46 protein-coding genes and 1 pseudogene (2 of these 47 cut by a window edge) are annotated in these 57,671 nt (G+C 58.3%); 35 read left to right on the plus strand and 12 right to left on the minus strand.

Annotated features, from left to right (window positions below; translation table 11 throughout):
• The 9 genes and pseudogenes from KUF59_RS09605 to KUF59_RS44525 all read left to right on the plus strand — a co-directional run.
• Nucleotides 1-246, plus strand: the 3' end of a protein-coding gene (locus tag KUF59_RS09605; protein ID WP_212461587.1) for an oligosaccharide flippase family protein. It extends 1,227 nt beyond the left edge of the window; only the last 246 of its 1,473 coding nucleotides appear in the window; the start codon falls outside the window, past its left edge; the stop codon is at nt 244-246.
• Nucleotides 247-261: 15 nt separating this feature from the next.
• The gene (locus KUF59_RS09610) at nt 262-789 is read left to right on the plus strand and encodes an acyltransferase (protein ID WP_212461586.1); all 528 of its coding nucleotides are present in this window, start codon (nt 262-264) and stop codon (nt 787-789) included.
• Nucleotides 790-881: 92 nt separating this feature from the next.
• Nucleotides 882-2,060 (plus strand): DegT/DnrJ/EryC1/StrS family aminotransferase, encoded by a 1,179-nt coding sequence (locus KUF59_RS09615; protein ID WP_212461585.1) that lies wholly within the window; start codon nt 882-884, stop codon nt 2,058-2,060.
• Nucleotides 2,061-2,065: 5 nt separating this feature from the next.
• Nucleotides 2,066-3,058 (plus strand): NAD-dependent epimerase/dehydratase family protein, encoded by a 993-nt coding sequence (locus KUF59_RS09620; RefSeq protein WP_212461599.1) that lies wholly within the window; start codon nt 2,066-2,068, stop codon nt 3,056-3,058.
• 289 nt (nt 3,059-3,347) lie between these two features.
• On the plus strand, nt 3,348-4,205 hold the full coding sequence (locus KUF59_RS09625; RefSeq protein WP_212461584.1) for a glycosyltransferase: 858 nt from the start codon (nt 3,348-3,350) through the stop codon (nt 4,203-4,205).
• Between the two features lie 306 nt (nt 4,206-4,511).
• Nucleotides 4,512-5,657, plus strand: a complete 1,146-nt coding sequence (locus KUF59_RS09630; protein ID WP_212461583.1) for a DegT/DnrJ/EryC1/StrS family aminotransferase — start codon at nt 4,512-4,514, stop codon at nt 5,655-5,657.
• Nucleotides 5,658-5,770: 113 nt separating this feature from the next.
• The gene (locus KUF59_RS09635) at nt 5,771-6,928 is read left to right on the plus strand and encodes a glycosyltransferase family 2 protein (protein WP_212461582.1); all 1,158 of its coding nucleotides are present in this window, start codon (nt 5,771-5,773) and stop codon (nt 6,926-6,928) included.
• A 67-nt stretch (nt 6,929-6,995) separates the two neighbouring features.
• Nucleotides 6,996-8,258, plus strand: a complete 1,263-nt coding sequence (locus tag KUF59_RS09640) for a glycosyltransferase (protein WP_258769385.1) — start codon at nt 6,996-6,998, stop codon at nt 8,256-8,258.
• Nucleotides 8,259-8,260: 2 nt separating this feature from the next.
• Nucleotides 8,261-8,504, plus strand: a pseudogene (locus KUF59_RS44525) (transposase domain-containing protein); the annotation flags it as partial.
• Nucleotides 8,505-8,555: 51 nt separating this feature from the next.
• Here KUF59_RS44525 and KUF59_RS44045 read toward each other — a convergent pair.
• Nucleotides 8,556-9,470 carry a class I SAM-dependent methyltransferase gene (locus tag KUF59_RS44045; protein ID WP_309500961.1) on the minus strand — a complete coding sequence of 305 codons (915 nt, stop codon included), beginning with the start codon at nt 9,468-9,470 and terminating at the stop codon, nt 8,556-8,558.
• 1,127 nt (nt 9,471-10,597) lie between these two features.
• Here KUF59_RS44045 and KUF59_RS09655 point away from each other — a divergent pair.
• The 14 genes from KUF59_RS09655 (at nt 10,598) to KUF59_RS09715 (ending at nt 29,267) form a co-directional block, all read left to right on the plus strand.
• Nucleotides 10,598-11,560, plus strand: coding sequence for a class I SAM-dependent methyltransferase (locus KUF59_RS09655; RefSeq protein WP_212461578.1), 963 nt, complete (start codon nt 10,598-10,600; stop codon nt 11,558-11,560).
• Between the two features lie 160 nt (nt 11,561-11,720).
• Nucleotides 11,721-12,494 carry a hypothetical protein gene (locus tag KUF59_RS09660; protein ID WP_258769386.1) on the plus strand — a complete coding sequence of 258 codons (774 nt, stop codon included), beginning with the start codon at nt 11,721-11,723 and terminating at the stop codon, nt 12,492-12,494.
• A gap of 170 nt (nt 12,495-12,664) precedes the next feature.
• Nucleotides 12,665-12,913, plus strand: coding sequence for a hypothetical protein (locus tag KUF59_RS09665; RefSeq protein ID WP_212461576.1), 249 nt, complete (start codon nt 12,665-12,667; stop codon nt 12,911-12,913).
• Nucleotides 12,914-13,225: 312 nt separating this feature from the next.
• Nucleotides 13,226-14,230, plus strand: coding sequence for a glycosyltransferase family 2 protein (locus tag KUF59_RS09670; RefSeq protein ID WP_212461575.1), 1,005 nt, complete (start codon nt 13,226-13,228; stop codon nt 14,228-14,230).
• A 97-nt stretch (nt 14,231-14,327) separates the two neighbouring features.
• The gene (locus tag KUF59_RS09675; RefSeq protein ID WP_212461574.1) at nt 14,328-15,740 is read left to right on the plus strand and encodes an O-antigen ligase family protein; all 1,413 of its coding nucleotides are present in this window, start codon (nt 14,328-14,330) and stop codon (nt 15,738-15,740) included.
• 100 nt (nt 15,741-15,840) lie between these two features.
• Entirely contained in the window at nt 15,841-16,851 is a 1,011-nt protein-coding gene (locus tag KUF59_RS09680) for a glycosyltransferase family 2 protein (protein WP_212461573.1), read from the plus strand.
• A gap of 17 nt (nt 16,852-16,868) precedes the next feature.
• Nucleotides 16,869-18,050: a glycosyltransferase family 4 protein gene (locus KUF59_RS09685; protein WP_258769387.1), complete on the plus strand. Its 1,182-nt coding sequence runs from the start codon at nt 16,869-16,871 to the stop codon at nt 18,048-18,050.
• Nucleotides 18,047-18,772: a polysaccharide deacetylase family protein gene (locus KUF59_RS09690; RefSeq protein ID WP_212461571.1), complete on the plus strand. Its 726-nt coding sequence runs from the start codon at nt 18,047-18,049 to the stop codon at nt 18,770-18,772. Before KUF59_RS09685 ends, KUF59_RS09690 begins: the two co-directional genes overlap by 4 nt.
• Before the next feature lie 594 nt (nt 18,773-19,366).
• Entirely contained in the window at nt 19,367-21,034 is a 1,668-nt protein-coding gene (locus tag KUF59_RS44350; RefSeq protein ID WP_212461570.1) for a GMC oxidoreductase, read from the plus strand.
• Nucleotides 21,031-22,038 (plus strand): aldo/keto reductase, encoded by a 1,008-nt coding sequence (locus KUF59_RS09695; protein ID WP_212461569.1) that lies wholly within the window; start codon nt 21,031-21,033, stop codon nt 22,036-22,038. The genes KUF59_RS44350 and KUF59_RS09695 overlap by 4 nt, the downstream gene beginning before the upstream one ends.
• A gap of 732 nt (nt 22,039-22,770) precedes the next feature.
• Nucleotides 22,771-25,233: an Ig-like domain-containing protein gene (locus tag KUF59_RS09700; RefSeq protein ID WP_212461568.1), complete on the plus strand. Its 2,463-nt coding sequence runs from the start codon at nt 22,771-22,773 to the stop codon at nt 25,231-25,233.
• A 271-nt stretch (nt 25,234-25,504) separates the two neighbouring features.
• Nucleotides 25,505-27,262 (plus strand): type I secretion system permease/ATPase, encoded by a 1,758-nt coding sequence (locus KUF59_RS09705; protein ID WP_212461598.1) that lies wholly within the window; start codon nt 25,505-25,507, stop codon nt 27,260-27,262.
• The gene (locus KUF59_RS09710; RefSeq protein WP_212461567.1) at nt 27,259-28,572 is read left to right on the plus strand and encodes an HlyD family type I secretion periplasmic adaptor subunit; all 1,314 of its coding nucleotides are present in this window, start codon (nt 27,259-27,261) and stop codon (nt 28,570-28,572) included. Before KUF59_RS09705 ends, KUF59_RS09710 begins: the two co-directional genes overlap by 4 nt.
• 98 nt (nt 28,573-28,670) lie before the next feature.
• Entirely contained in the window at nt 28,671-29,267 is a 597-nt protein-coding gene (locus tag KUF59_RS09715) for a 2OG-Fe(II) oxygenase family protein (RefSeq protein WP_212461566.1), read from the plus strand.
• Between the two features lie 199 nt (nt 29,268-29,466).
• Here KUF59_RS09715 and KUF59_RS09720 read toward each other — a convergent pair whose 3' ends face one another.
• From KUF59_RS09720 to KUF59_RS44355, 4 genes are all read right to left on the minus strand, one after another.
• On the minus strand, nt 29,467-30,333 hold the full coding sequence (locus KUF59_RS09720; RefSeq protein ID WP_212461565.1) for a hypothetical protein: 867 nt from the start codon (nt 30,331-30,333) through the stop codon (nt 29,467-29,469).
• Nucleotides 30,334-30,414: 81 nt separating this feature from the next.
• A complete protein-coding gene (locus KUF59_RS09725) occupies nt 30,415-31,524 on the minus strand; it encodes a Gfo/Idh/MocA family protein (RefSeq protein WP_212461564.1) in 1,110 nt (369 codons plus the stop codon).
• A 21-nt stretch (nt 31,525-31,545) separates the two neighbouring features.
• On the minus strand, nt 31,546-32,028 hold the full coding sequence (locus KUF59_RS09730; RefSeq protein WP_212461563.1) for a glycosyltransferase: 483 nt from the start codon (nt 32,026-32,028) through the stop codon (nt 31,546-31,548).
• Nucleotides 32,025-32,426 (minus strand): UDP-N-acetylglucosamine--LPS N-acetylglucosamine transferase, encoded by a 402-nt coding sequence (locus tag KUF59_RS44355; RefSeq protein ID WP_408918114.1) that lies wholly within the window; start codon nt 32,424-32,426, stop codon nt 32,025-32,027. The genes KUF59_RS09730 and KUF59_RS44355 overlap by 4 nt, the downstream gene beginning before the upstream one ends.
• Before the next feature lie 1,299 nt (nt 32,427-33,725).
• On the opposite strand from KUF59_RS44355, the gene KUF59_RS09735 reads away from it, so the two are divergent.
• The 4 genes from KUF59_RS09735 to KUF59_RS09750 all read left to right on the plus strand — a co-directional run bounded on the left by KUF59_RS09735 (nt 33,726) and on the right by KUF59_RS09750 (nt 37,789).
• Nucleotides 33,726-34,334, plus strand: a complete 609-nt coding sequence (locus tag KUF59_RS09735; RefSeq protein ID WP_212461561.1) for a transglutaminase-like cysteine peptidase — start codon at nt 33,726-33,728, stop codon at nt 34,332-34,334.
• A 630-nt stretch (nt 34,335-34,964) separates the two neighbouring features.
• The gene (locus tag KUF59_RS09740; protein WP_212461560.1) at nt 34,965-36,038 is read left to right on the plus strand and encodes a glycosyltransferase family 2 protein; all 1,074 of its coding nucleotides are present in this window, start codon (nt 34,965-34,967) and stop codon (nt 36,036-36,038) included.
• A gap of 6 nt (nt 36,039-36,044) precedes the next feature.
• The gene (locus KUF59_RS09745) at nt 36,045-36,959 is read left to right on the plus strand and encodes a polysaccharide deacetylase family protein (protein ID WP_212461559.1); all 915 of its coding nucleotides are present in this window, start codon (nt 36,045-36,047) and stop codon (nt 36,957-36,959) included.
• A gap of 191 nt (nt 36,960-37,150) precedes the next feature.
• Nucleotides 37,151-37,789, plus strand: coding sequence for a formyl transferase (locus KUF59_RS09750; RefSeq protein ID WP_212461558.1), 639 nt, complete (start codon nt 37,151-37,153; stop codon nt 37,787-37,789).
• 116 nt (nt 37,790-37,905) lie between these two features.
• Here KUF59_RS09750 and KUF59_RS09755 read toward each other — a convergent pair whose 3' ends face one another.
• The 3 genes from KUF59_RS09755 to KUF59_RS09765 form a co-directional block, all read right to left on the minus strand.
• Nucleotides 37,906-43,131 (minus strand): DUF4082 domain-containing protein, encoded by a 5,226-nt coding sequence (locus tag KUF59_RS09755; RefSeq protein WP_258769388.1) that lies wholly within the window; start codon nt 43,129-43,131, stop codon nt 37,906-37,908.
• Between the two features lie 309 nt (nt 43,132-43,440).
• Nucleotides 43,441-43,683, minus strand: a complete 243-nt coding sequence (locus KUF59_RS09760) for an acyl carrier protein (protein ID WP_212461557.1) — start codon at nt 43,681-43,683, stop codon at nt 43,441-43,443.
• Nucleotides 43,670-45,544 carry an HAD-IIIC family phosphatase gene (locus KUF59_RS09765; RefSeq protein ID WP_212461556.1) on the minus strand — a complete coding sequence of 625 codons (1,875 nt, stop codon included), beginning with the start codon at nt 45,542-45,544 and terminating at the stop codon, nt 43,670-43,672. The genes KUF59_RS09760 and KUF59_RS09765 overlap by 14 nt, the downstream gene beginning before the upstream one ends.
• A gap of 133 nt (nt 45,545-45,677) precedes the next feature.
• On the opposite strand from KUF59_RS09765, the gene KUF59_RS09770 reads away from it, so the two are divergent.
• Together KUF59_RS09770 and KUF59_RS09775 are read left to right on the plus strand one after the other, a co-directional pair.
• Nucleotides 45,678-46,301: a GNAT family N-acetyltransferase gene (locus tag KUF59_RS09770; RefSeq protein WP_212461555.1), complete on the plus strand. Its 624-nt coding sequence runs from the start codon at nt 45,678-45,680 to the stop codon at nt 46,299-46,301.
• 144 nt (nt 46,302-46,445) lie between these two features.
• A complete protein-coding gene (locus KUF59_RS09775; protein WP_258769389.1) occupies nt 46,446-46,790 on the plus strand; it encodes a VOC family protein in 345 nt (114 codons plus the stop codon).
• A gap of 125 nt (nt 46,791-46,915) precedes the next feature.
• Here the strand turns inward: KUF59_RS09775 and KUF59_RS09780 are convergent, their stop codons facing one another.
• A complete protein-coding gene (locus KUF59_RS09780; RefSeq protein ID WP_212461553.1) occupies nt 46,916-47,902 on the minus strand; it encodes a hypothetical protein in 987 nt (328 codons plus the stop codon).
• A 532-nt stretch (nt 47,903-48,434) separates the two neighbouring features.
• Between KUF59_RS09780 and KUF59_RS09785 the strand changes: the two genes are divergently transcribed.
• Nucleotides 48,435-48,653 (plus strand): hypothetical protein, encoded by a 219-nt coding sequence (locus KUF59_RS09785; RefSeq protein WP_212461552.1) that lies wholly within the window; start codon nt 48,435-48,437, stop codon nt 48,651-48,653.
• A gap of 72 nt (nt 48,654-48,725) precedes the next feature.
• Here KUF59_RS09785 and KUF59_RS09790 read toward each other — a convergent pair whose 3' ends face one another.
• Nucleotides 48,726-49,067: an H-NS histone family protein gene (locus KUF59_RS09790; RefSeq protein ID WP_212461551.1), complete on the minus strand. Its 342-nt coding sequence runs from the start codon at nt 49,065-49,067 to the stop codon at nt 48,726-48,728.
• A 1,110-nt stretch (nt 49,068-50,177) separates the two neighbouring features.
• Here KUF59_RS09790 and KUF59_RS09795 point away from each other — a divergent pair.
• The gene (locus tag KUF59_RS09795) at nt 50,178-50,867 is read left to right on the plus strand and encodes a LuxR C-terminal-related transcriptional regulator (RefSeq protein ID WP_212461550.1); all 690 of its coding nucleotides are present in this window, start codon (nt 50,178-50,180) and stop codon (nt 50,865-50,867) included.
• A 43-nt stretch (nt 50,868-50,910) separates the two neighbouring features.
• Here KUF59_RS09795 and KUF59_RS09800 read toward each other — a convergent pair whose 3' ends face one another.
• Complete coding sequence (locus KUF59_RS09800) at nt 50,911-51,177, minus strand: hypothetical protein (RefSeq protein WP_212461549.1); 267 nt, start codon at nt 51,175-51,177, stop codon at nt 50,911-50,913.
• Between the two features lie 1,848 nt (nt 51,178-53,025).
• Here KUF59_RS09800 and KUF59_RS09805 point away from each other — a divergent pair.
• Nucleotides 53,026-53,823 carry an adenylate/guanylate cyclase domain-containing protein gene (locus tag KUF59_RS09805; protein WP_212461548.1) on the plus strand — a complete coding sequence of 266 codons (798 nt, stop codon included), beginning with the start codon at nt 53,026-53,028 and terminating at the stop codon, nt 53,821-53,823.
• A 142-nt stretch (nt 53,824-53,965) separates the two neighbouring features.
• Here KUF59_RS09805 and KUF59_RS09810 read toward each other — a convergent pair whose 3' ends face one another.
• Nucleotides 53,966-54,193 (minus strand): DUF992 domain-containing protein, encoded by a 228-nt coding sequence (locus tag KUF59_RS09810; protein ID WP_212461547.1) that lies wholly within the window; start codon nt 54,191-54,193, stop codon nt 53,966-53,968.
• Between the two features lie 81 nt (nt 54,194-54,274).
• On the opposite strand from KUF59_RS09810, the gene KUF59_RS09815 reads away from it, so the two are divergent.
• From KUF59_RS09815 to KUF59_RS09825, 3 genes are all read left to right on the plus strand, one after another.
• Nucleotides 54,275-54,406 carry a hypothetical protein gene (locus KUF59_RS09815; protein ID WP_258769391.1) on the plus strand — a complete coding sequence of 44 codons (132 nt, stop codon included), beginning with the start codon at nt 54,275-54,277 and terminating at the stop codon, nt 54,404-54,406.
• 73 nt (nt 54,407-54,479) lie between these two features.
• Nucleotides 54,480-56,927, plus strand: a complete 2,448-nt coding sequence (locus KUF59_RS09820; RefSeq protein WP_249140681.1) for an arylsulfatase — start codon at nt 54,480-54,482, stop codon at nt 56,925-56,927.
• A 64-nt stretch (nt 56,928-56,991) separates the two neighbouring features.
• Nucleotides 56,992-57,671, plus strand: the 5' portion of a protein-coding gene (locus tag KUF59_RS09825; RefSeq protein WP_258769392.1) for a formylglycine-generating enzyme family protein. 388 nt of this gene lie beyond the right edge of the window; 680 of the gene's 1,068 nt are visible here — the first part of the coding sequence; its start codon is at nt 56,992-56,994; its stop codon lies off the right edge, out of view.

A 57,671-nucleotide genomic window follows, 5' to 3' on the forward strand; every position in this document is an offset into this window, starting at 1 on the left:
CGTGCCTCGGTGAAGAGCGGCCTGGTGACGTTCGCTATGGCCCCCGGTGTGCTGGCTTGCGCCGCGTTGATCGAAGCGGGCATGCTCACGTCCCTGACCGGCCTTATACTGTCGTTCCCCATTGCCGGGCTCGGCTGGTGGTGCGGATTGATAATGACCGGCCATCCGCTGCTGGATCAGCTTCGCCATGCTGCAGGCGGGCTCCTCCGGAGTGCGCCGTGGCTGCGTCGGTCACGTCCGGCATAATCTCGGAGAGCAACCATGCCTATAACGAAGGATGTAAAACTCGGCCGTGACGTCAGGATATTTCATCCCGATCTGGTCAACCTGTATGGTTGCGCCGTCGGCGACGAGAGCAGGATTGGAACCTTCGTCGAGATCCAGGCGGGGGCAAAGATAGGTGCGCGTTGCAAGATATCGTCGCACACCTTCATCTGCGAGGGCGTCACGATCGAGGACGAGGTTTTCGTCGGTCACGGCGTGATGTTCACGAACGATAAATATCCGAAGGCAACAACCGCGGATGGTCGTCCTCAGCTGGCTTCGGACTGGACACTTCAGCGCACTCACGTCGGTAGGAGAGCTTCCATCGGCTCGAACGCGACTATTCTATGCGGTGTGACGATCGGAGAGGGGGCCTCCGTAGGCGCGGGAGCGGTGGTGACAAAGGACATTCCGCCCGGCGCCATCGTCGCCGGAGTGCCCGCTCGGGTTCTGTCGGCAGCTCAAGACACGGTCCTGAGCGCTCGCGGCTCAGCAGAGGTGCTTCAGAAAGACTATTACCGTTAATATATATCCGGTCTAAATTTAATGCTTGATTAAATTTAATATTGATATTTAAATGATCGATATAATATCGGTCAAATCAAGGGCTTTGAATCTTGATACCCTTCCTGGACCTGAAAGCACAATATAGCCAGATCAAGCCGGAAATCGACGCCGCGGTGGCGAGGGTTGTCAGTAGCGGACACTTTGTGCTCGGACCCGAGGTCACGGCCTTCGAGGAACGCTTTGCGGATTATTGCGGGACCGCCCATTGCCGCGCGGTGAACAGTGGCACTTCGGCGCTTCACCTTGCCTTGCTGGCGGCGGGCATCGGACCCGGTGACGAAGTCATCACGGTATCCATGACGTTCGTCGCAACGACCGCGGCCATTCTCTACAGCGGCGCCAGGCCGGTATTTGTCGACGTTGACCCGGTAACATGGACGATGGATCCCGGCTTGATCGAAGCGGCGATAACACCGCGAACCAAGGCGATTCTGCCAGTTCACCTCCACGGACTGATGGCCGACATGGATACGATAATGGCCATCGCGCGTCGTCACGGGCTGGTCGTCATCGAGGATGCCGCGCAGGCGCACGGTGCGGAATATCGCGGACGTCGCGCAGGCTCGATCGGCGATCTGGGATGCTTCAGCTTTTACCCCGGCAAGAACCTTGGAGCGTTTGGCGAGGGTGGGGCGGTCGTCACCGACCGGCCTGAATTCGCGCGCCGCGTGTCACTGCTGCGGGATTGGGGGCAGGAGGCGAAATACGACCACGTCATCCCCGGATACAACTATCGCATGGACGAAATCCAGAGCGCGGTACTGAACGTCAAACTGGACTACATTGAGCGCTGGACGGAAGCGCGTCGGTCGCTGGCTGAGCGATACAATGCACTGCTGTCTGATCTCCCATTCGCACGTCCCCAGCCGCCCCGGTACGCCCGCCACGTGTATCACGTCTATGCGGTCAGATTGGAGCGGCGCGACGACGCGCTGACGCTGTTGCGTGATGCCGGAATTGGCGCCGGGATTCACTATCCCGTTCCAGTGCATCTGCAAAGGGCGTATGCAGAACTCGGCTATCGCGCCGGTGATCTCCCCGTCACTGAGATGCTTGCGAACGATTTCCTCTCTCTTCCCATTTATCCCGAGCTGCCGCCGGAACGGGCGGCCGAGGTTGTCGGAACATTGAGGAGTGCGGCGTCACTGCAGCCTAGCGCAGCCATCAGCACCCGGATGGAGCATCCACAAAGCGACATGGCATGTTCCCAAAACAGGAGAGCGTCTTGATTGATATCAAGGGTAAACGCGTTCTGGTCACCGGCGGGGCGGGATTCATCGGCTCCCACATCGTTGATCTGCTCTGCGACGAGGGCTGCATCGAGATTGTTGCCCTCGACAACATGATCAGAGGCCGGCCGGAAAATCTCCGGCGCGCGCTCGGGCGTGGGCCGGTAAGGCTGGTTCACGGCGACATTCGCGATCGCAAGCTGATGGAAGCGTTGGTCAAGGCTGCCGACATCGTCTTTCACCAGGCCGCGCTCCGCATTACTCATTGTGCGGCCGAACCGCGCCTGGCCAAGGAGGTCATGGTGGATGCCACCTACGACCTGCTGGAGCTGTGTATCAAGCACGATATTGAGAAGGTCATCGCGGCGTCTTCGGCATCCGTCTATGGCCTGGCCGAGGAGTTTCCGACGACAGAGCGGCAGAATGCCTACAACAACCGAACTCTCTACGGAGTCGCCAAGGCGTTTAACGAAGGGCTCCTGCGGGCATTCAACGATGCATGCGGCCTCGACTATGTCGCATTCCGGTATTTCAACGTCTATGGCAGCCGGATGGACATCCACGGACGGTACACCGAGGTCTTGATCCGCTGGATGGAGCGGCTGGAAGCCGGATTGCCTCCCGTTATCTTTGGTGACGGCCGTCAGACCATGGATTTCGTCCACGTCCGCGACGTTGCGCGTGCCAACATCCTTGCGGCCAGGGCAAAGGTTACCGATGAGGTCTTTAACGTTGGGAGCGGCACTGAAACCAGCCTGACCGAGCTCGCTACGGTGCTCGCGTCGGTGATGGGACACCGCGGCCTGACACCGGAATTCGCGCCGGAGCGCTCGGTCAATCCGGTACCACGACGGCTGGCATCGACGGGCAAGGCAGAGCGTTTGCTGGGCTTCCGCACCACTGTTTCGCTGGAGCAGGGGCTCGCCGATCTCGTGAAATGGTGGCGATCCGAGCGCGAGCTCGCTGCGGACCATCAGCGGCAGGCGGCGGCTTCGTGATTCCGATCGCCATGTCGCTCCTTGCAGATCAAGAGACCGAAGCGGCGTGCCCAGCCGTCGTTTCCGGTCGGGTGTCTCAGGAGGCAGAGGCGGAACGCGCGGCCGTGCCATCCGGCTAGGTTTCGCGGGGTCCGTAGATGGCAGCCTTAGCACGGGTTCGCCGGTGGAATCGGCGGTCGATATCTGCGCCGCACCCGCGCAAGGTCATCATCCTGTGAGCTGAAGCACCGCGATGAGACTGATCGAACCCAGAGATACGCAAATCTGATCGAGTCCGACCGGGCCAGCCATGATTTCGATCGTCGTCCCAGCCCACAACGAGAGTTCCGTGATTGCACGGACGTTGAGCCAATGGGTCGGTACCCCAGCTTCGGACGAGATCCGCGTAGTCGTCGTTTGTAACGGGTGCACAGACGACACTGCGAACGTCGCCCGGCGTTTCGGCCCAACCGTCAATGTTGTGGAATCGGACATCGCAAGGAAGACCCACGCTCTGAACCTTGGTGATCAGATCGCGGACGTGTTTCCGCGGATCTATGCTGACGCCGATATTGTCATTACGGTTGATGCCATTCTGGCTTTGGCACGACGCCTTGATCGAGGTGACGTTTTGGCGGTGGCGCCTACGGCCGACATCAATCTGGCGGGCTGTTCCTGGCTCGTCCGCAAATACTTCGGAGTGCGGTCGCGGCTGCCGTCTTCGCGCGAGGGCATCGGCGGTTCCGGCGTCTACGCCGTATCCGAGGCGGGACGCATGCGGTTCGGCCAATTTCCAGACATCACCGCTGATGACACCTATGTTCGACTTCAGTTCAGAGCAGAAGAGCGGGAGACACTGTCCTGCGTGAGGTCCACGGTATTCGCCCCGCGCACTCTGCTGCAGCTTATCGCCGTCAGAACTCGCGCCTATAGGGGAACATTCGAACTCGCCCGGCGCTTTCCCGAGCTGCTCGTCAACAAAGGAGCGGCAAATAACCGGGCGCTCATCGCGCTATTCAAAGAACCTCGCCTATGGCCAGGGTTGTTGATCTATTGCGGGGTAAACATTGTCGCTCGTTACAATGCAACCAGAGGTTACAGACGTGGAGCGGATCTCTGGCAACGCGACGAGACGTCTCGTGCAGCGCTATCAGATTCAACCAAATGAGAGACCGTAGCTCCGTTTGAGGGCGTCAAGGGTAGGAAATCGGACGCTACATCGGCACGTAGATAACTTGATCTTAAATGCCCCGTCAGTTAATTTAACTAAAATACCAAACATAAATGCGATTGATTTGAGATTTATATAAAATAAATCGCGATGTCGGATTGCGGTGCGAGATAGGAATAAGTCCTTGATGCCCTTGTCAAGTTTGAAAGCTCAGGATCGCCGGGTCAAATCCGAGATCAATGCAGCGCTAGGTTTGAGCGCGAATTGGTCTCGGCGGCTCGCCAGCAAGGGGGCGATAGCTCCGTGATTCCGATCGCATTACCGCTGCTTGCCGAGGAGGAGGCCGACGCAGCGCGCGCAGCGGTACTCTCCGGCTGGGTCTCGCAGGGCCCACAGGTGGCCGCCTTCGAGCGCGACTTTGCGGCCCTGGTCGGTGCGCCTCATGCCTGTGCCGTTTCCAACTGCACAACCGCCCTGCATTTGGCGCTCGCCGCCCTGGAGATCGGACCCGGGGACGAGGTTATCACGGCCAGCCACTCGTTCATCGCCACGGCCAATTGCATCCGGTATTGCGGCGCGACGCCGGTCTTTGTCGACATCGATCCCGGCACCTACAATATCGATCCCAACCGGGTTGCCGAAGCGATCACTCCGCGCACCCGCGCGGTGATTGCCGTCCACCAGATGGGCATGCCCTGCGATCTGGCAGCCCTTGCCACGCTGGCCGATCGCAATGGCATCGTCTTGATCGAAGATGCGGCCTGCGCCGCCGGCAGCCAGATCCGGGTGGACGGCGACTGGGAGCGCATCGGCAAGCCGCGCGGGCAGATCGCCTGCTTCTCCTTTCATCCTCGCAAGGTGATCACGACCGGCGAGGGCGGGATGCTCACCACCGCTGATGCCAAGCTCGACCACAAGTTCAGGCTGTTGCGCCAGCACGGCATGAGCGTTCCGGACATCGTGCGGCACGGTTCACCGCAGGTGATCTTCGAGGACTATCTGGTGGTCGGCTACAACTACCGGATGACCGATATACAGGCCGCGGTCGGACGCAAGCAGCTCGAGCGGCTGCCTGAACTGGTGTCTCGGCGCCGCGTGATCGCGGCGCGCTATGGAGAACTGCTCGGCAACTTTGAAGGCCTGAGACTGCCGGGCGAGCCCGATTGGGCGCGGTCCAACTGGCAGAGCTATTGCGTGAGGCTGCCGGACTGCGTCGACCAACGCACCGTCATGCAAAGCCTGCTCGATCAGGGCATCGCGACCCGACGCGGCATCATGTGCTCGCACCGGGAAGCGCCGTACGCCAACGACAAGCAGCGCCACGATCTGCGGCAGTCCGAGCTCGCGCAGGACAATTCGATTCTGCTGCCAATCTACGCGCAGATGAGCAAGGAAGATCAGGAGCGGGTCGCCTGTGCGTTACGGAGAGAGCTCCAAGCTTATGCGTAGCAAAAGGCCGCGTTACTCAAAGGTCGCGACGATGTCAGTTTGCGGGATAAAAGAAAGCAATCCAATTTCTAGCGATAGCAAGCTAATGGCTCAGGAATAGGCGGGTTATTTCAATGCAAAAGCCGCTCGTTAGCTTTGTCGTTCCTTGTTACCGACTGGCCTCTCTCTTGCCGGAGTGTATCGCCAGCATTCTCTCGCAGACCTTTGAGGACTTTGAAATCCTCATCATGGATGATTGCTCTCCAGATGACACGGGAGAAGTTGCCAAAACATTCACAGATAGCCGAGTTACCTATGTCAGGAACGAGCAAAATCTGGGAGCGCTCCGGAATTACAACAAGGGGATACGTTTAAGTCGGGGGAAATACGTCTGGCTTCTATCGGCTGATGATCGCTTGCGCCAACCGTACATACTGCAAAGATATGTCGAAACCTTGGAAAGTCATCCGGAAGTCGGCCTCGCCTTCTGTCCAGGGATTAGCCTGAGAGGTGGGAAAGAAGGTGGAGTGATAGATTACTCGACCTATGGCGACACTGATAAGATCGTCAGGGGAGAGGAGATTATCAAGCACTCATTGAAGGTAAAAGGAAATGCAATTCTGGCTGCGTCGGTGCTTGTTCGACGTGACTGTTATGAGAAATTGAGCCTCTACCCGGTCGACGTAGTGTGGGCTGGAATTCCAGTCGACTTTATATGGGGCGGGGATTGGTACGTGTGGCTATTGTTCTCCTTAAGTTATGACGTCGCATATTTTGCAGAGCCGATGGTGTGTTATCGAGAGCACGAACTCAGTATGACAAACGCCATTACTCAAGAAAGGATCGACATCTGCTGGCACTCCGAGCTGGCCGTGATTACGATGATATCGCAGGCGGCTAAAGAAAAAGGCGCCCTAACAGTGTATAGGGCTTGTTTGGATGCGCTTGCCAACTTCTATGCTAAACACTGTGCGTCCAAACCCTACGCGTGGATGGGACAGACATCCTGGTCCACTATAGATTTCCAGCAAGTGGAATCGACGCTCGATCGTAGTCCTTATACCGAGCAGGAGAGAGCGTGGATCCGTTCACGCATCATGGTGGCACTGGCTGATCTCTATTATTCAAGGGGCGACTCTGTATCAGCGAGATCATATTACTTGAAAGGATTGAAGCTGAAGCCTTTCATGTTGCCGGTACTTTTTAAGTTGATTGTTCTTTCATTCGGCGGTCCAGGCCGGCTAGTTCGCGAGTTTCTGCGATCCGCTCGAGATCATTTGGTGCGGGGCTGATCGAAGGATCAGTTTCCGTGTTTAACTGACTCTTTTAAGCGCTGTATATTCGATGAAGAAGACCCTAGTGATCAGCGACAGGTTTCCTCTGCCTGAGAAGTCTGGTGCTGACATCAGAACCATGAATCTAGCAAGGTACTTTGCTAGCCTTGGGCCAATCGATATTGCGTATCTCTCGAACTTGCACTCCGGTTCGGTACACGCGGAAGGAGCGGAGGAAGATTTCGAGAAGGATGACATATTTTCTGGGAAGTATCGTTTGCAGAAGCTGGAGTACCCTAGCAGTTTGCGAGGTCGGTTCGGAATTTCGGTTCGTGGCTTTCCGTATCCTGTTAGAGAGTATAGCAAAGCCTCGATGGAGAAATTGTTCTCTCTAATAGAGTCTGGCGGCTACGATTATGTGCTGGTGCGGTACCTCCGTAATACTGGCGGGTTTTTCGGCTTGTCACAAATCGCGAAAAGGAAGGTCATCATTGATATTGATGACGTACTGACCCATTCGCTCTATGATACGCTGTTTGCACCGACGAATAATGCTTTGAGGATGCTCTTCCGCACCATAAATAAGGTGCTTCTGGCTTACTATCAAACTCGTTGTGTGACGGTCTTTGGCGCCTGCTTAGTATGTTCTGAGAAGGACAAGTCAGATCTGTGGGGTGAACGGGCCTCTGAAAGTACCTTCGTTGTACCAAACACGTTGGGGACGAGAGCTCCAGGCGAACTCCGCATGGAGAGCGGGTTCAATAGGCGACACGTCTTGCTGTTTATTGGTGCGCTTCACTATCAGCCTAATGTTAGCGGCTTACTCTGGTTTTTGGAGAGCGTGTATCCGCGCTACAGGAATGTGTATCCCGATGCCGTTCTTTTGGTTGTTGGACGTTGCCCGTTGCCAGAGGTAATCGAAGTTTGTGATCGAACACAGGGAGTCGAGTTGCACCCCGATGTCCCTGATGTCATCAAGTACTACAGAGATTGTAGAGCGGTTATTGTACCTCTACTTGAGGGTAGCGGAACGCGGTTGAAGGTTCTGGAGGCAGCGCTGCTGGATAGACCCATTATTTCTACAAAGAAGGGTGTAGAAGGATTGGATGTAGTCTCTGGCGTTCATTTTTTGGAATTCGATGATGGCCCTAGCTTTTGTGAGGCCTATCGAACTTTGAGCGACGAAGCGACCTATGACGCGCTGGTGACAAGGGCTGAAAATGTAGTTCTGGAAAAATATTCACACAGCACCCTTTCTACTTCAATGAGCAAGGTGGTTTCTTATATCGATTTCAAGAGCAGCGAGTTTTCGTCCCTTTTTTCCAGGTCCCATGCTCCCGCAGGGTAACCTTCCCGAGCGCCGGCAGGATCGAGATCGACTCCAACATCGTCGAGCGGGCCATCAGGCCGCAAACCACCACAACAAAAGCGCGCGCTTCGCGGGCATCCCGGCGGCGGCCGGGCCTTGGTTACCATCGCCACGCTGCTGCGAACCGCGAAGATAAATGACGTCGACCTGCATGCCTGGCTCAAACAAACTCTCGAGGAGGTCGCGCAGGGTTGGCCGATCTCTCGGATCGACGCAATGATGCCTGGCACTTCAAAGCCTCAACGGACTCAACTCGGCGCTTACGGCGATCCAGTCCTAAGCAGCCTTCAACAGGAATGCGACCTGATCTCCCTGTTGTTCGATATTCAGCTTTGCCGCTCGGTTGGCAAACCTTCTCAACTCCCGGCGGGTAAACACATCGTTTGGCCCGGATGATGCGAGCGGCTTGGAGTTCCGGTACATTTCGCTCCCCCAGAACTGAAACGCGGTAGAATCGTCGATTGACTGCCTAACAGATAAACCGCAGCGCTCCGCCAATGCATTCATGCCCTTGCGCGAGGGAATCACAATGTGGCGCGGAGCATCCAATTGCACCCAGTTCGGGCCGTACTCTCTCCATGCATGCGAGGACGAAGTTGGGATGCGAACCAGAATGCGGCCGCCGGGCGCAAGTAGCCTTTTTGCATTGCTAAGACTTTGGTCCGGCTCAGGCACGTGTTCTAACGAGTGATTGAACATGATGAAATCAAACTCGCCGGACATACTCTGAAGATCCGATTTCTGAATCCTCACGGCACCTGACGTTGGCTTGAGAATGTAAGGGTCTACTCCCGTAAGGTTCTTGAACCCCGCGGCAGACATTCTATGAAGAAGTTTCCCGGACCCGCAGCCTACGTCCAGCACCCGAGCGCTAGGATCAATTCCAAAATTTCCGATGACCGCTACGATAGGGTCGTACCTCAAAAGGGATGCCACGGCTCCCAATATGCTTCTGGTGCCGAGTGCGTGGGCGTCCCTGATTGCGGCAACTCGCGAATTTCGCGAAGGCTTGGCGAATGAGTAATACCCATCGGGGTAAAGGCGGCTCTCATCGGCCACATCCGACAGGCGCTGGATCGTCCCGCAATCAATACATTCTTGGTACTCAAACCGCTCTCTCGTGCCAAACATCATCTCAATAAACACGTGGCGGCGATGTTCGCTGTCTGACGAGCAAGCTTTACAAATCATATCGAGTACCTAGCCGGAGCAGGGGATCGAAGCGGGCTCAGCCAGCATCGGAGAAGCGTGAGCGGGTGTGGGCGTTGTTGCTATGATAGTCGCGGCGAAATTAATGAGCCCGTCGATACCGTTGCCTGCGGCCTGGTCGCTCTTCCGAGACCCGCTGATCGGGTCACGGGTGCTGTCACTTTGCAGCAAATTCATTTGAAGCATAGGGGTGCTCGCTCGCCCATCTGTTGATCTCGCCGGCCCGATGGCCCGCACGTGGTGCTGATGCTCTAGCCGAGACTTGTGCGCTTGGAATAAATGTATCGAATAAAACCAACGTCGTCAAAATTAAACAATGCTGATTTAATTCAATTCGTTCGATTGAATTCCAAGGAGAGTGCTGGAGGTCCTTCCTCGCTGCGGGGCATCCAACCTCGAGAGCCAGGTTCCCGTCAGGCGGATGACGACTTTGCCTCCCAGTTCTATGGGATCATCGCCCCGGCTGTTGAATGGGCCGATTTGGCGGCGGAGCTGCGGCAGCTGGCGCGGAGCCCCTGCATAGACAGCCCCAATTGCGGTCCGGATGGAGGGCGAACTCGGACGGGGTGGTCTATCGGTCAGCGAGTCTCTTCACTCAGCCCAAACTAATTCTGCATAAAAGGCGAATTTAACCAAAATCGACGCGGGTCGAATTTAATTAGATAATAATTGAAATTAAAAAGAGATCTATTTATGTTTACGGAGGCGAGGAGCTTTCCGACTTGGTTGAGGACATCAATATCAATGAAGGGTCGTCTTGCGGTTGATAGGCGGTATGAAATGCCGCTTGCGACCACGCCGAGATCTATTGTGGACGCAGACAGAAGCGGCAAGCAGTCGGAATTTCATGTGCTTGCGGACGGCGTGTCCGACGGAATCCGAAAAAGGACAGTTACTTCGCTAGCCGAAGGGTCGGCTTCTTTCGGATCTGGGATGATGCTGGGGCGACCATTAACTACATTCTTGCCTTGCGCGCGGAGGCATCGTGCAAAGGTCTGCCGAACCAACCGGGGAGGATCGGGTGCAAGCTTGCATCGACCTTTCCCTAACGGCGCTTTGCTCAAAAAGAGTCGTCGGGCATCCCACATCTACCTCGGAGTTTCCGTGCCATGTTAACTAAAGAGCGACAGGCCATCAATGTGGTGCCGGTGGCCAAGTGCAATAATTGCGGATCGCTGGAGTACGGCGTCGTTTTTGAGGCCGGAAGCGCGCAGGTCAATCAAATCGTCCGATGTGGAGGTTGTGGGTTGATGTACGCGTTCCCCATGAACACACGAAATTTGTCGCAATATCTGAACGACTCGCCATCGACCCTGACGGATCAGAGCAGGCAGGTCAAACATACAGCGGACAAGATGCCGGACTATCGAGCTATGGCACGCCGTCTGGAGGAGTTTCTACCTCGAAAGGGCGCGCTCTGCGAAATCGGGATCTATTCGGGGGTGCTGTTGGATTACTTGCGTTCGCGCGGGTGGACGGTTTCAGGGATCGAGCCCGACGGCTGCGCTGTGGGCTACGCCCGACGCGTCTTCGGACTTGATGTCCATCACGGCACGTTGGACAGCGCTTCGCTTAAACCCGAGTCCATCGACGCGGCGATCATGCTGCATGTGATCGAACATTTGGATGACCCAGCGCGCGCGGTCGTTCAAGTGCATCGCGTTCTCAAGCCCGGCGGCTTTTTTGTGGTCGAGACGCCGACTTACGATTCCTGGACCTTCAAGATCCTTGGGCGGCGGGAACGCAGCGTCAGCTGCGACGGGCACATCTTCTTTTACACCCAAAAGACTCTTTCCGCTTTGTTGCAGCAGCACGGGTTCGAAATCGTTAAAACCCAGCGGGTAGGGCGAACGATGTCGCTGAGTCGGCTGTTGTTCAACATTGGTGTCATGGCGAAAAACAGAAAAACCCAGGATCGGCTTGCGGCCCTCGCGACGTCGCTCGGTCTTGAAAAATACTACGTCTACCTCAATGTTGGGGATATGGTGCGGATATACGCTCGCAGGGTGAGCTCGGGCAGCGACGAGCATGCCATGCACCAACGCTCGATGGAATTTGAGCGCGGCGCTTGAAGGGCACAGCATCTGTCATAGGTCACCCGCGGCGCCCATCCGATACGACGTGCGGTGCCGACGGAAAAATCGCGTGGTCCGCGGATGAGATTAAACGATTGGCCGACTTGCTAAGCGGGGAGCCATGAAGAGGCGGCAATTCCTTTGCATGACAGGTGCCATGACCTTGCCATTTGCGGCTCGAGCCCAGTCGGGGTCAGGTCTCAACTATTCCGGGACGGTTACTCCGGTGGCGAAGGATGTCGCCGTTGCTCCCGATCCCGTGCCGCGCGATCCGCCAATCGTGGGCACCATCCCGATGAGCTTTAATGATCCGATGTTCACCAACATGACGGAAACGACGTCGCAGGTCTGGTGTGGAACGGGTGAGAATGCCAGCCACAAGTCGGTCACGGGGCCGGCGTCGGGAGATGTCAGCTTCGGCGGTAGCGGCAACAACAACTTTGACTACTGTCGCTGTGATGGCCGGGAGGGATTGCACGTCGGCGGTGCCGGTTACTTCAGCGTGACGCATTGCTGGATTCAGGCAACGGGACAGGGTCTCGATCATGCCGATGGCATCCAGGCTTACGCGCCCGGCAAGCGGGGAACGCTCACAGTGCGCAATTCGACCATGAAAGTGAACAATACGTCGGCAACAGCTGGTGTGTTCATTGCCGATGACTGGACTGGCACCATTGATATCCAGGACTGCATGATTTGGGGTGGACCTTACGGTCTGCGGGTGCATCCGGATGTGAGCGGCGACAACGACGTTTACCTCAAGAACGTGTACTTTGTTGGTCCATTTGCGTATGGACCAATCTATTTCAGCGACGTTAAGGGCCACGTCAATCACATCAGAAAGTGGGAGAACGTGCGCTACGCGACGATTGAGAATGGCGTGCTGAAGCCGGGCTCGCCGATCAAGCCGCCGAAGCGCGTCGAGCCGTAAGGACGTACGAGTTTGCGGTGTTGGTCACAAACCGAAGTCCGTGCCTTGCCACATCCCGGTCCGCTCCAACCGCTGAAAGCGGACCATACGGTGACCCGAGTAGATGCGGCATGCCAGGCGATGCGGGACCGATTTCCAACTCGATGCGGCCTACGAGAACTTCGAAGCCCTTGCGGGACGTTCTGCACCGCGAGCACTGGCGGACCAGCCGGGAACATATTTTCAACCACGCCTGCTCCATTCGCCAGCGCGCAAGCCCGAAGATCGAGGCTTCACCATGGCACCGGCTGCGCAAGAACGCTGGCATGGAGTTGGCCGAGGCCGGCGCCGAGGTGATTGGAAACCATGGCCGTGGTGGGTCACAAGATGCCCAAAATGGCAAATGGAACGAAAGTGAGGCATCTCTTTTGGAACAGTGACTTTATCGGACGCCACGAAAAATAGTTAAATCGGAATTTAAATTAACCGCACATGAAGGGCGGCTGGATTTAAATAAGTATTGCAATTAAAATTGATTTATCTATGTTTTCGGTGGTGAGGATTTAATGTGAGCTTCTCATGCTGCAAGTTGCCGCCGATGAGGGGCGCCGATCCTCTCGGGTGTGACCGGCGGTATGCTGGTGCTGAGCTCCGTTGAGATGCAGACAAAAGGGTGAGCAGTTGGAATTTCGTGTGCTTGCGGTCGCCGTCTCTGACCGCTTCCGAAAAGAGATGCCCGAAGGTCCGGCGTGATGTCCCAAGCACGTCCGCTCAACGCTGAAGGGACGGCTGAAGGTCCCTTGGTCACTGTCGTGATGTGCGTGTACAACGCAGGCAGCTATTTTCGGCCTTCGCTCTTGAGCATCATTGATCAGACCTACAGGAATCTGGATATTCTCATTATCGATGATGGCAGTACGGACGGCTGTTTCAGCTCAGTTCAAGACTTGCTGGCAGATGAGCGTGTTCGCGTGATCCATCAAGCGAACTCAGGCAAGCCTGTTGCTGTCAATCGAGCGCTCGATCGGATCCGCGGCGAGTTTTACGCAATTCAAGACGCGGATGACATCAGCTATCCAACGCGAATTCAAAAGCAGGTTCGTGCGCTGCTCAACAATCCTCATTTGGCTGCCGTATTTTGCGGTAACGAGCTTATAATTGACGGGAGATTCATGGCGCCGGTGTTTGCGCCGAAAAGTGAGGACGACTGCCAGTCCGTGATTAGAGCCTTTCAAATGCCTGCCCTTGATCCCACGGGAATGTTTCGAATGTCGTTGGTTGGCGATATGCGGTTCGAGCCGTCATTGAAGGTTGCCGAGACCTGCGACTACATATGGAGAATCGGGGAGGTGCATCCGATGATCGTATTGGGCGAGTGCCTTTACGCGTACCGCATTCTTCCCAATTCACTTACCCGACGTGCGCCAACGTGGCGCAAGCAGTTTGAGGTTGCGGCCTTCAGGCGAGCGTGTGAGCGGCGCGGTTTGCGATTTGAGGCAGAATGCGAGGATAGCGGCCACAGGTCTCATAACAGCGTGCTGGATAACAATATCGCCGCCCATTTTATGAGGAGCGTGTTGGATTGGCGTCGGTCAAACCGTCGCTTGTCGGCTTTGAGGACGGGTTGGCAATGTGCTTGTTTGCATCCCGCCGATCCGCATTATTACAAGGCGCTGGTTTACGCCTTGATTTCACCCAGCACAGTGCGCCGCCTACGTCGTACCTTCCTGGCGACTCCTTTGGAGACGGCGAAATGAAGCGCTTCTTAGGACGGGACGGTCGCTTTATGCGACGCCTCAATTTTGAGGGCTGTTTCCCGGTTGCGGAATGTCTCAGGCATGAGAGGTCTTCGCGTTGAGCCGCAAAAGTCTACAATTGGATTCGGGTCCTCAACTTGCTTATCTGCAGGATGGGCAGCAGAGTCTAGTTGGGCATGCGGCAGGTGGCTCGGAACTATATCTGAAACTATTATTGGTCGCTATTTTTTTGCCCGAAGGCCTATCTTTCTTTCTCGGTGACTTTCGGCTCTCGGTTGCTCGAGTTCTGATTTTTCTTTTGTCCATCGCCGCGATATCGCAGCTGTTTCAGCGCGCCAGCACGGCTACAGTCTGCGTCCCCTCGGATATCTTGGCTCCGCTTGCGGGCGTTTGGATGATGTTGGCTGCCACCGTCACGGATGGTCTTGACGGTCTGAAAGGAGCTGGAATGGCGGCAATTGAATTCACCGGCGCATACTTGACTTTCCGGTATCTTCTCGGTCCCGTCGATAGTTCCGTGCGTCTCGCACGCTTCACCTGCAAGCTCATTATTCTGATTGTCGGCATCGCGCTTCTCGACCCCCTGAGTGATAGACTGTTCACCTATGAGTTCATCAAAGGCATTACCGGTTATGTGAAACCCGGTTATGAAGACGCATTAGCACTGAAGGCCGAGACGTTCTATCGGGACGGGGTTGTCCGCGCGATGGGGCCGCTGGAGCATTCGATATTATTAGGTGCCGTTTGCGTTTGGTTTGGGACCGTGGCCCTCACTACGTTTAGGCACCAGGTATTCGGCTGGGCTATTGCCGGCGTCGCGCTCATCGGAGTGTGGTTTTCGCAGGCGCGGAGTCCATTGCTGGCTTATCTGATCGGATTTGCGCTGGCGATTTTCTATAGTGCAAGCCCTCGCTTCACAGCTCGATGGAAGTTGGTCGGATCGTGTGTGACCGCCGTACTCCTTACTGTTTTCACTTTCTCTAACAGTCCTGTCGCAACACTTGTACGACTTAGCGGAGTAAATCCGGAGGCGGCCTGGGCCCGTCAAGCGATCTGGGAGACGGCGGGCCCTGTGGTACTCGGTTCGCCAATGTTCGGAATTGGTTTGCGCGGCGACTGGAATTGGCAGGCGCACGGCGCGCTTGTGAGTTCGAGCGTGGATGCCTTTTGGCTTGCCACCGCAATGTCGTATGGAATTCCCGGAAGCGCGTTGATCCTTTTGACAATTGCAAGCGCATGCTGGCTTGGCTCGATCGACAAATCGCCTCAGCTTACTCTCGAAGAGAGACGGCTATCAGTGGCGCTCGGAATTGTCTTAACAACAATCGTTTTTTTGGGATTCATGGTGCACTTTTGGGGGATCTGTTGGATCCTTATCGCGGTCTTTACCGGGATGCGAGCGAACCTCGCGGAAACCGCGGTATTGCGCGATAGAGCCGCACGAGCGGCAGCGAGGTATGATTCGATTACCGGAGACGATTACCGCAGGCGCTGGACTGCGCGGTCGTAACAGGCGTGCCAAGCGGAGAAGCCGGCCTTTCCAGCAAAGGTGACCTAAGTGATGGGCAGGCATGCCGATCAGGATTTCTCGTGCTGCGCAGGACTAAGCCATGTTGGTTTCCATTATCGTACGAACGTACAATCGGGGGTATATCATCGGGGAAGCGATCGATAGTGCCTTGCGACAGACGTACGGTAATTTTGAGATAATCGTCGTTGATGATGGATCCTCAGACGGCACGGCGGAAGCGGTGGAGAGGATTCGAAGCGACAAAATTCGTTACATTCGGCATGATCAGAACCGCGGGGTCAGTGCGGCGGGCAACACGGGCATAAGGGCTGCCAAAGGCGATATCATCGCTCATCTGGATTCAGATGACCTGTGGAAGCCGGAGATGCTTGGCAGTCTCATTGATGTTTTACAGCGCCACCACCAGATTGGCGCGGTATTCTGTGACGTTGAAGTCGATCGCGGCAAATCTGTCTCGTCGATTAGCTCGAGCATGCGTGCATTTCCGAAGTTGCTCGCATCGCACGCGCACTCGGATTCCGACGTCTTTGTTTTCAGCAACCGTGAGATGTATCTATGCTTGTTGGAAGAAGTGCCTATCAAACCGACTGCAGTGTTGATCCGGCGCGCTGTTCTGGATGAGTTTAGAGGATACGATGAATCATGGTGTTCGGGCGAGGACTGGGAATTGTACCTCAGAATCTCGAAGCATTATGGATTTGGATACGTCAATCGCAAGCTTGCGGTTATGCGAGTTCTCGACGATTCGACACTTTCGAAATTCCAAGAAGAGGATAAATCCTCGTTGCTGCAGCTGGCAGTGAGCGAAAAGAAAGGGCTTCGGCGAGATCGCGAGGCACTTGAAGCGGCAAATCGTGCAATCGCTCGGCATTGCAAGGATTTGGGAGGGATCTATCTGCATTCAGGAAGACGAATGAAATCGATCTCGACCTACGCTCGAGGATTTGCGGAGACGGGCCACGTCCCTCTCATTATGCGAGCCGGCGTGGCTCTTATGCCCCTGTCTCTTACTGCCGGTTTGAAAAAGGTGCTTCTATCCAGCGATCGCTCGCTTGCCGTCTTTAGAAAGGAAAACGTGTCAGGGCGATAATCTGCCGGGTGCGCCGTATGTACGAGAATAAAATGACTCAGAGCCACATCTCCGACAGCCAGGCGGCGCGGCGGATCGCATTCGCCACGATGGGCGATGGGCGCGAGGTCAGGTTCTGGTCCGGCACCCCGTTTCACATGTCTAAATCGCTCTCGGGAGAAGGTCACGAGGTGGTCCATATCGGGCCCCTGAGCGCACCGATCCTGCCTCTATATCAGGCGTATTCCAGGCTTTGTCGTAACTTTCGCAGGCGCGGCCCTTCCCCAATCCACGCAGGGCCTGTCGTTGCACAGTATGCGGCGGACTCGGCCCGAAAAATTCGCGCGGTGTCGCCCGATATTGTCTTCGCGCCCGCTGGATCCACCTTTGCCTGGAGTGTGCCTGACGACGTTCCGCTGGTCTATGCGTCCGACGCGACCTTTCGGCTCGTTGACAACTACCATCCTAACTATCGAAACTTGTCGAAGGCCGCTCGCGACATCGCTGAACGCCTGGAACGCGATACGATCGCGCGCGCGGATCTGATCCTTTACCCGTCGGAATGGGCGGCCGAATCCGCCATTAGGGATTACGGGGCCGACCGTAGTCTGGTGCATGTCATTCCTTGGGGCGCCAACCTCGAAGAAGCGCCGGATCGTCGCTCCGTGCTTGGATGCCGCAAGCCGGGTCCCTGCCGGCTCCTCTTCATCGGCGCCAACTGGGAAGAGAAGGGCGCTGACATCGCGGTCGGGGCCCTCGCTGAACTGAGGGACGGGGGCATGGAGGCGGAACTCGTGATCTGCGGATGTACTCCGCCTAAGCCAGTCACTCAGGATGGCCTGACGATCATCCCTTATCTCGACAAGAATGATCGTGAGCAGCGCAACAGGCTGGATCAACTCTATCGCGACGCGGATTTCTTTCTGTTGCCGACGCGGGCAGATTGCTGGGGGATCGTGTTTTGCGAAGCGGCGGCCCATGGCGTACCGAGCATCGCGCCGGCCACTGGCGGCGTGCCCTGCGCTGTCCGCGACGGCGAGACAGGCATCTTGTTGCCGCCGAATGCGGCGAAGGCGGACTATGCCACCGTCATCTCCAGGACCTTTGCGAACCCGGACCGACTGGCAAGCCTGAGGCAATCGAGCCGCGACGCCTTCGAGGCCCGGCTGAACTGGCGGGCCTGGAGTCGGCGTGTCTCAGAATTGATACAAGCTCTATGATTGTCCTGAACTATCACGAACTGGTGGAAGCATCGCCGTCGAATGCGTGGTGCCTGACGCATGAAATATTCGATGCGCATCTCGCGCTTTGCGGGGACATGCTGGTCTCGCCTCAGACGTTTCTGAAGCATTGCCCCGATCCGAAGAGCAATCACAGCGGTGCGGTCCTGCTCACGTTCGACGATGGATTTCTTTCAGACTACACGCATGTCTATGCTCGTTACGTGAAGACCGGTCGGATTCCGGGGTTCATGTCCTTTATCCCTGTGGATTTTGTGGGCTCGCCGGGACGTATGAGCTGGGACATGATTGAAGAACTTGGCAGGGCCGGCGTTGTGATTGGCTCCCATGGCATGGCCCATGCCGACCTGACCACCGTCGCGGATGTCGAACTCGATCGCGAGCTTACGATGTCGAAGTCGGTGCTGGAGGATCGGCTCGGGCAACAAGTAACCCTTTTCGCCTTCCCATACGGGCGCTTTTCCCGACGCGTTTGGGACGCGGCTCTGAAGGCGGGATACACGCACCTCTTTACAATCCAGCATGGGTATCATCGCGGGTTCGAATCCTTTCTCTATTCCCGCCTTTGTCTGACGAACAAGATGGACGCGGAGTACATGCGTCGGCACTTGCTTGATCCGGATGTGATGCGTGGCTTGGCCTGGAGGATCAGCACAAAGCTCGGGCTCTATCGCCAACTGATGCGCTGGCGGTATCGATAACGCTTTAGGTTGAAGCTCAACGGAACGCCGGCCGAGTTCGACCCCGGGTCAGGCTCCGCAGCCTCAATTCGCGGTAGTGCATGGAACCTCGTAATGCGGATTGGCCGCCCTGCCGCAAGGCCTCGACCGCCGCGGGAATATCGGCGTAGGTGTTGCACAGAAAGTCCTTGGTCTCGTGGCCTCTTCGTGGTGGTCCAAGCAGCGGACGGCGCTGATCGTCGCGACAATGCAGCAGGATGGGCAGAAGCAGGCCGTGATGCCCTGCAGCCATCGCTCGAGCTCTCAAGTGGCGGCTCGCCATCGATGACCAAGCCTTATGACGACGCTCCCTAATGCAGAGGTCTGTGCGTGCTGGTGCGCCGCCTTCCTGTTCCAGGGAGCAGCTCGTGCAGCTGATGGTTCTTGGTTCGCCCGGACTTACGCCACAGCACGTCGCCCAAGTAGGCCTGGGGACCGAGATCTTGGAAAATGTTAATATCCGGCGTATTATTGATTTAATTTTATTTATTTGATTTAATTGGAGAGGCGGCCGAGCATTCCTTAACGCGCTGCCTTACGCTTTCCGCCACCAACCTTTGCCCTAGAGGTAATCTAATGCGGATCGGGCCAGCCCTTGATGCTGCACTACGTGCCACAACGATCGACGAGTCGCGGGCCGCGGGCGCGCAGGATGCGATAGTAGTCGGAGGTGGAGCCGCTGGCGGACTAGCAGCACTCCTACTCGCAGAGGCTGGCCTGCGCGTGCTTGTGCTTGACGCCGGGTGGCGTCAATCGGCGCAACGCTCTTGGCTGCGCCGCGCGACGGCAACCATAACTCGAAGGTTAGCCGACCCCGCCACACTTCGCTTCCTCCCTCCCACGGCCGTTCCCTTGGGACGGATTGCGTTGAAGAGCGTCGGCTTGCTGCGTCAACCCATTCAATCTCGCTGCAGTATTTGGGGCCGCGTGCCGGAAGCTTTTGTAGATGATCGCGATTGCCCGTATGCGACGCCACCCGACCAACCTTTTGTCTGGATACGCGCGCGAACGCTCGGCGGGCGCGTGGGCCTTCCAGGACACGGCCGGCAATACTATCGCCTGAACTCTTCCGACCTTGCGCCGGGTGACGGATTGAGCGCGCCTTGGCCGCTTGAGCCAGGCGAGTTGGACCCTTGGTATTCGACGGTCGAGCGACGGCTAAAGCTTGCCGGTGCCATGGATGGCGTACCATGGCAGCCTGACAGTCATCTCTCGCGAGAACTTGAGCCTTCACTGAATCAATTCGCACTGATGGCAGCGATTGGCGCACGATGGCCTCACTCGCGGCCGATGCTCACCCGCTTTGCGGCGCCGCTGGATGCCTTGGAGGGCGCTGCTCTTACCGGGCGTCTTCGATGCCGTGAGGGCGCAGTTGTAAGGCAGATCGACGTTGATCGGTCTGGTCGAGTACGCGGCGTAGTCTGGTTCGATCAACAGAGTGGAACCGACGTACGCGCTTGCGCTCCATTGGTCTTTCTTTGCGCGTCAGCATTAGAGTCAACCCGAATACTATTGCTTTCGCGTTCATCAAACGCGGTCCAGGGACTCGGGGCAGAATCTGGCGCGCTGGGGCGCTACTTGATGGACCATGTTCTAGTGACGGGGTGGGGCGGAGGGGCGCCGCTGAAGCCCGGCCCGGTGCTCGAAGATGGGTGCGCGATCTACCTTCCACGCTTCGATGCACGCGACAGGCCCGCGCCCCTGGGCGGGCGAGGATTTGGCGTGCAGTTGTATCAATTTCCGGGAGGGCACGGGCGCTCCCATTTCACGGCGGTTAGTTTCGGTGAAATGCTCCCTCGTGCCGAAAACAGTGTAGCGCTGCATCCCACACGACGTGACATATGGGGAATCCCTGTATTGCATATCGACTGTCGCTATAGCGAAGCGGACTTGGCGCTTGCCCGCGATCAGGCGGCTGCCATACGCGAGATCGCCGCAACAGCTGGCGTGACGTTGAGCCGCCTTAATAGCCGGCCGGCCCCGCCAGGCTCCGCGATACATGAATGCGGGACCGCCCGGATGGGTATCGACCCCGCGACCTCGGTGCTCGATCCAAATAACCAGTGCTGGGACGCGCAAGGATTGTACGTCACAGATGGTGCCTGTTTCCCGTCTCAGGGCACGCAAAATCCCACCTTGACCATTCTCGCTCTGACCGCGCGCGCATGCCATCACGCGGTGAGCGCCGTCGCCCAAACAAAGCGAGAAACCGCATTCGGGCTAGCCGGAGATACGGCGTCATGACGGTTGCGACGGCCGAGCGGTTCCGAGAAATCCTTCCGCGAAACATGCTCCCGCTTGGTTTCGGATCCGGTGCATTGTTGAGCAAGCGACGAACCCGCCGTGAGGCTCTCAGGTTGCTCGAAGCAGCTATGGATTGCGGGGTCACATATTTTGATACTGCGCGAATGTATGGTGCCGGTCGCGCAGAGAGCATTTTGGGAGAGTTGACAGCGCGAAAGCGGGAGCGCCTAGTTCTGGCAAGCAAGGCGGGCATCCTCCCACAAAGTCGAGCGCTTCATGTACGCGCAATGGGTCGCAGCATTCGGCTTCTGCACAAGGTCGCGCCAAGTTCAAAGAACTACCTGCCGGTGCCGTCCACCTCCGTGCCGCGTTTCGGGGCCTTTGGACTCTTGGAATTCCGAAAAAGTGTCGAGACCAGCCTCAAGGAATTGCGTACAGACTATCTCGATATTTTACTCTTGCATGAGTGCAGCACCGCCGATCTAGAGGAAACGGACCTACTCCATTTTCTCGATGATCTTAAGCGTGAAGGGAAGATTCGAGCCGTGGGCATAGCGACGGGGATAGAGGAGACGACGTCCATCCTCAAGAGACATGCAGCGTTGTTCGACGTAGTGCAGATACCGAGCGCCATCTGGAATATGAACGTTAGGAAGCTTCCGACAATTGATGGCCTAGTGATTACGCATTCCTCTCTGACCAGTCGATTCAACATATTGCTTGATCGATTGTTGTCGGATGAGCGAATGGCAGCTGAATGGCATTCGCTGACGCAGGTAGACCCGCGCGATTCAACAGAATTGGCCCATCTACTTCTGGCTCATGCGCTGAATGCAAATCCAAACGGGATCGTTATCTTCTTCTCATCCAATCCGGCGAATGTTGTGGCAAACGTGAAATCTGTTCGCAGTCGAGCTATCGATGAGAAGCAGATCGCGGGCTTGAATGCATTGTTGGCGAGAAAGCACGTTGCCGAGTTTTTTGAAGCGAGCTTTCAAGGCTGAACTTCTGACCGGTGCAGACTGACGACAGTGATTTGTCTTGATGGGGTGGTCGCAGGCAGGACTTGATCGAGCATGGCGTTGCGACCTTACTGGGTCAGCAGGTGTTCGGGATTGTGCCGGGCGAGGGGACATCGACCCCCCAGGTTAATCCGCGGGCGCTCGCATCTCTCGACCTCTTCGTCTGCCCGCAACGAGGGCTCCGCCGGCATGGCGATTGTCGGTTTAACATCGTCCAGCAACCATCGAACCGAGAATCGCCGGACGGTCTTCTTTTGATTGTCCACAGATGAAAGGATGTCGCGTCAAATATTGTTCTGTATCCGGCGGTAGATAATCTCGGGAATCGATCTATTTAATTTGTTTTCTGCTGTAGAGCCGTCGATTGGCAGGCTGTTATGTAGTGGCGACGGCGTGCCTTCGATCCCAGCATACCTATGTATATCTTCGACCGTTCTCCGCGTGACTCTTTCAATGCGGTGCAGCGAGTGGTTGATCGGACTAGTGAATTATCCCCGCATTTAATTCGTGCGATGCGATTCTGACCAGGGCAGCTCAGAAATTACCTTGGGTGGGCCGTCGTGTCGTCGCAAAAAAGCCTCCGCCCACCGAGAAAGACGAACCCAACGGCGCTGCGCCAGCAGGGTCGCACTTGGGGTATCGCCGCTCGGGGAAAACGAAATTGGGCGCGCGTACCGGGGGCGAACGAGAGCGAAATTAACAGGAGAAAACTAGATGGCATCCATTCCTCTGACATGGAATGATCCGATGTTTAGCGGTGTGACTAATTCGGGGACGGTCTGGCTTGAAAACGGGGCGACGGTTTCGAATAAAAGTATCGTTGACGCCAGCGACACTGTGTCGGTCGGAGGAAGTGGCTCGTTCACCGTTAACAACGTCCGCATTGATTCACGGGAAGGCGTGGACATTTTTGGAAGCGGAAATGTAAGCATCAACAATTCGTACATCGAGACAACGGGACAAACCGGCGATCACGCGGACGGTATTCAGATCTATGCTCCCGGCGGCCACGGCAGTCTGACCGTCACAAATACGTCAATCGTGTCCCACACCCAGAATGCAACCGCTGGGGTGTTCATTGCGGATGGTTATAGCGGAACGTTCACGTTCAACAATGTGGTGTTCCAAGGTGGCCTATATGGTCTGCGTGTTGCTGCGGACGCAGGAGCCGGTCACGATGACTACCTCGCCCTCAAAGACGTGTATTTTGTGGGGCCATTTGAGTATGGCGCGATTTACTTACAGGAAATCAATGCGAACCTACACATCACGCAATGGGAGAATGTTCGCTACGCGTCGATCGTGAACGGTCAACTTATCCCGGGCGATCTCATCCCAGCTCCCCTTCCGGTTGAAGGGTCGACCGCGCCCAGCACGCCGACGACACCGACCGCGCCGGGTGCTCCGACCATCGCGTCGTTCTCGACCGATAGCGGCACCGTGGGCGACAAGATCACCAACGACAATACCATCGAGCTCAAGGGCACCGCTGCTGCCGGCAGCACGGTCAAGTTCTACGACGGTGCGACCCAGATCGGTTCGACGACTGCGGACTCAAGCGGCGGTTGGGACTACATCACCAAGGTCCTGACTGACGCCAAGCATACGCTCACCGCAACGGCGACCAACTCGTCGGGTCAGACCAGCGCGGCGTCGTCCGCGTTGGCGATCACCGTCGACACCACGGCGCCGACTGCGCCGACCATTGTCAGCAACACGGTGAACAGCGCCCATCAGGTGGTGATGTCGGGCAAAGCCGAAGCGAGCAGCGTCGTAAAGGTGTTCGACGGCACGACTCAGATCGGGACCGCGACGACCGACAGCAGTGGCGCATGGGGCTATACTTCAGGTGTCCTTGCGGCCGGTTCGCACAACCTCACCGCGAAGGCAATGGACGCGGCCGGCAACACCGGCGCGACGTCGACCGTGGCCACGGCCAGCGTCAGCAGCTCGGCGCCCTCAGCCCCAACCACACCGACGTCGCCAACCACACCGACGTCGCCGACTTCGGGTACGCAAATCGAGGCGGCTGGTGCGACGACTCTCGTTCAAAGCGGCGGCAAATTTTACCTCAACAGCAGCACAGGAACGGGCCCCACGCTGAAGGACAACGGTGTGGATTTTGTGAGCGGCTCAGATGGCACCTGGGCACCGATTGGTGCGGAGAAGACGGCGACTGGCTATCAGGTTGCCTGGAAGGAGGCGAGCTCCGGTCTGTACACGGCCTGGAACACCGACAACAACGGCAACTACGTGTCCCATGTCAGCACCTTGACCGGCTCCACGTCGGGCGGCGCCGTGTCGGGTACGAACTCCGGCCTTAAATCGCTTGAGACGACCTTCCATCAGGATCTCAACGGTGACGGGCAGATCGGTACTTCCACTGCAACGACACCGACGTCGCCAACGCCAGCGCCGACTCCCGATAAGCTGATCGAATCGGCTGGTGTGACAACTCTCGTTGAGAGCAGCAGCGGCAAATATTACCTCAACGGCAGCACAGGAACGGGCCCCACGCTGAAGGACAACGGTGTGGACTTCGTGGACGGGTCAGACGGCACCTGGGCACCGATCGGTGCGGAGAAGACGGCGACGGGGTATCAGGTTGTCTGGAAGGAGGCGGGCACCGGCCAGTACACGGCCTGGAACACCGACAGTAACGGCAACTACGTGTCCCATGTCAGCTCCCTGACTGGCTCTACGTCGGGCGGCGCCGTGTCGGGTACGAACTCCGGCCTTAAATCGCTTGAGACGACCTTCCATCAGGATCTCAACGGTGACGGGCAGATCGGTACTTCCAGCACAGCTACGTCGTCCATCGTATCCACTAGCACCAGTCAGGTCGTTGCTACTTCGGGCAGTACGTTCACCGCCTCGCCAGGCAACACGACCCTGAAGGGCACTTCAGGCAATGACATCTTCGTTGGCAGCAGCCAGGCCGACACTTTCGTGTTTGGCGCGAACTTCGGCCACGACGTCATCAAGGGCTTCGTTGCCCGCGGACCTGCGCATGACACGATCGAGTTCAGCAAGAGTGTGTTCGACAGTTTTGCAAGCGTCCTCTCCCACGCGACCCAATCGGGCGCCGACGTCGTGATCGCGACGGGGAGCGACACGCTTACGCTAAAGGACATGAAGGTCGGTTCGTTGAACAGCGGCGATTTCCACTTCGCATAGCGGACGGACAGATCACGCAGAGTAGTGCTCAACAACTGCCTTGGGGACCTCGTGGGGGTCTCTGTAACAAGGGCAGGCTTTATGGGGCGGTGCCATGACTGACTTCGGACGGCGGGGGGTGATCCCCCCGCCCGCAAATCTCTATCGAATTCCACTTCAGCATATATCAGGACTATGGGCGGCCGCACGGCAGTGGGCGGAAGACGCCGAACTGCGGACGCCGCAACTGATCAGCTGGGCAAAAAGCCTGGTCGAAGCCCTCCGGCAACGGATGTTCGCTGGTCGACCCCGGCCCGCGGCGGACTATGCCGAGTCGCAGTCAGAGCTGTCGGCTTTCCTGCTGTCTTGCCGTCAGATTTTCTGGGCTCTCGCGGCCTTCAGCGGGATGAGCAATCTCCTCATGCTCACCGGCTCGTTTTTCATGCTGCAAGTCTATGATCGGGTGCTGCCCGGGCGCAGCATACCGACGCTGATCGCCTTGATGGTTCTGGCGACGGTACTTTACCTGTTTCAGGGTGGGCTGGACCTCGTCAGGAACAGGATCAGCGCCCGGGTCGGCCGGTATCTGGATGAAAGGCTCAGCGTTCGTATATTCGACGCGCTCGTTCGCCTGCCTCTCAAGACCAGGGCCGATGGTGATGGCTTGCAGCCGGTGCGGGACCTCGATCAGGTCCGCAGCTTCCTGTCGAGCGGAGGGCCGACGGCGCTCTTTGATCTGCCTTGGATGCCGATCTATCTCGGCGTCTGCTTCCTCTTTCACTTCTGGATTGGCGTCACTGCGCTGGCCGGCGCGCTGGTGCTGGTCAGCATTACGATGCTCACGGAAACACGCACCCGGGGGCCTGCAAAGGCGTCCTCGCGGCTGGCCGTTTCGCGAACTGCCCTTGCGCTCGAGGGGCGGCGAAATGCCGAAGTTCTGCAGGCCATGGGCATGCGGCAACAGGCGGCTTTACGTTGGCAGGATGTCAACGCGAAGTACCTCGCGGCCCATGAGCGGGCCAGCGATGTCGCAAACGGACTCGGTGGCGCCTCCAGGATTTTTCGGGCGATCTTGCAATCGATGGTCCTTGCCGTTGGCGCCGTCCTCGTCATCAACCAGGAATCGACCGCCGGCATCATCATTGCCGGATCGATCCTCACAGCGCGCGCACTGGCGCCCGTCGAAACGGCCATTGCGAACTGGAAAGGATTCGTCGCCGCGAGACAATCGGGGCAACGGCTCGATCTCTTGCTGAAGCTTCTGCCTAGCGAGGAGGAGCGGTTGGCATTGCCTGCGCCCGTTGAAACCCTCACCGTCGAACAGCTTTATATCGGCGCCCCAAACGCCGAGAGGCCCACTCTTAGCGAAGTGTCGTTCCAACTGCGGAGCGGGCAGGCGGTTGGAATCATTGGTCCGAGCGGATCCGGCAAGTCGACCTTGGCACGTGCACTGGTTGGGGTGTGGCCGTGCATTCGAGGCAGGATCCGGCTCGACAACGCGGCCCTCGATCACTGGTCTTCGGACGCCCTCGGCAAGCACATCGGTTATCTGCCCCAGGACGTCGAATTGTTCGACGGCAGCATTGCCATGAACATTGCACGGTTCGACCCGCAGGCAACCGCCGCCACTGTTCTGGAAGCCTCGCGTGCCGCAGGCGCACATGACCTCATCCTCTCCTTTCCGGACGGCTACAGCACGAAGATCGGCGAGGGAGGGTTGGCGCTGTCGGCGGGTCAGCGGCAGCGTATCGGGCTCGCGCGCGCCTTTTACGGCAAGCCCTTCCTGGTCGTGCTTGATGAGCCCTCTTCCAATCTCGATGCCGAGGGCGAGGAGGCCTTGACCGAGGCGATCCTGAACGTGCGCCGCCGGGGGGGAATTGTTGCGATTGTCGCGCATCGTCCGAAGGCGCTGGAAGGTGTGGACCATGTCTTGTGCCTCGGGGACGGCAAGGTTCAGTCCTTCGGCAAGAGAGAGGAGGTTCTCAGGAAAGTGTTGCGAAATCCAGTACCGCTCAAGGTGGTCGCGGATGCTCATGGAGGCGCCCGATGAACGGTCAGGTGGCGCCGGCGTTGCAATCCATCCAGCGTTACATGATCGTCGGTATGATCCTGTTCGCTTTGGTGACCTTTGGGGTCGGTGGCTGGGCGACAACGACTCAATTGTCGGGCGCGGTGATTGCCCAAGGCGTGGTCGTGGTGGATTCGAGCGTCAAGAAGGTCCAGCACGCCACTGGCGGCATCGTGGGAGAGCTGCGCGTACGGCAAGGGGACCGGGTCAACGCCGGCGACGTCTTGATCCGTCTTGACGAGACGCAGACGCTTGCGAATGCGACCATCGTCACCAATAGCCTCGATGAGCTGTTCGCGCGGCAGGCTCGTCTCGAGGCCGAGCGTGATGGCGCCGAGCAGCCCATGTTTCCCAAGATGCTGCTCGACCGGGCCAAGGAGAACAACTCCGAGGCGAGCCGTGCAATCACCGCGGAGCGGAAGCTGTTCGACCTGCGTCGGCAGGCGAGGAGTGGCCAAAAAGCCCAGTTGCAGGAGAAAGGCGCGCAGCTGGAAAACGAGATCAACGGCCTTACGGGGCAGACCGAGGCCAAGCAGAAGGAAGTCGGTCTGATCCGCCAGGAGCTGGAGGGCGTGCGCAGTCTCTGGCAAAAAAATCTGGTGCCGATCACGCGGCTCAATTCCCTCGAGCGCGATGCCGCGCGCCTCGAAGGCGAGCGCAGTCAGCTGGCAGGAATGATTGCTCAGTCGAAGGGCAAGATCGCCGAAATCGGGCTTCAGATCATCCAGATCGACCAGGACCTGCGTACGGAAGTCGGCAAGGATCTGATTGAAACGCGATCGAAACTTTCCGAGCTGGGCGAGCGCAAAACTGCGGCGGTCGATCAGTTGAATCGGGTCGATATCAGGGCTCCGCAATCCGGCCGCGTCCACGAGCTGAGCGTCCACACCGTTGGAGGTGTAATCGCTCCCGGCGAGCAGATCATGCTGATCGTGCCCGATGCGGACTCGCTTGCGATTGAGGTCAAGATCGCACCGCGCGATATCGATCAGGTGTATCTGGGGCAGACCGCGACGATGCGGTTCGCAGCGTTCAACCAGAAGACCACGCCCGAAATCGACGGAGAGGTTAGCCTGGTCTCCGCGGACATCACGCAGGATCAGCGCGCCGGCACGAGCTACTACACGGGCCGCGTCATGCTGAAGCCGGAAGAGCTGGCGAAACTCGGGTCGGCCAAGCTGCTGCCCGGCATGCCGGTCGAGGTATTCATCAAGACGCCGGGCCGCACCGCTCTGTCCTACCTTCTCAAGCCTCTGCAGGATCAGGCGGAACGCGCATTCAAGGAGCGCTGAGCCTTTGCTGGACACGAATGACACAGCCCCGAGTGCACCAGCACTCGGGGCTGTGTATCAACGAGCACTGAGCTCGCGATCAAGGAGCTATTGGACCAATGATATCGCAGCCCATCATACTTTCACAAAACCCGGTCATTCGTCTTTATGATGATGTGCTGGAACAACAATTGTTGTCCGACGTTCAAGGCTATTTGCAAAACACATCATGGAAATTCGGAGCAGTGTCATTCAAGGCACCCGGCAGCTATCGCTATTGGTACAGGCATTTTGCCGGGGGATACGACGAAGCTGACACGTCAGATTGTTCGGGTGCCTTGTTGAACGAAGCTCCGGTCATCTGGAAAATGTGGAGCCTCTTGGAGGAATCGATCTTCAAAGATCACACCCTGATGAGGTGCTACGCAAACGGTTATCCATACGGATGCGAAGGTTCGGCTCATTTGGATTCAGCCGATCCCAGTGATTACACGGCAGTCTTCTATTCTAATCCAACCTGGGATCCTAATTGGTCGGGTGAGACCGTCTTTCTCACCCAACAGCCGCCGCCAGACATCATCGCGGCAATTCTGCCACGTCCAAATCGGTTGGTGCTCTTCCAGGGGAATGTTCCGCACGTGGCAAGAGGAATCTCAAGAGTTTGTCCATTGCTGCGAATAACATTGATGTTCAAGACGAAAAAGAAACTCAAATGAACAAGCACCCAAAAGCCCTACGACGACGCGTCCAGAGCGTTTAATGTCGATCGCCATAGAGGGCAGACGTCAGCTCGCCATCTGGGCGATCGAACAAAATCGCGCCTTTCCGAAGGCGCTGCTCAACCGGATCAAGGAGAATAATTGCGAGGCGAGCCTAGCGAGTTTACGACGGCGCGATCAAATCCAACCGACGAAACTACACCACACTAGCCTCGTGCATTGATGTAACTGGTGCAACTCCATTCTTCGTACGGCTATCGAACTCTTCAATGTGTTGCTTTATCTCCCTGATGTGCTGCTTGCTCGAAGCGCCGAAAACGATGGATTGAATCTCTTTCTGTCGACAAACGTACTCGATGGCTTCGCGCGGCGAAATCGCACCGGAAGCCAGAACAGACATGGCGACGGGTCTGAATCGGCGCGAGGCAATTTCCTCTTCGTAAAGCTTGATGCCTCCGCACATTCGAAAACCAATCTTGTTTATGTTGGCGCAAACGACCGGATTCGGTATGCCTATTTCCTCGAGAACATCAAGCAGATGCGGCAAATTCATCGTTATGAAGCCTGGTTCCGCGTTGTAGCGCTCGCGCACGTGGTCGGAAAAAATGCGAAACGCGTCCTTGACCCCCATCCCAAGCAATAGGTCTGTAACCACGTTCTGGAGAAAGATAACCGGCGTTCTCAACCCGCTGAACATCTTCATCTCAGCGTCAATCAAGAGCCGCGCCATGCCCTCCACGTCTCTCGTCGCCACCGACACGCCACCCCGCACCAGCGCAGAAAAAGCGCCTTCTGTGGGCAGAAAGCGCTTCAATGCATCGATCATTCCGTGCTCTGTCACGGCATTCGCGTACTTATGGGCGTATGGCATGCAGGGATAAAACTCGAGCTTCGAATATCGCTCCGGGTGCAAACGGACGTGCGCGCAGATCTCACCGATTCGATCATGCGTGGTGCACATGAAGACGTGGATGCCGGCGTCATAGGCGGCGTCCAGCAAGTCAATGATCTCCCGGAGATCCCCGAAGCGCATGGCTTGTGAGCGCGCTTTTTCTTCGGACATGTGATTGATTCCGAAGAACTGATTGTCGCCAAATAGTATTCGATCCATTGGGGCCTCCGCCCTTTCGATAGGAGGGGTAGTCTATCTCAGTGCACCTTTGACGGACGACATGAAGCCTCCGGATCGGCCCCGGCTCTGACTTGGCATCGTGATCCCGGCATCCACTCGGCGCTTCGCGTCTCCGGCATTCTGCAACATCGCAGACACGACACGATCGGTTTGCGTCGCAGACGCGAAGGACGAGATATTCTCCCGGCGACCGTCCGTGATGCATCGAAAAAAGTGGTCGAGCTGCGCAGAGTATTCCTCGCCCCGCAGGTAATACCAAACGTCATTCTGAAAATCGGTTGTGTAACGAACGTCCCAACCCTCTTTTGCCACGACAGCGCTCCCCGCCGCGGGGCGAATGTATGTCTTCACTTCCTGACGATCGACGATCATACGCCCATTCGTGCCCCAAAGCGTCACCTGCGTCGACATCCTGCGCAAGCTGTCGTCGCTCCAATTGGCGGCAATCATGCCCGTCATACCGTCGGAAAAATGCATCGTCGCGTAGACTTCGTCGTCCACGTCCCGAGAGAAGACACGGTTGAGCACAGTTCCGCTTACGGCTGCGGGCATACCAACGAGATAATTCACGATATCGATTGCGTGGCACGCGTAGTCATAGAGACAGCCCCCGCCCTCGCTACCCTTTGCGCGCCACGTCGCTCCCTTGGGGCGCAATACCACCGGGCCGTAGGCCTCAACCCTAACATGATGAAGTCGGCCAAGCGCCTGTGCATCGAGTAAACGCTTGGCCTCGTTGAACGACCCGACAAACCGATAATGATACCCCACTTGATTGACGACACCTTTCCGGTCAGCCAGCTCGGCCAGCTCGAGTCCGTCGGCCACATCGAGGCAGAATGGCTTTTCGCAGAAAACGTGGAGATTTCTGAGGAGAGCTTCACGGACTATTTCGCCGTGAAATCGCGAAGGCGTAGCAATGATGACCGCATCGAGCGACTTGTGGTCGAGCAACTCCCGATAATTGGAATATACTTCGATGCCTGTATATTTGTTGAGGATGCTGCATAAATAGCTGGCGGTATCGCAAACGCCGATCAGCTTAACCGCGGGATGCGTGTTGACAATCGCAAGGTGGGAAAGCCCCATTTTGCCCAGCCCGATCAGCCCAACGTTGACCATGGGAGGTCTCCTCAATACTCTTCAAGTGACCAAGAAATGCCGTACGCGTCTCAGAAACGGCTCCGGTGCAAAGTTCATAAAGTCGGGGCCGGCAATACGGCCGCCTGCCATGGCTTTATCGATCGCAGAATCGAGTTCGGCGTCTCGCATGGCAGCGTATACGCCGGGCCTGTCGCGAAGCCACTTGATGGTGTGGAGCTGATGATCAGTCGTGTGCTCCCGATTTGCAGCGAGCCGCGGCAGCATCACGATAGGCTTGTGCATTTCGGCAGCGACGAAGTAGCTCCCCATTCCGGCGTGGGCGACCATGAGTGCCGCATCGTGGACGACTTCCTGGAATTTGCTCGGCGCAAGCATCCGCGTCCAACGCATGTGGTTCGGCCGATAAGTGCCTTCGCCAATTTGAGCTAGAACATCGGTATCGGCATGTGCCCGCGCCCATTTGTCCATGGAAATGATCAGGCGATCGAAGGCCATCATCGAGCCAACGGTCACAAAGATCATAGGACAGCTCCCCAGCATTCGGGACCGTCTGTCCGCTGAAGGTGTGGCCACTGGGTGAGCCACACGTCGCAAAAACGTTTCGCTCGCATTCCTGATAGGGATACTTGTTCGCAATTGGCGATGCTATCAATCCACATCGTTTTGGATCGCAACAGGCATTTTGCAAGCGCCAGGGAGATCATGCCGGGAGCCGACCCAGTCGTGACGACCACCCGTGGACGCTCACGCAGCAGGATAAGCGTCAGCTGAGCGACCAATATCGCCAATCCAATTCTGTCCCAGCGCGTCACGTCCCGCACCGCATAGAATCGGTTACCTGAGACTTGCTCCGCATACGCTGAATGAACGCTTACAAATACAACCTCCAGCCCATCGAATGCGGGCAGTAGCCGGCGCATTTGGATCCAATGCCCCCCTCCAGACGCTACGACAAGTACTTTGCTGGACACGATGGCACTCCAACGCTGACTAGAACCGCCAGATCTGCCGACCTATACGCATCGGCTCGCCTCACGCTGCGATCGGAAAACCTGCGGCGAAAATCTGTGCAATGCGCCTCGAATAAAATTTGCTGTTCTCGCCCAAATAGATTAATTGGTAATCTGCATTAAATGCGCGGAATGTCAATTTAAATATTCAAGACTAAATATATAAATAAAAGAAGCCTAATTCGATCGGGTGGATGCCGCCGCTGGTCGACGCTGAAGCTGGACGAGGCCGGCAAACGCGGATCGGCCAAGGCTGTTGCCGGTATGCCGGTTGAGGTCCTCATCAAGACGCGGGTCGGGCTGCGCTGTCCAACTTTCGTCCCTGCAGATCAGTCGGGGCGCGCATTCAAGGAGCGCTGAGCCTTCGCCACGCGCAATGACAGCCCCTCGGGTGTACGAGCGCCTGGCTCGGCATATCTGCGAGTACCGGGCGGGGGCCTGGCCCTAGGAATGCGCTTGGTGCGCGAGGGCGCGGATTACCGGGACGATCAAGCCGACGAGAACGATCCAGGAGGCCGGTCGGGCTTCGCCCTTGGTTCAAAGGCTTGATCGTGGGCTTCTGATCTGACCGAGCCACGGCGAGAGAGTGGATGGTGGCGCGATCCTGGCGACACCGCGGCATGTCGTTGTCCATGTCCTTGCCCATCTCCTCGCCAGCCGCCGCAAAGCGCGAACCGGTCGCCGCTGACTGCCGGGTGTCGGAACTGCGGAGCGCTCAACGTGTCGTCCGCTCAGCACATCCATTCGCTTGGCGCGCAAGGTCATTGCTGTGACGAAGGCAAGCAGCGTGGCTTCAGCCCCCAGAATGACGAGCAGTTCTTCCGGCATGTGCAATCTCGATCGTGAGGCAGGAGAGGCCGTTCGGAATACGTTCGTCGAGTGGTCACATTGAATCAACGATTAAATCGTCGGGGTTGTTAAATTGTTGCCTTAATTCCGAACGTCAAGCCGAGCGGCGCGCTGGCGATGTGGCCGTAATGGGGCTCTCGGAGTTGTGGTGGGAAACCATTAGATCGCGGCTGGATCGGCAGATTGCGGCTGTATCGGTTGCGCATTGAAACTGAGTTATTGCCTCGCGTCATAACATTGAAATTTACAATCAAAATTAAATAAGTTTAAATATGGTGAAATATCATTTCCACGGTACTGATCCTGTCAGCGCCGCCAGTGGATCCGAGCCTCAGTTTGGCGTTTGCGAGGGGTCGGCAGATGTATCGAACCTCCGGTGTAGTCGTCGCGGCGGCGCTCGCTATCATGATCGGAGGAATTCAATGGGCGGGTGCAGGGCGTATGGCCCGGCCGGCGACGCTGCGGGCAGCCCAGCACATCGAGCTGGGAAGCCCGACGCTCCCGCCCTTTGCCTACACCGTGTTTTGCCTTCGCTATGAGGCGGAATGTCTCCTACGGCGCTCGTTTCGCGGTGGGCCGATCCGGCTGACCGAGGACCGCTGGGCGGCTCTGCAGGAGGTCAATCGCGCGGTCAACCTGGCCATCGTGCCGGCCCGCAACGAACGCGGCCTTGCCGGAGAAGAGTGGATCATCAACCCCGATCTCGGCGATTGCAATGACTACGCGGTGAGCAAGCGCCACGAGCTGCTTCGGCGCGGGTGGCCTGCGCGAGTCTTGCTATTGAGCGAAGTCGTTGTCAGTTCCGGAGAGCATCACCTGGTGCTTCTCGTGCGCACCCGCAGTGGCGATTTCGTTCTCGACAATCTCACGCCCGAGATCAAACCGTGGTCGCGTGTTCTCTATCGCTGGGTCCGGGTGCAAATGCCAAGTCACAATCTATGGGCCAGGATGGACGGGAAGGGGGCATGAACTCGACAACCATTCAATGGCAGTTCGTTGGTGAAGATCGCCTGCGGCGTGTGGCAAGTGCTTTGCCGGAAAATAACGGCTTGCAAATTAAACCAATTTAATAATATGATTGTTTAATTCGAGGCAAGAGTAATATTGTACCATGCGGGGACGAGATGCTCTGGTTTCACATTTGAACTCGGGATTTGCAGTGGAAGCGCGTGGTAAAATGGTGCGCGATTTGGCCGGCGCGCGCAGCGCCCGGCTCGTGGGCGGTGCAATCACGAATGAACCGCGAAAGCTCGTGTTTACAGAAGCGAGCATTTAGCATGCCCGGGCCGGGAGCGACTAACGACTGTCGATGGCCAACCGCTGACTTGCATTGCCGGGATCGTTGGTCGGAGCGGCGATTCGTTGGGCTGCGCTGGCCGCGTACAGATTTCTTTGTCAACTCTCCGACGGTGGTATTTCCCGTCGGTATCGGGCCGGCAGACGTTCACCGCATTGACGAGCCAATTCCGGATGGCTTGGCGACCATCATGAAGGATGGGCCTGATGGATCACCTTCGAGCAGAATAGCTGTCGGGGATACGTTCGCCCGAACATTGAGCGGGGAAATGAGTCCTCACGTATCGCACAAGGCAAAACCCTATGCGGGATGCAATTTATCGAGCCGTTGAGCCCGACATTTCGATCATCATCGTGAGCTACAACACACGCGCCATGACGCTCGAATGTATTCGATCTGTCTTGGCGCAAACAACGACAGTACTCCACGAAGTTATCGTTTTCGATAACGCTTCAACGGACGGATCACCAGAAGCCATTCGCGCAAACTTCCCTCAAATCGAGCTCATCGCCTCGCGAGAAAATCTCGGGTTTGCCGGCGCCAACAACATCGCCGCGATGCGGGCGCGCGGTCGCCGGTTTCTCCTGCTCAACCCGGACACCGTAATCTTGAATCACGCAATCGATCGTCTGCACGAGTTCGCCGATGCGAATCCGCGCCTTGGGATTTGGGGCGGGCGCACCGTATTGTCTGACGGTCGCTTGAATCCTGGTTCCTGTTGGGGAGACGCTACCTTATGGAGCATCTTCTGTTTTGCTACCGGTCTGACCAACTTGAAGCGCAGCAGCGCGGTTTTCAACCCTGAAGGATACGGTGGTTGGAAGCGTGACAGCATTCGCGCGGTCGATATTGTTACGGGCTGCTTTCTTCTCATAGACCGGGAACTTTGGAAGCAACTTGACGGCTTTGATCCCGAGTTTTTCATGTACGGTGAAGAAGCGGATCTGTGCCGCCGGGCGCGCAAGCTTGGTGCATGCCCAACCATCACGCCTGCGGCTACCATCATTCACTATGGTCAGTCTTCCGAGCCCGATCAGGCAGAGCAACGCATCAAGGTCCTTGCTGGCCGGATCACGCTGCTGCGGCATCACAATTCTGCTGCGACGATTCTCGCAGGCAAGATGCTGTATATGATGCTTCCCCTTCTGCGTTTGATTGCGTACGGAACGGCCGGCCTGGTCTCCGGCAGAAGTGATTTCCGCGAAAAGGCACGAGACTGGCGCCATGTCTGGCAACATCGTCAGCGCTGGGTGAATGGGTGGAACAGCATCGGCGTGAGGAGCGCACGCGGCAATCTGCGCAATACCGTGTCAGACGAGATAGCTGCCGTGGAACGTCCGTCAGGGGACGCGTTATCCCGCTCGCGCCAGGGGTAGCCTCTGATGCGGCGCGAGGTTACCATTTTGGTCTATCATCATATCGCGGACCACGAAGACCCGTTAACCAGCAAGCTTGGAGTTGTTACAAGGCCAGACGTTTTCGAAAAGCACATCCAGTATTTCGCGCGTCATTTTGACATCGTGAGCGGATCGGACCTTGTAAGTGGCACCCTGCCGCGTAGGCCTTTGCTAATCACCTTTGATGACGCATATCGCTCAGTTCTCGATACCGCAAGCACTATCCTAAAAACGGCAAATGCGCCCTCGCTGTTCTTCGTCAATCCGGCAACGATGCTCGGAAGCAGCTTGCCTGTGGACAACATCCTTTCCTTGGCAGCGGAAGTGCTCGGTAAACAGCAACTGATGGCTCTTCTGAACATCAACGAAACAGGACTCACATCCGTTCCCGGGCTGATCGCTAACGTGGTTTCAAAATGGACTCAGGCGCAAATCGCGGAGGCAAAGCAGCAGCTCTGTGCCGCAATGGGCACCAATGAGCTGGAGCTCCGGCGTACATCAAAGCTCTTCCTTGGTATCACCGATATCAAGAGGTTTGCGAGCTTGGGTATTGAAGTCGGAAACCACTCGATGAGCCACACGTTTTTTCGTTCGCTTTCATCGACCGAATTGGAGACCGAGATCGAGCAAAGTCGCGAGCTTCTGGAGACGTTTTCGGGACAAAGGGTCCAATGCCTAAGTATTCCCTATGGGAACGCACTTGACGCAACCGAAGGTGCGCTGCGAGCCGCACGGCGTAGTCACAAGGCGATCTTTCTCGTGCATGCGAAAAGCAATCGCTTTAAACCAGCTACTGACATTTTTTATCGCATTAGCCTGAGGAATACCGCGCCCGAAGAGATCCCGTTCAAGCTCCGGATTATGCCTGTAATGCGGTGTGTGAGAGACTGGTTATGGTAGCTGCGCAACCCGAGCGAAAGCGAATAGTGGTTCTGACGGGGAATGGCCCAGAACATCGCTACGTCGCAAACGTGCTTTGCGCTGGACTCTCCATTGATCGCATCATTGTGGATCGGGCGCCCCGGAGAACAAGACTCCGGCGCGCTGTACGGAACGGGTTGGCGCATTTCCTAAGCAAGGCAACGCGTGCTGTGTTCCTCAAGATGATTCGAGATCATGAGGCCCGGACTCGATCACTTCAAAATCTGTTGGGGCAGAAGGCTCAAGCATTCTACGCATCTGACCGAATCGAATATGTTGAAGGCATAAACAGCGCCGAAACCTTGGAGGTCCTGCAGCAGAGACGTCCTGATGCAATTCTCATTTACGGTACGTCGCTCGTGAAGAATGCGGTCCTCGACTCTGCAACTGACATCTGTGTCAACCTGCATACGGGTATTAGCCCCCAGTATCGCGGAACGGCGTGCAGTTTTTGGCCTGTCGTCAATGACGAGTTGGACATGCTCGGGGCGACGATCCATGAATGCACGTCCGGCGTTGACAGCGGGCCGATCTTCGAGACAGTGCATTCACGGTACGAACCAGGGGACGACTTGCATACGATTTTTGGCCGGGCGGTTATGGTCGGTGCAGAAGCGTATGTACGAGTGGTTCAACGCTATCTGGCGGGCACCTTGAGTGGAGTTCCGCAAGACCTCAATGTTGGCCGCGAGTACCATGGAGCCGATTTAACTATTGGTCCGGAATTGGTGGCGCGGCGCCGGCTCGCTCGTCTGAGGACCATCGCCGAAACCTCGATCATTGGTCAAAACGACAGAGCAATTCGCTGACGGACAATTGTGCAAAAATTCGCCTTGTCGGGCGAAGTCGTCATTGAGAGCGGCCCGACTTCGTAAGCCGCCCCAGCAGATCGTCATCGATGGACGAAAGCCGTGGCCGGCGCCCGTTAGGACGACGCCGCGAGCCCCAGCGCCGTAACAGCTGAGGGGTCCACCCAACGCCGGATGGTGCCATCAACCAAATCGGCCCCGTAGATCCAGCCGTCGGGCCCTTTCTGCATGTCGACGATGCCTGCTACGTTGTCCACCAACTGGACGCTGGTGACCTGCCGGCTTGCGTTCAAGGTCGCAGCGAAGATCGTTCCGTTTTGGACATCGTCGAAAAACATTATGTTCTGATTGTAGAAATCTCCTGCGGTGATCACGTGGACATTGTCGGGAGCCCCGTGGCTTAGAGACAGGATCGGAAATACGGCAGGCGGGTCTGACGTATTGTTCCGGTTGCCATTGTTGTAGAAGGTGATCGCCTGCGGGAGATTTTGGTAGCTGGCGGTCCTGTCGGGGCCTTCGAGATAGGGCCATCCGAAATTCGAGCCGGCTGGCCCCGTATCGAGCTCTTCCCAGCTGTTCCAGCCCACATCTCCGAGCACGGGAAGATTGGTAACTGGATCGAAGCTGAAGCGGTACGCGTTGCGAACACCGTAGTAAAACACCTTCGATGCGTTGCTGTTTGGATCGCTTGCTTGATAGAACGGATTGCCGGGCACTCCCTCACCGGTAATGGGGTCGATCCGCAACAACTTGCCTGACAGATTGTGGATGTCTTGGACGCGCACTCCCCGTGGATCGACGAAGTTGTACGACACGCCATCGCCGACGGTGAGGTAGAGATAGCCGTCCGGGCCGAAATGAACAGCACCTATGCTGTGGGAATCGCTATCGGTCGCCAGATAGTCACGGATGTTCTGGTTCTGGATGCCGGGTCGGTCCGGATCATTGTCCTGCGATCCAACCTCGATCTGGCTCGCCGGCGCCGTGATCGTGGTGCCGTTGACTATGCCGGAAGGAACGATGCTGGGATCGCCTGTGCTGTTTACGTCGGGGCGGCTCGTATAGGCCCAGATGCTGTTCTTGCCGACCAGCACCACCTCGCTCGCCGGATCGGCAATCATTGTGGTTGGGTTGACGGTGACCCTCACCAGACGAGCAGGTCGGTTGCCGGGTTGATCGGGGGCCGCAAGACCGGTCTGGCCCGCCGTCTCGGGTGGGTCGTAGGTATAGAGCAGGTAGACATAGTGGTTGGTTGCGAAATTCGGGTTCACCGCGATACCCAGCAGCCCGCGATCATCGACGTCATTTACCTCGCTCGAAAGGTCGATGAGCGGAGTTGATCGAAGTGTTCCGTTGTCCACCACGCGCACCACGCCGTCCTTCTGGGCAACCAGCATGTAGCGGCCGTCTGGAGTCCAATCGATCGCCGTTGGTCCGCTGGCATACCCCTGGCCCAGTCCCGTCACGAACGTCTCGTCCACCAGATTGCCGAGATTGGGGTTGTCATTATCCAGGATTTTCACTGTCGTCGTCGTCTGGGCGCCGAGAGTGGCACCGGTCGGGTTGCTCAAGGTGACCGTGAAGGTTTCGTCGTTCTCCGGTGTCGTATCGTTGATGATCGGGACTGTGATGGTCTGGGTCACCTGGCCAGCAGCGAAAGTCACCGTGCCCGACGACGCCGTGTAGTCGGATCCCGCGAGCGCGCTGCCGTTGCTTGTCGTGAATCCGACCGTCGCTGCTTGATTGGTGCTGCCGCTGCGCAGCAGTGTGATCGTCGCGGTCTGTGTATTCTCCGTAACGCTCACCGCCGCGTCCGCCATTGAGATCGCGGCGGGCGAGTCGTCGTCGATGATGGTTACGAGCACAGTACGCGGGGTTCCGAGGGAGCCGGAGCCGGGATTCTGAAGCCCGACAGCGAACGTCTCGTTACCCTCGGTGAGCTGATCGTTCACAATTGGGATGGTGAAGCTCTTGGTGCTCTCCCCGGGGTTGAAGACGACCTGACCGGTGTTCGACCGGCCATTAAACGTGGGCTGGATGAAGTCCTGGCCCGCCGTAGCTGAGCCGCCGGTGCCGATTTCGTTCGTCGTGTACTCCACGGTCGATTGAGACTGGAGGTCGCCCGAGCGTACAACAGTGATGGTGGCCGTCCCTGCCGTCTCACTGACATAGATTGTGGAAGTGTTAAGTAGCGAGATGACGTTGCCCGCAGCGAACACGACGTCGCGGAAATAGTTTGCGTTCTGATAGACGTTGGTCGGGAAGGCGCCCTTGGTCAAGTCGAAGACGCCGGCACCCACCGGGGCGTTCAGGCCACCATTGCTGATGCCCGAGGCGAAGCCTTGCGTGGTGGAGACGTAGTAGCTGTTGATGTTGACGGAGACGATGTAGGTCGTGCCGGCCTGGATGGTCAGCGGCGTGGCGAGCGTCTGCTGCTGCCAGCCCGATGCACCTTCGTTGGTGAATGTGACCGTCGCCAGCTCCTGGCCGGTGGCCGACCAGATGTGGCCGATATGCGTGCCGGTCTCGCTCGGGGCCTTGTAGTACCGGATCGCCTGGATCGCGCCGGAGTTGTCGCTGGTGAAGCGCATCCCCAACTCATACCCCACTCCGTCGGTGGCGTTGGCTATGGCGGGCGTCTGGGTGGTGAACAGCGTGGTGGTGGCACTCGCAGCCGCAACTATCGCCGTGGCCGCGCTGGTCACGTTCTCGCCGGCGCCGAGCAGGTCGGTGTAGGTGGCATTCACGCGGATCCGCTTGCCGACCAGGCTGCTGTCGAGGGTGAGGCTCGCCGTCGTGGCGGCCAGATTGGTCCAGGTGGTGCCGTCGGGGCTGCTCTGCCAGTGATAGGTGATGCTGGCGGGCACACCGTCAGGATCGGTGACGCTGGCCGTCAGCGTCTGGTTCTGGGTCGCAGTGCCGTTGATCGCGATGGCGCCGACGTCATTGACATTGGCCACTGTCGTGGCGGTCGCGGAGCTCACCGGGGCCTCGGTGCTGCCCAGGAGGTCGGTGTAGCTGGCGGTGACACGGATGAAGCTGCCGACCTGGGCCTGCCCGAGGATAAGCGTGCTCGCCGTCGCGCCAGTGATGTTGCTCCACGTGCTGCCGTTGGCGCTCTGCTGCCACTGATAAGAGACGGTGCCCGGTACTCCGTCCGCATCGCTCACCGTCGCGGTCAAAGTCTGGTTCTGCGTCGGCGTCCCGCTGACGCTCACCGTGCCCGGGTGATTGGGATTCGACGAGCCCGCAGCGAACACGACGTCGCGGAAATAGTTTGCGTTCTGATAGACGTTGGTCGGGAAGGCGCCCTTGGTCAAGTCGAAGACGCCGGCACCCACCGGGGCGTTCAGACCACCATTGCTGATGCCCGAGGCGAAGCCTTGCGTGGTGGAGACGTAGTAGCTGTTGATGTTGACGGAGACGATGTAGGTCGTGCCGGCCTGGATGGTCAGCGGCGTGGCGAGCGTCTGCTGCTGCCAGCCCGATGCACCTTCGTTGGTGAATGTGACCGTCGCCAGCTCCTGGCCGGTGGCCGACCAGATGTGGCCGATATGCGTGCCGGTCTCGCTCGGGGCCTTGTAGTACCGGATCGCCTGGATCGTGCCGGAGTTGTTGCTGGTGAAGCGCATTCCCAGCTCATACCCCACTCCGTCGGTGGCGTTGGCTATGGCGGGCGTCTGGGTGGTGAACAGCGTGGTGGTGGCACTCGCAGCCGCAACTATCGCCGTGGCCGCGCTGGTCACGTTCTCGCCGGCGCCGAGCAGGTCGGTGTAGGTGGCATTCACGCGGATCCGCTTGCCGACCAGGCTGCTGTCGAGGGTGAGGCTCGCCGTCGTGGCGGCCAGATTGGTCCAGGTGGTGCCGTCGGGGCTGCTCTGCCAGTGATAGGTGATGCTGGCGGGCACACCGTCAGGATCGGTGACGCTGGCCGTCAGCGTCTGGTTCTGGGTCGCGGTGCCGTTGATCGCGATGGCGCCGACGTCATTGACATTGGCCACTGTCGTGGCGGTCGCGGAGCTCACCGGGGCCTCGGTGCTGCCCAGGAGGTCGGTGTAGCTGGCGGTGACACGGATGAAGCTGCCGACCTGGGCCTGCCCGAGGATAAGCGTGCTCGCCGTCGCGCCAGTGATGTTGCTCCACGTGCTGCCGTTGGCGCTCTGCTGCCACTGATAGGTGACGGTGCCCGGCACTCCGTCCGCATCGCTCACCGTCGCGGTCAAAGTCTGGTTCTGCGTCGGCGTCCCGCTGACGCTCACCGAACCGGGTTGATTGTTAGGATTTGACGAGCCCGCAGCGAACACGACGTCGCGGAAATAGTTTGCGTTCTGATAGACGTTGGTTGGGAAAGCGCCCTTGGTCAAGTCGAAGACGCCGGCACCCACCGGGGCGTTCAGACCACCATTGCTGATGCCTGATGCGAAGCCTTGCGTGGTGGAGACGTAGTAGCTGTTGATGTTGACGGAGACGATGTAGGTCGTGCCGGCCTGGATGGTCAGCGGCGTGGCGAGCGTCTGCTGCTGCCAGCCCGATGCGCCTTCGTTGGTGAACGTGACCGTCGCCAGCTCCTGGCCGGTGGCCGACCAGATGTGGCCGATATGCGTGCCCGTCTCGCTCGGGGCCTTGTAGTACCGGATCGCCTGGATCGTGCCGGAAGTATCGCTGGTGAAGCGCATCCCCAGCTCATAACCCACGCCGTCGGTGGCGTTGGCTATGGCGGGCGTCTGGGTGGTGAACAGCGTGGTGGTGGCAGGCGCAGCGGCAGCGGCAACCGTCGCCGTGGCCGCGCTGGTCACGTTCTCGCTGCCGCCGAGCAGGTCGGTGTAGGTGGCATTCGCCCGGATCCGCTTGCCGACCAGGCTGCTGTCGAGGGTGAGACTCGCCGTCGTGGCGGCCAGATTGGTCCAGGTGGTGCCGTCGGGGCTGCTCTGCCAGCGACGGGTGATGCTGGCGGGCACGCCGTCGGGATCCGTGACATTGGCCGTCAGCGTCTGGTTCTGGGTCGCGGTGCCGTTGATCGTGACGGCGCCGACGTCGTTGACGTTGGCCACTGCCGTGGCGGTCGCGGAGCTCACCGGGGCCTCGGTGCTGCCCAAGAGGTCGGTGTAGCTGGCGGTGACACGGATGAAGCTGCCGACCTGGGCCTGCGCGAGGACTAGCGTCCTCGCGGTCGCGCCAGCGATGCTGCTCCATGAGTTGCCGTTGGTGCTTCGCTGCCACTGGTAAGTGATGGTGCCCGGCACTCCGTCCGCATCGCTCACCGTCGCGGTCAAAGTCTGGTTCTGCGTCGGCGCCCCGCTGACGCTCACAATACCCGGGCGGTTATTGGGCTTCACCGGCACGTTGGTTTTACTCCCCCAGCTAATTAGCGTGGTAAAATACGACTTAAAGTTGTGGTGCCAGTTATGCAGGTTGTAATGTCGGCCGCGGCTGCCGTGACGTTCGCATTAATAATATTAAATAACATTAAAACGATTAAATCGAAAGCGGTTTTTGCCTTTGGAGAAGCGACACTCGTCAATTTCTCTTGAACTTGAAGGAGCGGGCGCGTGTGACGAATCTCGTGCACCAGGGAGAAGAGGCGCCAAAGATTTGGATAAAGCGGGCTGTGCAGTTTGCCCAGCCTCGAACACGCTCGCGACGTCCAGCTCCTATGGCTCCATCCGTTTTGCGATCAGATCGGCGAACTCACCCAGGTTCCGGGCCGCCTCGACTTCGCCAACGCGGAATCGTACGCGAAACTTCTGCTCGACGGCGATGACGAGCGAGATCTGCATGAGCGAGTCCCACTCCTCGACATCGGCCGCCGACAGCTCGGGCTTGGCCGCGACCTTCTCAAGGAAGATGCCGTCGAATACCTCCTGCAACTTCGCCAGTACTTCAGCTTGCTTCATAAGCCCTCCGGGTTACGCGGATCTTCGTCGAACGCATCTGATACGTCTCCACCTTGAGCTCGAACTCCTTTCGGGCGGCGGAGTCTTCCGTACGCATGAAGCCAAACTCCTCGTAGATTCCGGCGACGATCCCGTTCTTTGCCGTCGGAAGATAAATGCCGCGAACGGTTGCGCAGCCGGCGATCTCTGCCAGCCGGAAGATCTCATTCATGATCTCGTCCTCGACCTGGCGCTTGAGCACGCGGCAGCTCATGAGCCAGGTATCAAGAACGAAGACGCCGCCCTCGATCTTTGCAATGACCACAGAGATGAGCCCGGAATCACCGAACCGATCCTCGAGCCGCATCGTGAAGCACGAATAGTCCGGCCTTCGTAGCAGCCCCTGGATCTCGGTTTCGGATCGACGGACCGTCGTCAGGTTGAACTGGTTGCTGCGCGCGATCAGCTGGGCAATGCGGGGTAGATCGAGCGAGTCGAACTCCTTGATGGTGCCTCGCATCTCAAGCGAGGCGAGGTAGGCTGGCATATCGGTTACGCTTGCCGCCAGCTCCGTACGTCGCCGTTCCTGCCTATACTGTGCCGTCCGCCCGAGATCCTCCTCGGTGACGTTCCGTGGCTCGAAATGGCGCCCGGCCTGGAGGCGACCGATGAATTCGGCGGGGTCCGGCCCGAGGAGCACGCCTTCGACCTGCGGCTGAAACTGGCGCACGATCTCGATCTCCGCCGGGTTGTCGTCGGCGAAGACGAAGCTGTCCAGGCCAACACGGAGTTCATCCGCGATCCGCTGCAGGTTGTCGGACTTCGGGTCCCAATTGGCTTTGAAGGCCGCGATGTGCTCCAGGCGGAGAACCATCTCGGGATGCTTCTCGAATACCTCGACCGCGCGCGCATGGTCGTTCTTGCTGCATACCGCAAGCAGGACGCCGCGTTCGGAAAGCGCAAGGAGGTACCTCTGGAAAGCCTTGAAAGCTTCGCCGCGGGGAGACGAGTCGCCAAGTTCGATTCCCTCGACACCGTCCTCCGCGATCACGCCGCCCCATAGCGTGTGATCGAGATCGATCGCCAGCACCTTCTTGGGACCTTGCTTACGGGAGGCGATCAGATGGCTTAGCTCTTGCGCGACATCCACCAGGAAATCAGGCGAGCCGAGCTGCTTCGATTCATACCACGCTCGCGCATCCTCCGCGGCCGTGATCCCCCGGCGCGCCGATAGGAACTCGAGGTCGCAGATTTGCACCTCAGCTGGGGCGCGGAGCCCGAGCTCTAGGTTTACCGCTTTGCGGAAACTCCAATCGGCGCCGAGCGTGCGGGAACGAAACGAGCCGAGATCGAGGTCGCCGGGCAGCGCAAGATTGGCGAGAATCACCGCCGCACCTGAGCGTGCGATGAAGGTCTGCGCGAGGTTGAGGAGGTGCTCCGCGGCGCCAACTGCAGCTTCGCGCTGGTGTTCCACGGCATCGAGGAGCGAGCCGGAAAACCGGCAGCGGCCCGCGTTCGGCAGAATGAAGGCGAGATCCGGCTTGAAGGCGTAGAGTGGGCTCGAGCCGTCGAGGATTTCCGAGACGAAATTATCGTAGTCGCCGAGGAAGCGTTCGCACTCGACTCCTCGAATGGCCAGGAGATGTTCAACCAGTTCGTGCAACGGATAAAGGTTGTAGCCTCCGATCAAGGCGAGGCGCAGACTTGGCTGGACACTTTCGGTCGTATGTCGCTTCGCCTTTTTTCGAAGCGTCGACAGAAAGAACAGCTCGGAGAAACTCGTCGCCTGCCGCGAGCGAGCGGCGAGATGTCCCCAAAGCGCGGCCTCGCCGGACTGCGCCAAGGACTTGAGTTCGGCATCATTGACGTGCCGGTCCGGCAAGACGGGTACAGCCGTGGGAATAGCGAGCCTCCTCCGGGGAAAGCAGCAATCATTTGATTGTCGCTCACATTAAATAATGCTAACATTCAGGTCAATTAAATATATTTAAATGTCTTTAAGGTAAAATAAATAGATGACGGACCATGCGGGACTGGAGCCGCCGAGTGCGGGCGCGCTTTCCACCAAGACTGAGAATCTCAAACGGCTTCCTGAAGGAAATAACCTGGTCCTCCGAGAGGTCCGGCTGGAGGACTCCGCGCAAATCATCGCTTGGCGGAACGACCCCGTTCTCGGCAAGTTCATGACGCGGGAAAAGCTGACCTTGACCCAGCAGGAAGAGTTTTTCCGAAACTATCAGGCCAGAGCGGACGACTACTATTTCATTGCCGAGTTCAAGCGCTCGAAAAAACCGGCTGGCACCATCGCCCTTGCGAACCTGGATTTCGCGGCGAAGCGCGGCGAGGTGGCGCGGTTGATCGTCGATCCGGGCGCGCGCCTATTTCTGGTAGAGATATTCGATCTGCTTTTCGCGTTCGCGTTCGCGCAGCTGGGGCTTTCGGTCGTCGTAGCCAACGTGCAAAGCAAGAACGTGGCCGCGAAGAGCTTTCATATTCGCCTTGGTTTCCAGATCGAAAAGATTGCGCCGAAGGCTTGGTGGAACGGCGACGACGTGATTACGTTTCGGATGTCGCGCGAAGATTATCCGCGATTGAAGCAGGCCTGGTCGGCGCTGCTCCTCGATGCGCGGGAAAGTTGACTGTCCGAGCATCTAGCCGAGCAGCGCATCGCGCTTTCAATCCGGCCCGTCGGACGTACCCTCTCCTTGGCAGGGAAAGAGGAATAGCAGATGGATTTGCGTTTTCATCATTTGGGAATGGCGTGCCGGGAGATCACGGCGGAGTTGCCGGAGCTCGCGATAGCCGGCTACAGCCCTGAAGGACCTCTATTCGAGGACCCGATCCAGCAGGTTCGGATTCAGTTCGTGTCAGGCGGCGGTCCGCGACTGGAACTCATTGAGCCGGCCGGCGCGGAATCGCCAGTGGAGGGGATTCTGAAGCGCGGCAGCAAATTTTATCACCTTGCTTACGAAGTGGACCGCTTCGACGACGCGATCGCCCGGTTCAGGGAGCGGCAGCATGTTCTCGTATCGTCACCCGCTCCCGCAGTCGCGTTCGAGATGCGCCGTATCGTGTTTCTCGCCTCCGCGACGCGCACGCTCATCGAGCTCATCGAGGCGAGGATCTAAAGCGCGATGGCTTTAGGTTGATTCGTCATCGCGCTTTTCGGTCTTTGTTCGAGCATGATCTCCGCGCAGACGCGTTCCGCGTTTGTCGCGAGGGAAAACCGCTCCGCACTTTTCCGGATCATGCTTTAGTGTGAATCGGCGAAAGCTGGATCGGGGGGCCGAGTAACGATCTGCGCGAATCCGTCAGGCGATACCGTTCTGCTCCGCCGAACCCACTCAGCAGCGCGAAGGCCGCCTGCCTGCAGTCTCACGATCGGTTCGGGGCCAATCTCCGACAGGAGAATGCCCATGTGCCCCATTGCCGGAGCCGCTGCTGGCCAAACGCCCAGTCCATTTGCTGACAATACGGTCCGATCCATATCGCCCCAAAACTGCACGATAATGACACCCGCGGGCGCGCAAGCAGCGAGATGCGTTGCTTCCGGCGAACCGATGCGGGGCTCAGCCCCTGGTCGCAATGCGACGATGATTGCGTCCCACGCGTCGCGATACACGGCTTGGACGTCGTCGAAGGTGTCCACGCTCGCTCCAGAGCTCGCGAGACCGGCGCGGAGCGAACCAACAAAGTCGTTGTCGCACAGCACAGCAATGCGATTCTTGTAAACGGATAGACCGCAGTCGTGGAGTTGCTTCACGCACAGCGGACCGAGAAACGAGAAGACATCGACTGACGGGTGACGCTCGTTCACGCCGACAATCGGAATTCCGCGCCGTAAGCATGCTTCCATGTCGAGGTCCTCAGGGCGAAATTCCCAAGCCTCAAACATCAAGGCGATGACGGCCTCCCTCGGCAACTCATCAATGAGCGCAGCGGTAAGAGGCCGAAGATGGCCGCTGTTGGTCACAATATCCGTTTGATGAAGGATATTCGGGGTGATCTGCTCCAGGACGTCGATGCGATCGGCCACACCGACCGAATCGGCAAGCTCCAGAGTCTGTTGCCTTGCGTCAGCTGGTGTGCCGTGCCGCGTAGGTCTCGTGAAGGCATAGACGTGCCTGGCTCCGGCCATGGCTGCGAGGACGGCCGTCACGGCATACGCGCCGGTCGCAGCCTCGGTGAGAACGGTTAGCCCCGAAAGATCTAAGAGAGTTTCCGTAAGGGCTCGGCTCATCAGGGCTCCCAGACGCGGCAGTGAGAATCCTGGTCGCAAGGCCGTATCGAGGCCAGACCGCAATTGGCTGAATGCTGCTCCGGCCTCGGTTCCGGTCATAAACTGCCTTTCGCTTTCGCCACTTGGGATAGCGGTGCCTTTGTGCGCTGCATATATGAGCTGTCTTGAGCTCGTTGTGCGCTGAATAGGCTTTTGAACGAAGATAATTGCCCACGAATAAATCTGATTTAAAATTATAATAGTTCTAATTTAATGTCAAATGGCCAGGCTAGGACCGCGCGCCCGCCAGGACCCCGGGGAGCGGAGGGGTAGGTCCTAGCCGCTGGTCAGGTCTCTCAATGGGGCTGCGCACCGTAGGGGCTTTGGTGCTCGTCGTGTGAGCGGGCGACGGGAGTGTGATGTTGCTTAGCCGCCCGCGACGGTTGTGGCGCTACAGGGCAGACTGGTAATTAAATCGTTAGATTAACATATTTAACTTGCGGGGTGTCTATGCTGGACCTATTTTCGCCGCCGATGACGCAGGATGATGCTGATGACCGACCTCGATTCCGACAGTGAAGACCGTCGCGAGTTCTTGAAGAGCTGCGGAAAATTTGCCGCCGTCACCCCTCCGGCCGTGACGCTGTTGCTGTCCACCTCCCTGACCTCCTCGGCGATAGCCACCTCGGGCCTCGGCCGCAACGGCAACAATGGCGGAGGTAACGGTGGCTACGACGGCAGTCCGAACGGCAAACCGGATATTACTCGCTAAAGTTCCGCGGCGACCAATGGGATAGCGCTGACGGTCGCGGCGCGACCGTCTATGCGAAGGCGGCCGTTGCGCTCAGCCGGCGCGACGGCGCTTCGGGCCGGATGGTCGGTCGATCAGGAGGTCGGCCAGCTTCTTGCCGGCGCGCAGCTGGGCCTTCAGCCACCGGGGTTGCTTACCCCGACCAGACCAGGTTTCCGACGGATTCTTCGGGTTTTGGTACTTCGGCAGCACCGGTGGATAGGGGCGGCGCGCGCGTTGTTGAGGTTGAGCGCCCCCGGTTCCCTCGATCCTGCGCAGCCGATCCTCAAGCTTGGCCTTTTCCGCCGCCATTCGCCGGCTAAGAACAGTCGTTACCTCGTCATAGAGCTCCCACAGCGCGGCCGTGCTCATTGACGCCCAGTCATCTTTCTCCATGGAAGCCGTCCCCAGCTACTTCCCGTCCCCAAACAGCAGGGAAGTAACAGGTCGGACCGGGGTCGGGCAAGCATCATCCGCTCGGCCGGCCTGCCGTCTGCCCCGGGGCGGGGCGCGCTGGGCGCGACGTTTAGCGGATCGGTGCCCGCCTCCGACCGGGCAGGTGCCTCCCGGGCGACCCGCGCCGGCTGGCCCTTCTCCCCTTGCTGACCAGCCGGTGCTCGGCCTCCAGCACTCGGTTACGCAGGTTTTGCAATTCAGTGAATTGGACGACGAGAGCCTGATGTGCTTGACGCAGAACAATTGAAGAATACATCGGACCACCTACTCAAAGCTACTCGGTGAAATCTCGCAACCGTGCTCGCTGCACAAAAACGTCGATAGAACGCGGCTGATCAGGACCTCACCATTGATACTGCTGAAGCGAAAATGAAAGGTTTAGGTTCTGATTCGAAGAGCCGCTCGGTTGCGACCAGACTGCCCTAAGGCATGTGAAAATTTTTGCCGTTCCATGTGAGCCTCCCTGCAAGGCATGCGACCGAAATTAAAGAGAAATTGGCGCTATATTCTTGTTGGCGTGAATAGTCTTGGCTTGTTGAAAAGTCTTACTTTTTGATCACCTCCCGTGATGCTGGTATCCTCAGGCCGCATTGTTGCGGCTAGGATTTTTCGAATGTTAGATTCGAATTCGGCATGCCCATATATGCCGTTGGTAATACATGGCGGCCAAACAGAAACGCGGAATGCCGTCCATCGTCGATGCTCCGCAAGTCGCGGCACTGGTTGCAATTCTCATGCGAGCATCCATGTGAGGATGTGCCCCTGCTCGGCAGAGAAGCCGGCTTTTCCTTGATGGATGCGCGCTTTTGCGATTTCTTGTGTGGCCGCATTCTTACGGGGATGCTGTTGTCCTGTAAGCGAGTTACTCTCCAGTTTTCTATCGGACGTTGTGGCCGCTCGAGAGGAGTGGACGTTATGCGACATTTTGCTCGCGAGACGGAAACCAATGAAGTGGTTAATGCCCGGCCGCGCGACTCCCGAAAATCTCTTCCATTCGGATTAAGTCGCGGCCTGCGGGGTTCTGACTAAAAAAATGGGGCTGATGGAGTAATGCGCGGCACCAGAGTACTCATCGCAGACCGACATCCGATCGTGCTGCAAGGCCTCACGACCGTCCTCGCGGCGCAACCTGATTTTGCGATCGTTGCATCTTGCAGCAACGGCGCAAGCTGCATCGAGGCAATCCGCGTTCTGGGACCGGATATCGCTCTGCTCGACGTGGCGATGCCCGATATCAGCGCCCCGGAAATCCTCGCCCTTACAAGCTCGGGCGGGGTCGGTACCCACGTCGTATTTTTCACCGCCCTGGCAGAAGACCGTAACTTGATCGAGCTGGCTGCGCAGGGAACTTGCACCGTCGTCACGAAAGATGCGACCCCGGAGGTCCTGATTGACGTCCTGCGCCGGGTTGCGCTGGGACAACCGCAACCCCCGCTCTCGCCAGACGTCCCCGAGCCTCCGATAGTCGAGGAAAAGCCCTTCCCGACCCAGTTGACGGATCGGGAGCGGCAGATCATGCGTCTGGTGTCGGAGGGGCTATCGAATAAGGAGATTGGACGCCGTCTGAATATCGCCGACGGCACAATCAAGGTGCATCTTCATCACATTTTCCAGAAACTGGATATCAGCAATCGTACCGTGCTCGCGGCATTGGCGATCTCCCAGAACGAATTGTCGCTTGCGCTGCGTGAAAGCCAGCCTTCTGCTGCATCGCCAAAAGACCCGACCAGCGCGAAATAGCGCCCGGCCGGTCCGGGTTCCCTCGACCCGGGATCCTCGCCCGTTATCGGGTGGGATCGACCGATCCGGCGAGATGCTCAACCAAATTGTCGCAGGCCTGTTCGGCTTCCGCAAAGGTCGGGAAGGGCGACCCGCCGATCTTGATTGCCCCTTTGTTTTGGTAGAGCGGCCGCCAGCTCGCTACGAAGCCGGGACGCCCGTGAAAGCCGGGACCCGTGCGGCTGCCAAAGCTGATCACAAAGGAGAAGCCATCGCGGCTCGCGCTCCATAGTTCCATGCCGTCCAACGATCGATGAAATTGCAGGGTCATGGCAATGGTCCCTTCCGCCGGGTCCGGCGATTCAAAGCAAGAATACCGTATTCAAACTCATGTTTAATGGCCGCATTTTGACGCGGCTTGGATGCGCAATATATTTATTTGCTTTTATATTTGAAATCCAGTATTAAATATTAAATTATTTAAATACGAGGACGTCATGGGCCTGCAAAACAGTGAGGAGGACGACCGGAGGCAGTTCCTGCAAGCCTGTGGAAGGTTCGCTGTCGTTACCTCGCCGGCGGTGACCCTGCTCCTGTCGACGTCGCTGACGTCAACGGCGATTGCGAGCTCCGGCGGACGCCATGTGCGAAATGATGACGGGGGAACTTCATTCTTCGACAATGATCGCGCATCTTCCCAGGGATCATCGCAAAGTTCCGGCGGATCCAGTGGCGGGTCATCTGTGTCTGGTGGCGCATCCAGCGGCCGTCAGAGCGCCGTCGCGCGTTCAGGGGGTGGCTCTGGTGGTTCGTCTGGCGGAGCTTCCACGACGATCGCGAGCTCCAGAAAGACCGCGGCATCGGGAGGCGGCGGTGGTTGTCGGGACGAGGAGGACGAGAAGTCACGGGACGACCGCGACTGCAAGCAAGTCAAGTTGGGAGATTCGTCGACCGGATCGGAGAATTGAGCTGCGATCCGCTGCGGCATCATCGCTGCAACGCATCTTGCGAAGGGTTAGTGCGTCTCTCCAGAGTGTTTGCCGGGTTTCCCGATCACCCAACGTCGACCGGGCCTCCCGGCCAGTTCAGTTACTGGTGGCGTTGCAATGAGAGCCCGTGGTCGATCGGATAATGCTGCTGTCGTTCTTCGCGAGCGTCTCCACGCGCTCGCTTCCGAGCTTGCCGAGCTTGAAAGTCTCAGAGGCCGACTAGCGAAGGCCGAGCAGAGAGCCGTTGACGCCGGACCAACCGGCGCAGCACGCACCAACCAATAGGCACCTCTTCTGCGGCGGATTCATTGAACCGGGCTCTGGATTTCGTTCCGGAGGATGGAATCACCAGTTCCGAGTTGAAATATCGCCGGCATCCTGTCGTCGCAACCGTGGATTAGTTGCCACTTGCCACGATGGGGCTACGTAGTAAGCGACCATGATTCGGGGGAGTCATGTACCAGCAGCGATTCGAAAAGATGTCGATCGATGACCTATGGGTCCTTCATAGGCAGGTTGAGTCTATTCTCGAGGAAAGGCTGACCGCCAAGAAGCACCAGCTCGAGAAGCAGCTCGAGCAATTGCGTCAGCGAAACGTCAGTGGCGTCCCGTCTGGACATTAGTTCGGCCGAAGCAGCAAGCACGCGTGAGGTTCATCAGGAATGCCGTTGGTCCGCAAACGGCCCATTGGCAACTCCACGTCCATTGATTTGCTTGAGGGCGACTGCTGCGAAGAAGAGAAGCGACACGCCCGCGCTGTCGCGGCTAACGGGTGCCGGGATTGCGCGGCAACTCATACCGTTCAAGCCGTTCTATCGCTGCCTCTTTCGTATGCTGGGAAAACCAGATCAGAAAGAGGACGAACGCTCCGGAAAGCGCGACAAGGCCGATATGGAGGTGCTTGGTTCTCACTTCCCCAGAACGCCGTGTGGCACCCGAGGTTCCTCCGTCCGCGCGACTGCCTGTGGCTCTGACTGGATGCTGGAGTGCCGCGGCCTGCGCATCTCCCGTTCTCCGGTCGGCAGCTGCGCCACCTCGCTGGACAGCCGGCTCCTCGCTCACGTAAGCCCGCTCGTAGCAGCATGATTGCGCACGTCCCGCGTCGCAAGCGCAGGAAGTCCTGTTGCCAACCCAGGGATGTACGACTACGCTTTACCTTCTCAAACGGTCTTTCGAGCGGCCGCACATTCATGCCCAAATTCCTTCGCATCGGAGTCCATCAGTCGAACGTTTCCGGATACACCTCGAAGGCATGGTGTGTTCGACGGGTTGGCTCGGCGATTTTCCTGAAGTGGGGCGCTGTGGATGTCCATGGCGTCGGAAATGGACGAAAGGTCTACTGGACGCTTCCACCACGGGTGAAGACAATTCGTTGTGGCACGGAGCAGCGTGCCATGGACTATGCAAAAGCCGCGATCGCGCGGCGGCGCAACCATCGCTATGAACCGCTCTCCGGCTCCATTGCGATCCGGCGCCGGCCCGCCGGCCGCGACGCCGAGCTCAAGCAAGCACTCGCCACGATCCTGATCGTCGATATCGTCCGCTCCACCGAAAAAGCAGCAAAGCTCGGCGATGCGCGTTGGACAAAGGTGATGAGCCATTATTACGCCGCGGTCCGCAAGGAGTTGAAGACTTCGCGTGGAAAGGAAATCGTGACGACGGGAGACGGAGTGCTGGCGACGTTCAAGGCGCCGGCGGCCGGTATCAGTTGCGCGACCGCGATCCGCGAGGCCGTGCGCACGCTGGGGCTCGAGATCAGGGTGGGGCTGCATGCGGGCGAGTACAAGGTGAGCGGGGGCGAAATGGTCGGTCTGGCATTTCACATCGGCACGCGCGTCGCCGCGAAAGCGCGTGCCGGCGAAGTCCTGGTCTCGAGCGCCGTCAAGGATCTGCTGAAGACGCAGTCCGCGATCCGCTTCAGGGATCACGGCGTTCACCAGCTCAAGGGCGTGCCGGAGCGATGGCGGCTGTATCGGGTCGAGCATTGAGGGGCTTGCGAGAGTGACAACGTGAAGCGGCAGAACTTCAGAGTCGAAATGCTCGTGAGCTTGTTGAAGCGCAAAGCGGACATTCGTTGGAGTGCATCATCAGCGTTGAGCCGCACAGGTGTGGCCGACCGAAACTGACCGGCTACACCTCGCGCGTCCGGCCTCGCGCCGATGCATAGATGCAGCTCAACTGCCGCTGTCCCCCGACAATCATGCCGGCCCCGGGCGCTATGTTGCACGTGAGCGTGCCGACCCGAGGGCGCCCGGCCTCCTGCGCTGTCGCCGGAACCGAGGCAAGAGCGAGCGCCAGCGCGGCGCATGCGGTCGCGAGATTGCTCAGCTTCATTCCATCCGGTGTTACTCTGATCATTGGGGTCCTCCATCGACGGATTCTGGTGGTTTCCTTCTATGCGCGACGACGTGGCAATGTTCCCGTCCCTGCGATGTCGGCTTGTCGAAACTGATCGATGATATGCGCCGGGCGGCACACACCCCTGAAGACTTATTGCAACTTGCAGCGTGCGTGGTCGATGGATTCATCGCGCCAAGCGGCGATGCCGGTATCATGCTCCGCCGCTCTTGATTCAAATCAATCTGCTCGCCGTTCTCGCTGCCAAGCTCACGTTTGCCTTGGTCGTTGAAGGGGAGTGCTCGTCATGGGAATCCCTCGCGGCGCATTTGCAATCGCATTCGTGCTGACCTTCAGTTGGGCTCCGGTAGCTGCGCAACAGGTGACAGGCACGCCAGGCTCTCCTGGTGCCACCACCACAATCAACGGCAAGCAACTTCCGGCGCCCCCGTCGAAATTCGGCGGCATGGTCAAGGAAAAAGCCTCGGAGTCGACTCCGTGGTGGGCGCCGCGCGTCGTGCCACCGAAAGGCGCGCCCAACGTGCTGCTCATCATGACGGATGACCAGGGCTTTGGCGCACCTAGCACCTTCGGCGGCGTCATCCCTACGCCGTCGATGGACCGCATCGCCAAGGCTGGATTGCGATACACGAATTTTCATTCGACATCGTTGTGCTCGCCGACGCGGGCGGCGCTGATCACGGGTCGTAATCATCACTCAGTAGGTTATGGCGTCGTGGGTGAGATCGCGACGGGTTACCCCGGTTATGACTCGATCATCCCGATCGAGAAGGGCACCATCGGCACGATTCTCAAGGAGAACGGCTATGCGACGTCGTGGTTCGGCAAGGACCACAACACGCCGTCCTATCAATCAAGCCAAGCCGGGCCATTCCATCAATGGCCCAATGGAATGGGTTTTGAATATTTCTACGGCTTCGTCGGTGGCGACGCCAGCCAGTGGCAACCGAACCTGTTCCGCAACACGACGGCGATCTATCCGTTCCTCAACAATCCCGGCTGGAATCTGGAAACTGCAATGGCGGATGAAGCCATCCAGTACATCAAGCAGCTCAAGGAGGTTGCGCCGGGTAAGCCGTGGCTCGTCTACTACGTGCCGGGTGCGACCCATGCGCCGCATCACCCCACGCCCGAGTGGATCAAGAAGATCAGCGACATGCACCTGTTCGACGAGGGTTGGAACAAGGTGCGCGAGAAAATCTTCGCCAATCAGAAGCGGCTCGGCATCATGCCGGAGAACGCCAGTCTGACGCCGTGGCCAAAGGGATTGCAGGAGTGGGATTCCTTGAACCTGGAAGAGAAGAAGCTCTTCATCAGGCAGGCGGACATCTACGGCGCCTACCTCGCCTACGCGGATCACGAGATCGGACGTGTGATCCAGGCCGTGGAAGACCTTGGTCAGCTCGACAACACGCTTATCATCTACATCGGCGGCGACAATGGCGCGAGCGCCGAAGGTATGGTCAACGGCACGCCGAACGAATTCACGACCTTCAACGGGGTGCCCGTGCCAGTGAAGGATCAGTTACTCTGGTATCCGTTCTGGGGATCGGAGCGCACGTTCCCGCACTTCGCCGCGGGCTGGGCGTGGACGATGGATACGCCCTTCAAGTGGGTGAAGCAGGTGCCGTCGCATTTCGGCGGAACGGCCCAGGGCGTGGTGATGTCGTGGCCCGGCCACATCAATGATCTCGGCGGCATCCGACGGCAGTTCCACCACGTCATCGACATCGTGCCGACGATTCTGGAAGCGGCCGGCATCGCGCAGCCGGACATGGTCAACGGAATCAAGCAGGACCCGATCGAAGGCGTGAGCATGGCCTATACGTGGGAAAAGGCGGTTGCGAATGCGCCCTCGACCCGCAAGACGCAATACTTCGAGATGCTCGGCAACCGCGCCATCTATCAGGACGGTTGGGTCGCGGCGACGACGCCGGCGACGCTGCCGTGGGAGTTGAGCACCGCGACGCCCCCGGACGTTATCACCGGCTACAACTGGGAGCTCTACAACCTGCAGGAAGATCCAACCCAGTTCAATGACCTCGCTGCGAAGATGCCGGACAAGCTCAAGCAGATGCAGGATCTCTTCTATGCCGAAGCGAAGAAGTACAACGTTCTGCCGCTCGACAACTCGACGCTCGCGCGCTGGAATACGCCGCGTCCAAGCCTCACCGCGGGCCGCACGGAATTCACCTACTCCGGCGAATTGCTCGGCACGCCGGCCAGCGCCGCACCGAGTATCTTGAACAAGGGCTACGTCATCTCGGCGGAAGTGGAGATTCCGCAAGGTGGCGCCGAGGGCATGATCGTCACCCACGGCGGGCGCTTCGGCGGCTACGGCCTGTTCCTGAGCAAGGGCGAATTCGGCGCGGGGCGCGGCAAGGTCGTGTTCCTGTACAACCTGCTGGACCTGAAGCGCACGACATGGGAGGGCCCCGAGCTCGAAGCCGGGAAACACACCATCGTCTTCGAGTTCAAGCCCGAAGCGCCCGGCTTGGGCAAGGGCGGCACGGGCATCTTGTCGGTCGATGGCAAGGAGGTCGCGCGCAACACGCTGGAGCATACCACGCCGATCACCTTCCCCGAGGACGAGACCTTCGACATCGGTCAGGACACCCGCACGGGCCTCGCTCTGCTGGAGTATCGCTATGAGCCGCCGTTCAAGTTCACCGGCAAGCTGAACAAGCTGACATTCAAGCTCGATCCGGAGCCGGAAACGCAGGCGAAGAACTAGCCGGGATCGGGGGTTACATGCTGAACGGCTGCCCATCCCGAATGCGATCGCGAGAAGATCAGGAGTGCTGACCGTGGGACCCGCGCGTCGAATCCTGCTCATCTTGACGGCGGCGAGTGCAGTGCTTGCCGGTTTCGCGAACAGCGCATTCGCGGGCGACGTCGTGAGAAAAGACGAGCCAAGAGGAGAGGTCGGAAGCTGCGTCAATTACCCCGGGGTTCCCGCCGAAGATGGCGAGACAGCCGGAATGATATTCATTCCGGCAGGCACTTTCAGGATGGGTTCGGATCATCATCAGCCGGAAGAGCGGTTCACGCACATCGCGCGGGTTGATGCCTTCTGGATTGATCGTCATGAGGTGACCAACGCGCAGTTCAGGAAATTTGTCGATGCGACCGGTTACCGGACCCTGGCCCAACGTCCGGTCGATCCCAAGGCCCATCCTGACTGGCCGCAGGAGATGCTCGCTGCCGGCGCGATCGTGTTTGTGCCCCCGAAGGAGGCGAGAGGCAGAGACGGGCGATGGTGGCAATTTGTCGTCGGCGCAAACTGGCGTCAGCCCCGGGGCCCCGGCAGTTCTATTGCGGGTCGGGAAAACCACCCCGTCGTTCATATCGCTTATGAAGATGCACTCGCCTATGCGCGGTGGCTCGGTCGCAGCCTGCCTACGGAAGCGCAGTGGGAGTTCGCGGCGCGAGGAGGACGCGACGGCGAGGACGACTGGAGCAGTGCTTTCGATTCCGA

This window comes from Bradyrhizobium arachidis, from assembly GCF_024758505.1.
Classification (GTDB): Bacteria; Pseudomonadota; Alphaproteobacteria; order Rhizobiales; family Xanthobacteraceae; genus Bradyrhizobium; species Bradyrhizobium manausense_C.

Bases quoted from the DNA above. Each gene is read 5' to 3' on its own strand.
- KUF59_RS09695 (WP_212461569.1), top strand. From the start codon at position 21,031: ATGACGGTTGCGACGGCCGAGCGGTTCCGAGAAATCCTTCCGCGAAAC.
- KUF59_RS09625 (WP_212461584.1), top strand. From the start codon at position 3,348: ATGATTTCGATCGTCGTCCCAGCCCACAACGAGAGTTCCGTGATTGCA.
- KUF59_RS09760 (WP_212461557.1), bottom strand. From the start codon at position 43,683: ATGAAGCAAGCTGAAGTACTGGCGAAGTTGCAGGAGGTATTCGACGGC.
- KUF59_RS09810 (WP_212461547.1), bottom strand. From the start codon at position 54,193: ATGATCAGAGTAACACCGGATGGAATGAAGCTGAGCAATCTCGCGACC.
- KUF59_RS09740 (WP_212461560.1), top strand. From the start codon at position 34,965: ATGCGGGATGCAATTTATCGAGCCGTTGAGCCCGACATTTCGATCATC.
- KUF59_RS09660 (WP_258769386.1), top strand. From the start codon at position 11,721: ATGACCTTGCCATTTGCGGCTCGAGCCCAGTCGGGGTCAGGTCTCAAC.
- KUF59_RS09795 (WP_212461550.1), top strand. From the start codon at position 50,178: ATGCGCGGCACCAGAGTACTCATCGCAGACCGACATCCGATCGTGCTG.
- KUF59_RS09670 (WP_212461575.1), top strand. From the start codon at position 13,226: ATGTCCCAAGCACGTCCGCTCAACGCTGAAGGGACGGCTGAAGGTCCC.
- KUF59_RS09735 (WP_212461561.1), top strand. From the start codon at position 33,726: ATGTATCGAACCTCCGGTGTAGTCGTCGCGGCGGCGCTCGCTATCATG.
- KUF59_RS09610 (WP_212461586.1), top strand. From the start codon at position 262: ATGCCTATAACGAAGGATGTAAAACTCGGCCGTGACGTCAGGATATTT.
- KUF59_RS09715 (WP_212461566.1), top strand. From the start codon at position 28,671: ATGATATCGCAGCCCATCATACTTTCACAAAACCCGGTCATTCGTCTT.
- KUF59_RS09790 (WP_212461551.1), bottom strand. From the start codon at position 49,067: ATGGAGAAAGATGACTGGGCGTCAATGAGCACGGCCGCGCTGTGGGAG.
- KUF59_RS09805 (WP_212461548.1), top strand. From the start codon at position 53,026: ATGCCCAAATTCCTTCGCATCGGAGTCCATCAGTCGAACGTTTCCGGA.
- KUF59_RS09780 (WP_212461553.1), bottom strand. From the start codon at position 47,902: ATGAGCCGAGCCCTTACGGAAACTCTCTTAGATCTTTCGGGGCTAACC.
- KUF59_RS09705 (WP_212461598.1), top strand. From the start codon at position 25,505: ATGTTCGCTGGTCGACCCCGGCCCGCGGCGGACTATGCCGAGTCGCAG.
- KUF59_RS44045 (WP_309500961.1), bottom strand. From the start codon at position 9,470: ATGATTTGTAAAGCTTGCTCGTCAGACAGCGAACATCGCCGCCACGTG.
- KUF59_RS09745 (WP_212461559.1), top strand. From the start codon at position 36,045: ATGCGGCGCGAGGTTACCATTTTGGTCTATCATCATATCGCGGACCAC.
- KUF59_RS09700 (WP_212461568.1), top strand. From the start codon at position 22,771: ATGGCATCCATTCCTCTGACATGGAATGATCCGATGTTTAGCGGTGTG.
- KUF59_RS09820 (WP_249140681.1), top strand. From the start codon at position 54,480: ATGGGAATCCCTCGCGGCGCATTTGCAATCGCATTCGTGCTGACCTTC.
- KUF59_RS09635 (WP_212461582.1), top strand. From the start codon at position 5,771: ATGCAAAAGCCGCTCGTTAGCTTTGTCGTTCCTTGTTACCGACTGGCC.
- KUF59_RS09710 (WP_212461567.1), top strand. From the start codon at position 27,259: ATGAACGGTCAGGTGGCGCCGGCGTTGCAATCCATCCAGCGTTACATG.
- KUF59_RS44355 (WP_408918114.1), bottom strand. From the start codon at position 32,426: ATGCGCCGGCTACTGCCCGCATTCGATGGGCTGGAGGTTGTATTTGTA.
- KUF59_RS09785 (WP_212461552.1), top strand. From the start codon at position 48,435: ATGACCGACCTCGATTCCGACAGTGAAGACCGTCGCGAGTTCTTGAAG.
- KUF59_RS09800 (WP_212461549.1), bottom strand. From the start codon at position 51,177: ATGACCCTGCAATTTCATCGATCGTTGGACGGCATGGAACTATGGAGC.
- KUF59_RS09770 (WP_212461555.1), top strand. From the start codon at position 45,678: ATGACGGACCATGCGGGACTGGAGCCGCCGAGTGCGGGCGCGCTTTCC.
- KUF59_RS09690 (WP_212461571.1), top strand. From the start codon at position 18,047: ATGATTGTCCTGAACTATCACGAACTGGTGGAAGCATCGCCGTCGAAT.
- KUF59_RS44350 (WP_212461570.1), top strand. From the start codon at position 19,367: ATGCGGATCGGGCCAGCCCTTGATGCTGCACTACGTGCCACAACGATC.
- KUF59_RS09655 (WP_212461578.1), top strand. From the start codon at position 10,598: ATGTTAACTAAAGAGCGACAGGCCATCAATGTGGTGCCGGTGGCCAAG.
- KUF59_RS09725 (WP_212461564.1), bottom strand. From the start codon at position 31,524: ATGGTCAACGTTGGGCTGATCGGGCTGGGCAAAATGGGGCTTTCCCAC.
- KUF59_RS09720 (WP_212461565.1), bottom strand. From the start codon at position 30,333: ATGTCCGAAGAAAAAGCGCGCTCACAAGCCATGCGCTTCGGGGATCTC.
- KUF59_RS09680 (WP_212461573.1), top strand. From the start codon at position 15,841: ATGTTGGTTTCCATTATCGTACGAACGTACAATCGGGGGTATATCATC.
- KUF59_RS09730 (WP_212461563.1), bottom strand. From the start codon at position 32,028: ATGATCTTTGTGACCGTTGGCTCGATGATGGCCTTCGATCGCCTGATC.
- KUF59_RS09685 (WP_258769387.1), top strand. From the start codon at position 16,869: ATGTACGAGAATAAAATGACTCAGAGCCACATCTCCGACAGCCAGGCG.